Origin of the sequence: Marinobacterium ramblicola, from assembly GCF_019084545.1 — a bacterium.
Lineage (GTDB): Bacteria > Pseudomonadota > Gammaproteobacteria > Pseudomonadales > Balneatricaceae > Marinobacterium_D > Marinobacterium_D ramblicola.
On sequence record NZ_JAHREP010000027.1, the window covers coordinates 1 to 55,910 of the forward strand.

Annotated in this window: 56 protein-coding genes and 1 other RNA gene (1 of these 57 running past the window's edge); 35 read left to right on the top strand and 22 right to left on the bottom strand. The window is 59.0% G+C overall.

All coding sequences use genetic code 11. The features are described 5' to 3' along the window. Positions 1-642 precede the first annotated feature (642 nt). The 5 genes from KQ940_RS18235 to KQ940_RS18255 all read left to right on the top strand — a co-directional run bounded on the left by KQ940_RS18235 (position 643) and on the right by KQ940_RS18255 (position 6,917). On the top strand, positions 643-1,740 hold the full coding sequence (locus tag KQ940_RS18235) for an ABC transporter ATP-binding protein (RefSeq protein ID WP_217415270.1): 1,098 nt from the start codon (positions 643-645) through the stop codon (positions 1,738-1,740). A gap of 105 nt (positions 1,741-1,845) precedes the next feature. Beyond that, positions 1,846-2,946 (top strand): ABC transporter substrate-binding protein, encoded by a 1,101-nt coding sequence (locus KQ940_RS18240; protein WP_246590179.1) that lies wholly within the window; start codon positions 1,846-1,848, stop codon positions 2,944-2,946. A 155-nt stretch (positions 2,947-3,101) separates the two neighbouring features. After that, on the top strand, positions 3,102-4,334 hold the full coding sequence (locus tag KQ940_RS18245) for an ABC transporter permease (protein WP_217415271.1): 1,233 nt from the start codon (positions 3,102-3,104) through the stop codon (positions 4,332-4,334). 3 nt (positions 4,335-4,337) lie between these two features. After that, complete coding sequence (locus KQ940_RS18250) at positions 4,338-5,189, top strand: ABC transporter permease (protein WP_217415272.1); 852 nt, start codon at positions 4,338-4,340, stop codon at positions 5,187-5,189. Positions 5,190-5,528: 339 nt separating this feature from the next. Further along, the gene (locus KQ940_RS18255) at positions 5,529-6,917 is read left to right on the top strand and encodes a peptidoglycan DD-metalloendopeptidase family protein (RefSeq protein WP_343222684.1); all 1,389 of its coding nucleotides are present in this window, start codon (positions 5,529-5,531) and stop codon (positions 6,915-6,917) included. Between the two features lie 65 nt (positions 6,918-6,982). On the opposite strand, the gene KQ940_RS18260 is transcribed toward KQ940_RS18255, so the two are convergent. Next, the gene (locus KQ940_RS18260) at positions 6,983-7,372 is read right to left on the bottom strand and encodes a PA2817 family protein (RefSeq protein WP_217415273.1); all 390 of its coding nucleotides are present in this window, start codon (positions 7,370-7,372) and stop codon (positions 6,983-6,985) included. Positions 7,373-7,506: 134 nt separating this feature from the next. Between KQ940_RS18260 and KQ940_RS18265 the strand changes: the two genes are divergently transcribed. From KQ940_RS18265 to KQ940_RS18285, 5 genes are read left to right on the top strand one after another with little or no spacing between them, the layout of a single operon-like run. After that, positions 7,507-8,424: an ABC transporter ATP-binding protein gene (locus KQ940_RS18265; RefSeq protein WP_217415275.1), complete on the top strand. Its 918-nt coding sequence runs from the start codon at positions 7,507-7,509 to the stop codon at positions 8,422-8,424. A gap of 11 nt (positions 8,425-8,435) precedes the next feature. Further along, positions 8,436-9,209, top strand: a complete 774-nt coding sequence (locus tag KQ940_RS18270; protein ID WP_217415277.1) for an ABC transporter permease — start codon at positions 8,436-8,438, stop codon at positions 9,207-9,209. Continuing rightward, a complete protein-coding gene (gene queF, locus KQ940_RS18275; protein ID WP_217415279.1) occupies positions 9,209-10,033 on the top strand; it encodes an NADPH-dependent 7-cyano-7-deazaguanine reductase QueF in 825 nt (274 codons plus the stop codon). The genes KQ940_RS18270 and queF overlap by 1 nt, the downstream gene beginning before the upstream one ends. 11 nt (positions 10,034-10,044) lie before the next feature. Continuing rightward, positions 10,045-10,602, top strand: a complete 558-nt coding sequence (locus KQ940_RS18280) for a nitroreductase family protein (protein WP_217415281.1) — start codon at positions 10,045-10,047, stop codon at positions 10,600-10,602. A 13-nt stretch (positions 10,603-10,615) separates the two neighbouring features. Continuing rightward, positions 10,616-11,074: a YiiD C-terminal domain-containing protein gene (locus KQ940_RS18285; protein ID WP_246590180.1), complete on the top strand. Its 459-nt coding sequence runs from the start codon at positions 10,616-10,618 to the stop codon at positions 11,072-11,074. 55 nt (positions 11,075-11,129) lie between these two features. Here KQ940_RS18285 and KQ940_RS18290 read toward each other — a convergent pair whose 3' ends face one another. Beyond that, positions 11,130-11,687, bottom strand: coding sequence for a peptidylprolyl isomerase (locus KQ940_RS18290; RefSeq protein ID WP_217415282.1), 558 nt, complete (start codon positions 11,685-11,687; stop codon positions 11,130-11,132). 330 nt (positions 11,688-12,017) lie between these two features. Between KQ940_RS18290 and KQ940_RS18295 the strand changes: the two genes are divergently transcribed. From KQ940_RS18295 to KQ940_RS23105, 6 genes are all read left to right on the top strand, one after another. Continuing rightward, positions 12,018-12,992 (top strand): YbgA family protein, encoded by a 975-nt coding sequence (locus KQ940_RS18295; RefSeq protein ID WP_343222685.1) that lies wholly within the window; start codon positions 12,018-12,020, stop codon positions 12,990-12,992. A gap of 28 nt (positions 12,993-13,020) precedes the next feature. Beyond that, positions 13,021-14,439, top strand: coding sequence for a deoxyribodipyrimidine photo-lyase (gene phrB, locus KQ940_RS18300; protein WP_217415284.1), 1,419 nt, complete (start codon positions 13,021-13,023; stop codon positions 14,437-14,439). A gap of 69 nt (positions 14,440-14,508) precedes the next feature. After that, positions 14,509-15,138: a YigZ family protein gene (locus KQ940_RS18305; protein ID WP_217415286.1), complete on the top strand. Its 630-nt coding sequence runs from the start codon at positions 14,509-14,511 to the stop codon at positions 15,136-15,138. 17 nt (positions 15,139-15,155) lie between these two features. After that, complete coding sequence (locus tag KQ940_RS18310; protein WP_217415288.1) at positions 15,156-16,481, top strand: deoxyguanosinetriphosphate triphosphohydrolase; 1,326 nt, start codon at positions 15,156-15,158, stop codon at positions 16,479-16,481. 40 nt (positions 16,482-16,521) lie between these two features. After that, a complete protein-coding gene (locus KQ940_RS18315) occupies positions 16,522-16,896 on the top strand; it encodes a translation initiation factor Sui1 (RefSeq protein WP_217415289.1) in 375 nt (124 codons plus the stop codon). Between the two features lie 40 nt (positions 16,897-16,936). Beyond that, a complete protein-coding gene (locus KQ940_RS23105; RefSeq protein ID WP_217415291.1) occupies positions 16,937-17,698 on the top strand; it encodes an aspartyl protease family protein in 762 nt (253 codons plus the stop codon). Here the strand turns inward: KQ940_RS23105 and KQ940_RS18325 are convergent. After that, positions 17,695-18,654 carry a methylenetetrahydrofolate reductase gene (locus KQ940_RS18325; RefSeq protein WP_217415292.1) on the bottom strand — a complete coding sequence of 320 codons (960 nt, stop codon included), beginning with the start codon at positions 18,652-18,654 and terminating at the stop codon, positions 17,695-17,697. The two genes, KQ940_RS23105 and KQ940_RS18325, sit on opposite strands and share 4 nt — an antisense overlap. 327 nt (positions 18,655-18,981) lie before the next feature. Between KQ940_RS18325 and KQ940_RS18330 the strand changes: the two genes are divergently transcribed. Further along, entirely contained in the window at positions 18,982-20,118 is a 1,137-nt protein-coding gene (locus tag KQ940_RS18330) for a GGDEF domain-containing protein (RefSeq protein ID WP_217415294.1), read from the top strand. Positions 20,119-20,130: 12 nt separating this feature from the next. Here the strand turns inward: KQ940_RS18330 and KQ940_RS18335 are convergent, their stop codons facing one another. Together KQ940_RS18335 and KQ940_RS18340 are read right to left on the bottom strand one after the other, a co-directional pair. Next, entirely contained in the window at positions 20,131-21,468 is a 1,338-nt protein-coding gene (locus KQ940_RS18335) for a magnesium transporter (protein ID WP_217415295.1), read from the bottom strand. Positions 21,469-21,474: 6 nt separating this feature from the next. Then, a complete protein-coding gene (locus tag KQ940_RS18340; RefSeq protein ID WP_217415297.1) occupies positions 21,475-22,101 on the bottom strand; it encodes a DUF2238 domain-containing protein in 627 nt (208 codons plus the stop codon). 86 nt (positions 22,102-22,187) lie between these two features. Here KQ940_RS18340 and KQ940_RS18345 point away from each other — a divergent pair, with 86 nt between their 5' ends. Then, positions 22,188-22,736, top strand: a complete 549-nt coding sequence (locus KQ940_RS18345) for a YaeQ family protein (protein WP_217415299.1) — start codon at positions 22,188-22,190, stop codon at positions 22,734-22,736. On the opposite strand, the gene KQ940_RS18350 is transcribed toward KQ940_RS18345, so the two are convergent. Further along, on the bottom strand, positions 22,733-23,233 hold the full coding sequence (locus tag KQ940_RS18350; protein WP_217415300.1) for a GNAT family N-acetyltransferase: 501 nt from the start codon (positions 23,231-23,233) through the stop codon (positions 22,733-22,735). The two genes, KQ940_RS18345 and KQ940_RS18350, sit on opposite strands and share 4 nt — an antisense overlap. A gap of 211 nt (positions 23,234-23,444) precedes the next feature. On the opposite strand from KQ940_RS18350, the gene KQ940_RS18355 reads away from it, so the two are divergent. Further along, complete coding sequence (locus KQ940_RS18355) at positions 23,445-24,617, top strand: DUF5610 domain-containing protein (protein ID WP_217415301.1); 1,173 nt, start codon at positions 23,445-23,447, stop codon at positions 24,615-24,617. A 52-nt stretch (positions 24,618-24,669) separates the two neighbouring features. Here KQ940_RS18355 and KQ940_RS18360 read toward each other — a convergent pair whose 3' ends face one another. From KQ940_RS18360 to KQ940_RS18385, 6 genes are all read right to left on the bottom strand, one after another. Then, positions 24,670-24,978: an MGMT family protein gene (locus KQ940_RS18360; protein WP_217415302.1), complete on the bottom strand. Its 309-nt coding sequence runs from the start codon at positions 24,976-24,978 to the stop codon at positions 24,670-24,672. 25 nt (positions 24,979-25,003) lie between these two features. Beyond that, on the bottom strand, positions 25,004-26,050 hold the full coding sequence (locus KQ940_RS18365; RefSeq protein ID WP_343222686.1) for a lipid A deacylase LpxR family protein: 1,047 nt from the start codon (positions 26,048-26,050) through the stop codon (positions 25,004-25,006). Between the two features lie 4 nt (positions 26,051-26,054). Next, positions 26,055-26,390, bottom strand: coding sequence for a YdbL family probable chaperone protein (locus KQ940_RS18370; RefSeq protein WP_217415303.1), 336 nt, complete (start codon positions 26,388-26,390; stop codon positions 26,055-26,057). A gap of 14 nt (positions 26,391-26,404) precedes the next feature. Then, positions 26,405-26,602: a YnbE family lipoprotein gene (locus KQ940_RS18375; RefSeq protein WP_217415306.1), complete on the bottom strand. Its 198-nt coding sequence runs from the start codon at positions 26,600-26,602 to the stop codon at positions 26,405-26,407. A gap of 75 nt (positions 26,603-26,677) precedes the next feature. Beyond that, on the bottom strand, positions 26,678-28,999 hold the full coding sequence (locus KQ940_RS18380) for an intermembrane phospholipid transport YdbH family protein (protein WP_217415308.1): 2,322 nt from the start codon (positions 28,997-28,999) through the stop codon (positions 26,678-26,680). A gap of 21 nt (positions 29,000-29,020) precedes the next feature. Then, positions 29,021-29,662 carry an O-methyltransferase gene (locus KQ940_RS18385; protein ID WP_217415310.1) on the bottom strand — a complete coding sequence of 214 codons (642 nt, stop codon included), beginning with the start codon at positions 29,660-29,662 and terminating at the stop codon, positions 29,021-29,023. 147 nt (positions 29,663-29,809) lie between these two features. Between KQ940_RS18385 and KQ940_RS18390 the strand changes: the two genes are divergently transcribed. From KQ940_RS18390 to ftsZ, 5 genes are all read left to right on the top strand, one after another. Further along, on the top strand, positions 29,810-30,163 hold the full coding sequence (locus KQ940_RS18390; RefSeq protein ID WP_217415312.1) for a hypothetical protein: 354 nt from the start codon (positions 29,810-29,812) through the stop codon (positions 30,161-30,163). A gap of 16 nt (positions 30,164-30,179) precedes the next feature. Next, positions 30,180-30,806, top strand: coding sequence for a gamma-glutamylcyclotransferase (locus KQ940_RS18395; RefSeq protein ID WP_217415313.1), 627 nt, complete (start codon positions 30,180-30,182; stop codon positions 30,804-30,806). 84 nt (positions 30,807-30,890) lie between these two features. Continuing rightward, on the top strand, positions 30,891-31,079 hold the full coding sequence (locus KQ940_RS18400) for a hypothetical protein (RefSeq protein ID WP_217415314.1): 189 nt from the start codon (positions 30,891-30,893) through the stop codon (positions 31,077-31,079). A gap of 550 nt (positions 31,080-31,629) precedes the next feature. Further along, on the top strand, positions 31,630-32,892 hold the full coding sequence (gene ftsA, locus KQ940_RS18405; protein ID WP_217415315.1) for a cell division protein FtsA: 1,263 nt from the start codon (positions 31,630-31,632) through the stop codon (positions 32,890-32,892). A 134-nt stretch (positions 32,893-33,026) separates the two neighbouring features. After that, entirely contained in the window at positions 33,027-34,211 is a 1,185-nt protein-coding gene (ftsZ, locus tag KQ940_RS18410) for a cell division protein FtsZ (protein ID WP_217415317.1), read from the top strand. A gap of 73 nt (positions 34,212-34,284) precedes the next feature. Here the strand turns inward: ftsZ and KQ940_RS18415 are convergent, their stop codons facing one another. Further along, the gene (locus KQ940_RS18415) at positions 34,285-35,403 is read right to left on the bottom strand and encodes a GNAT family N-acetyltransferase/peptidase C39 family protein (protein WP_217415318.1); all 1,119 of its coding nucleotides are present in this window, start codon (positions 35,401-35,403) and stop codon (positions 34,285-34,287) included. 149 nt (positions 35,404-35,552) lie between these two features. On the opposite strand from KQ940_RS18415, the gene KQ940_RS18420 reads away from it, so the two are divergent. The 3 genes from KQ940_RS18420 to KQ940_RS18430 all read left to right on the top strand — a co-directional run bounded on the left by KQ940_RS18420 (position 35,553) and on the right by KQ940_RS18430 (position 39,648). After that, positions 35,553-37,037, top strand: coding sequence for a RimK family protein (locus KQ940_RS18420; RefSeq protein WP_217415319.1), 1,485 nt, complete (start codon positions 35,553-35,555; stop codon positions 37,035-37,037). A gap of 257 nt (positions 37,038-37,294) precedes the next feature. After that, positions 37,295-37,696 (top strand): putative pterin-binding protein, encoded by a 402-nt coding sequence (locus KQ940_RS18425; RefSeq protein WP_217415321.1) that lies wholly within the window; start codon positions 37,295-37,297, stop codon positions 37,694-37,696. Continuing rightward, on the top strand, positions 37,696-39,648 hold the full coding sequence (locus KQ940_RS18430; protein WP_217415323.1) for a putative bifunctional diguanylate cyclase/phosphodiesterase: 1,953 nt from the start codon (positions 37,696-37,698) through the stop codon (positions 39,646-39,648). The genes KQ940_RS18425 and KQ940_RS18430 overlap by 1 nt, the downstream gene beginning before the upstream one ends. 32 nt (positions 39,649-39,680) lie before the next feature. On the opposite strand, the gene KQ940_RS18435 is transcribed toward KQ940_RS18430, so the two are convergent. The 4 genes from KQ940_RS18435 to KQ940_RS18450 form a co-directional block, all read right to left on the bottom strand. Beyond that, entirely contained in the window at positions 39,681-40,538 is an 858-nt protein-coding gene (locus KQ940_RS18435) for an RluA family pseudouridine synthase (protein WP_217415325.1), read from the bottom strand. Then, complete coding sequence (locus KQ940_RS18440) at positions 40,529-41,305, bottom strand: TlyA family RNA methyltransferase (protein ID WP_217415326.1); 777 nt, start codon at positions 41,303-41,305, stop codon at positions 40,529-40,531. The genes KQ940_RS18435 and KQ940_RS18440 overlap by 10 nt, the downstream gene beginning before the upstream one ends. Before the next feature lie 96 nt (positions 41,306-41,401). Continuing rightward, on the bottom strand, positions 41,402-42,751 hold the full coding sequence (locus KQ940_RS18445; protein ID WP_217415327.1) for an alanine/glycine:cation symporter family protein: 1,350 nt from the start codon (positions 42,749-42,751) through the stop codon (positions 41,402-41,404). Positions 42,752-43,053: 302 nt separating this feature from the next. Beyond that, complete coding sequence (locus tag KQ940_RS18450; protein ID WP_217415329.1) at positions 43,054-43,554, bottom strand: Lrp/AsnC ligand binding domain-containing protein; 501 nt, start codon at positions 43,552-43,554, stop codon at positions 43,054-43,056. Between the two features lie 315 nt (positions 43,555-43,869). Here KQ940_RS18450 and KQ940_RS18455 point away from each other — a divergent pair, with 315 nt between their 5' ends. Then, complete coding sequence (locus tag KQ940_RS18455) at positions 43,870-44,259, top strand: RidA family protein (RefSeq protein ID WP_217415330.1); 390 nt, start codon at positions 43,870-43,872, stop codon at positions 44,257-44,259. 26 nt (positions 44,260-44,285) lie between these two features. Next, the gene (gene alr, locus KQ940_RS18460) at positions 44,286-45,365 is read left to right on the top strand and encodes an alanine racemase (protein WP_217415332.1); all 1,080 of its coding nucleotides are present in this window, start codon (positions 44,286-44,288) and stop codon (positions 45,363-45,365) included. 27 nt (positions 45,366-45,392) lie between these two features. Here alr and KQ940_RS18465 read toward each other — a convergent pair whose 3' ends face one another. The 3 genes from KQ940_RS18465 to KQ940_RS18475 all read right to left on the bottom strand — a co-directional run bounded on the left by KQ940_RS18465 (position 45,393) and on the right by KQ940_RS18475 (position 47,505). Next, the gene (locus KQ940_RS18465) at positions 45,393-46,193 is read right to left on the bottom strand and encodes a response regulator (protein ID WP_217415333.1); all 801 of its coding nucleotides are present in this window, start codon (positions 46,191-46,193) and stop codon (positions 45,393-45,395) included. Between the two features lie 69 nt (positions 46,194-46,262). Then, positions 46,263-46,895, bottom strand: a complete 633-nt coding sequence (locus KQ940_RS18470; RefSeq protein ID WP_217415334.1) for a helix-turn-helix domain-containing protein — start codon at positions 46,893-46,895, stop codon at positions 46,263-46,265. A gap of 79 nt (positions 46,896-46,974) precedes the next feature. Further along, positions 46,975-47,505 carry a DUF2058 domain-containing protein gene (locus KQ940_RS18475; RefSeq protein WP_217415335.1) on the bottom strand — a complete coding sequence of 177 codons (531 nt, stop codon included), beginning with the start codon at positions 47,503-47,505 and terminating at the stop codon, positions 46,975-46,977. Between the two features lie 155 nt (positions 47,506-47,660). Here KQ940_RS18475 and KQ940_RS18480 point away from each other — a divergent pair, with 155 nt between their 5' ends. From KQ940_RS18480 to ffs, 4 genes are all read left to right on the top strand, one after another. Then, complete coding sequence (locus tag KQ940_RS18480) at positions 47,661-48,275, top strand: LysE family translocator (RefSeq protein ID WP_217415336.1); 615 nt, start codon at positions 47,661-47,663, stop codon at positions 48,273-48,275. A 63-nt stretch (positions 48,276-48,338) separates the two neighbouring features. Continuing rightward, on the top strand, positions 48,339-49,763 hold the full coding sequence (locus KQ940_RS18485) for a YcjX family GTP-binding protein (protein WP_217415337.1): 1,425 nt from the start codon (positions 48,339-48,341) through the stop codon (positions 49,761-49,763). Next, positions 49,760-50,794, top strand: coding sequence for a TIGR01620 family protein (locus tag KQ940_RS18490; RefSeq protein ID WP_217415339.1), 1,035 nt, complete (start codon positions 49,760-49,762; stop codon positions 50,792-50,794). Before KQ940_RS18485 ends, KQ940_RS18490 begins: the two co-directional genes overlap by 4 nt. A gap of 129 nt (positions 50,795-50,923) precedes the next feature. Beyond that, positions 50,924-51,021: signal recognition particle sRNA small type (ffs, locus tag KQ940_RS18495), an RNA gene on the top strand. 56 nt (positions 51,022-51,077) lie between these two features. On the opposite strand, the gene KQ940_RS18500 is transcribed toward ffs, so the two are convergent. Next, positions 51,078-52,010, bottom strand: a complete 933-nt coding sequence (locus KQ940_RS18500) for a LysR family transcriptional regulator (RefSeq protein ID WP_217415340.1) — start codon at positions 52,008-52,010, stop codon at positions 51,078-51,080. Positions 52,011-52,157: 147 nt separating this feature from the next. Between KQ940_RS18500 and KQ940_RS18505 the strand changes: the two genes are divergently transcribed. Further along, on the top strand, positions 52,158-53,807 hold the full coding sequence (locus KQ940_RS18505) for a thiamine pyrophosphate-dependent enzyme (RefSeq protein WP_217415342.1): 1,650 nt from the start codon (positions 52,158-52,160) through the stop codon (positions 53,805-53,807). Here the strand turns inward: KQ940_RS18505 and KQ940_RS18510 are convergent, their stop codons facing one another. Continuing rightward, positions 53,808-54,833 carry a sensor domain-containing diguanylate cyclase gene (locus KQ940_RS18510; protein ID WP_217415343.1) on the bottom strand — a complete coding sequence of 342 codons (1,026 nt, stop codon included), beginning with the start codon at positions 54,831-54,833 and terminating at the stop codon, positions 53,808-53,810. It lies immediately after the preceding gene. A gap of 272 nt (positions 54,834-55,105) precedes the next feature. Here KQ940_RS18510 and dnaX point away from each other — a divergent pair, with 272 nt between their 5' ends. Next, positions 55,106-55,910 carry the 5' end (the start) of a DNA polymerase III subunit gamma/tau gene (gene dnaX, locus KQ940_RS18515; RefSeq protein ID WP_217415345.1) on the top strand. Its footprint extends 1,196 nt past the window's final position, so 805 of the gene's 2,001 nt are visible here — the first part of the coding sequence; the start codon lies at positions 55,106-55,108; its stop codon lies off the right edge, out of view.

The window sequence follows — 55,910 nt, forward strand, 5'->3', positions numbered from 1 at the left end:
AGTTCGAGTCTCGTTTCCCGCTCCAAAATCTCTTCATTTCAACGCGCTGTATCTGTGCCTCTAAGCTGGGCGACCCCCACTGTTGTTGGTTGGGCTCGCGACCGGAGCGCCGGCCGGTTCGGGTTTTGTCTCGCGTCTCAGTTTTCTCCTTCATAGCATTATCTCGGGCTGAAATTTCCAGCTGATTATGTTTGAAACATATCAATTGAATTTTTGGTCTTTTCAGTTTTCGTTTAGATCCATATTCGATGCGTCATGCAGCACAGAATTCTGGCGTCCTTAATATCTGTTTATCATGTATTTTACTTATCTGTTTACGTGGGTGTTGGAAGCTTGCTTGACTGGCTGGATGTCGGAAATCTGTACTCCATATGCGTCGTTCACGAGTCAAAAAGCGACGTTTTTTATTGTTTGAAACAGGCGATTTGTTATCGATGGTTAGATGAGACGGAATGTTTCTAGTATGCGGGTATTGCCTGAGGGTATGGGCTACTTAAGTAGTTGAACGGGGTTAAAGGCGTTTTTAGTCAGGTCACCACAGTCTCTTATTCAAAATTCCGTGCGAATTTGTGTGGGTTTGACAGAGATCAAGACAATCTGCATTGTGTTGTAGCGAAGCAACACAAAAGAGGTGGCAGTCTTATGGGTGGCAACCCGGAACAGTTCGTGCGCTTTATCAATGTACAAAAGAGTTACGACGGAGAAACGCTGGTAGTAAAGAATTTCAATATTGATATAGCTGCAGGAGAGTTTCTCACCATGTTGGGGCCCTCCGGCTCCGGCAAGACCACCTGCCTGATGATGTTGGCGGGATTTGAAACCGCTACACACGGCGACATTATCCTCGACGGCCAGTCGATCAACAACGTTGCCCCCCATAAACGCGATATCGGCATGGTTTTCCAGAACTATGCGCTCTTTCCTCACATGACCGTGGCCGAAAACCTTGCCTTCCCATTGCGGGTGCGCAAGGTACCGCAGGCCGATATTGATGCCAGGGTAAAAAAAGCGCTGGAGATGGTTCGGCTGGGAAGCTTCGGTAACCGTCGCCCCGCACAGCTTTCCGGTGGTCAGCAGCAGCGCGTGGCGGTCGCTCGGGCGCTGGTGTTTGAACCCAAGCTGGTTCTGATGGATGAGCCGCTGGGGGCGCTGGATAAAAATCTGCGTGAAGAGATGCAGTACGAGATCAAGCATATTCACGAGAATCTCGGTATCACCATGGTGTATGTGACGCATGACCAGTCGGAAGCGCTGACCATGTCCAACCGCATTGCCGTGTTCGAGGACGGCATCGTGCAGCAGTTGGCGACACCCGCTCAGTTGTATGAGGAGCCGGAAAACGCATTTGTCGCGGGGTTCATCGGCGAGAATAACCGCCTGGGCGGCAGAATTACCTCTGTGAACGGGACAAGTTGCTCGGTCGAGCTGGATGGCGGGGCGGGTATCGTCAATGCGCTCAAGGTCAATGTCGACGGCGTCAATGAGCGCACCATGCTGTCCATTCGCCCCGAGCGGGTCGTGATCGATCCCGAGGATGAGCATTACCCGAACAGATGCGAAGCGCGGGTCGAAGAGCTGATCTATCTGGGCGATCACATCCGCGCCAGGATGACGGTGTCCGGAAACTCGGACTTTATCACCAAGGTGCCCAATACACAGCGCCATACTCGCCTAAAGGAGGGCGAGGTTATACGAATCGGCTGGGCAACGGAGGATTGCCGAGCGCTGGATGCTAGATGATCGGAGATTGCATAACTTGCGAAGGCTCGTACTTCGGAAGCAGGACTGAGACTGTTGTTACGCAAATGCCGGCCGCTTTGGCCAACTGACCACGAGGAAATGCCGATGATAAAGAACGTTTTTAAACACTCTATTCTGGCTGCCGCCGTAATGGGCGGTACTCTGTGCGGTGGTGTTGCACAGGCTGAAGAGACGCTGACAATCGTCTCTTGGGGTGGCGCTTATTCCGACTCTCAGAAGCGCGCTTACCACGACCCGTGGACTGCGGAAACAGGCGACAAAATCCTGATGGAGCCCAAGTCGGCACAGGGCCTTGCCGGTTTGCGTAGCCAGGTCGAAGCCGGCAATGTGACTTGGGATCTTGTCGATATGCTTGAGGGTGATTCAATCACCGCGTGTGACGAGGGCATCGTGGAAGAGATCGATTACGATGCGATTCTGGCGGCTGCACCGGATGGCACTTTGCCCAGCAAGGATTTCGTGGAAGGCTCGCTGAGCGGTTGTTTTATCCCGCAGATCGTCTACGCCACGGTGGTCGCATACAACGATACCGCTTTCCCGGGTGAAAAACCGAGCAAGATTGCCGATATTTTCGATCTCGAGAAGTTTCCGGGCAAGCGTGCCCTGCAGAAGATCCCCGACGGTAACCTGGAGTGGGCGCTGCTTGCCGACGGCGTTCCGGCGAACGAGGTTTACGATGTGCTGAGCACTCCGGAGGGGCTGGAACGTGCATTCAAAAAGCTGGATACCATCAAGAGCCAGGTAGTGTGGTGGGATGCCGGTGCTCAGCCGCCGCAGTTGCTCGCGGATAAGGAGGTCACGATCGCTTCCGGCTATAACGGACGTTTCTTCAACGCGCAGGTGAATGAGAAACAGCCCTTCACCGTGGTTTGGGACGGTCAGATGTTCGAGCTCGATGGCTGGGTTGTACCCAAGGGTAAGCTGACCGAGAACCTGAAGAAGTATCTGAACTTCGCGACCAGCACGCAGAAACTGGCGGATCAGGCCAAGTACATCTCCTACGGTCCGGCTCGTGCGTCCTCCGCGCCGATGGTATCGACTCATGCCGATACCGGAATCGACATGAAACCGCACATGCCGACGTCGCCGGAGAACTTCTTCAACCCGATCAAGAAGGATGCCATCTGGTGGGCGGACAACGGCGACGAGATGCGTGAGCGTTTCAACGCCTGGTTGGCTAAATAAGTCGACGGCTGCGGGGTGATTCGATCACCCTGCAGTATTTTTACCATCGCGTAATCCCAACACCTTCCGTTTCGACAGGTTTATAAAAAATGAGTCAAGCACAGATCTCGGTAGGGACCGCGGACAGTAGCGGCCTGGCTGGAGCGCATTCGGGCATGACTACGGCTGACGGAACGCCGTTGAAGGTTAGCCTTCGGCGGGCGCAGCGCCGTTTGCGACTATGGGCGCTGTTGCTGGTTCTACCCTTGCTGCTGTTTATTCTGGTCAGCTTTATCGTCCCCGTATTCAATATGGCGCTGCGTGGGGTCGAAGATCCTCTGGTCCACGAAACCATGCCCAACACCGCCGCTGCTCTGGGCGACTGGGATGGCGAAGGGTTGCCGGCCGAGCCTGTTTTCGCGGCACTGGTCGAGGACCTGAAAGCGGGCTACGAGGACAAGAGTATAGGCAAGGTCGCCACTCGCCTGAACTACGAAATAAACGGCATGCGCAGTGTCATCATGGGGTCGGCGCGACAGGCGAAAAGGCTGGATCACGGCCCCTATAAGGATGCGCTGATCGACATCAATTCGGCGTGGGGAGAGCCCGCGACCTGGAGGATGCTCAAGCGTCAGTCCGCTCCCTATACGCTCACCTATCTGCTGGCTGCGCTGGATATGGGCTATGACGATGCAGGCAACATCGTACTGCAGCCGGAGTCGCAGCGTGTTTACGGCCCCCTGTTCGTCAGAACTCTGGTCATGAGCGCCACGGTGACCCTGTTCTGTATCCTGCTCGGCTATCCGGTTGCCTACCTGCTGGCGAACCTGCCGTTGCGGACCAGTAACCTGCTGATGATCCTGGTGCTCCTGCCTTTCTGGACCTCGCTGCTGGTGCGTACGACAACCTGGATCGTGCTGTTGCAGTCTCAAGGCGTGCTCAACGATCTGTTGGTCTGGATGCATATCGTCGACGATCAGGGCCGCATTCAGATGATCTTCAATAAGACCGGTACGCTGATTGCGATGACACATATTCTGCTGCCGTTCATGATCCTGCCGCTGTACAGCGTCATGAAAACGGTACCACCGAGTTACGTACGTGCCGCGCGTTCGCTCGGGGCCAACCCTCTGGTCGCGTTCTGGCGGGTGTATGTACCGCAGACCGTCAGCGGTATCGGCGCCGGCAGCCTGTTGGTTTTCATCCTCTCGATCGGTTACTTCATTACCCCGGCCCTCGTCGGTGGGCAGTCGGGACAGATGATCAGCAACATGATCGCTTACCACATGCAGAAATCCCTCAACTGGGGACTCGCGGGTGCGTTGGGCGTGCTGCTGCTTGTTTTGGTACTGGTTTTCTATGCGATCTATAACAAGCTGATCGGCATCGACAAGATAAAAATGGGGTGATCCATGGCTGCATTACCGGCTTATGCCAGTACTCTCGATCGGATTTGGCACTACGGATACCGTATCCTGTGCGGTTTGATCTTCCTGTTCTTGATCGGCCCAATTCTGGTCATCATTCCGCTCTCGTTCAACGCCGAGCCCTACTTTACCTTCTCGCGGGAGATGCTGTCGCTCGATCCGGCGGGCTACTCGCTGCGCTGGTACGAGGAGTTCTTCTCCAGTAGCACCTGGCTGAACGCGATCAAGAACAGTTTTCTGATCGGTATCGCGTCGACGGTGCTGGCGACGGTGCTGGGTACACTGGCGGCGCTGGGCCTGTCGCGCCCGCAGATGCCGTTTCGCGGACTGATCATGAGTATCCTGATCTCGCCGATGATCGTGCCGTTGATCATCTCGGCGGCGGGGATGTTCTTTTTCTATTCCAGCGTGAACCTCTCGCAAACCTACCTCGGAGTGGTCCTGGCCCACACCGCATTGGGCATCCCCTTTGTGGTGATCACCGTCACCGCGACGCTGTCCGGGTTCGATCAGTCGCTGACACGTGCTGCGGCCAGTCTGGGGGCTTCCCCTAGCTACTCCTTCTTCAAGGTGATTCTGCCGTTGGTGATGCCTGGGGTTGTATCGGGAGCACTGTTTGCCTTTATCACGTCGTTTGATGAAGTGGTGGTGGTGATCTTTCTGTCCGGCGTTGAACAGCGCACCCTGCCGCTGCAGATGTGGGCCGGTATCCGTGAGCAGATCAGCCCGACGATCCTGGCGGTAGCGACCATTCTGGTGGCGATGTCGATACTGCTGCTGACCGTGCTGGAACTGCTGCGTCGGCGTAGTGAGCGGTTGCGAGGGATCTCGGGTTGAGCCCTTGCTCTCGCAAGCCCTGGGCGCGGCCTGGCCGCGTCCCTGGCTCTACCCTGGGGTGCGGCTTTTTCGTTGTATGACTGTCGATCCGTTTGGATCACGGCGGGTAAAAGTTTCCCTGCACCATTGTTTATTGAGTCCGTGTCTCGGCCGGCTATAGATTCAATTCGTTTGCCCCTCTCGAAATAAAAATGGTTTTACAGGATACTGGCGTAATTCAATGTTTTTTACGCGGTGTTTTTACCTGCTCTCATTTAATGGGTACCTGTTTTGGCCAAGTTATTCTCCCCAGTCCGGCGTTTTGTTGAATTGTTTAAACTTCTTCCCGTTGCTTATCGCGTGGCGTTGACTACTTTGCCGGTTATGGTGATGATCCTGGCGTTCTCGAACGGTGAGCAGCACCTCGCGTCGGATACCGCTCAACTAGAGAGCGAGGAGCAGGGCGCGGAGGCTTTTGCTCAATTTTACGACAGCGGCGAAAGTGTGCGCATTGCATTGCCGTTGCAGCTTGACGTTGTGGAGGACAGTGATGGTCTAGTTGTCGCACCGGAGTCTCCCGGTTTCGCGCCGAAGGGCGCTGGCGGTCGGCTAGACGACAGCCGCATGTGGGCCTACGAGATCCAGCCCTCCGATACGCTGACCGGGATCTTCAGCAAGCTCGGCTTGCCGATTCAGGACCTTTATCAGGTACTGGAGGCGGATGAAAACGTGCTTGCGCTGGATAATATAAAGCCCGGTGTCGAGCTATTGGCTGATGTGGAAAACGATAAGCTCAATATTCTGGAGCTGAGATTCTCACCGGCCCACAAGGTGACCTATCAGCGTAAACAGGACGCGGGCTTCGAGTTCAAAGAGACAATCCTGCCGGGCACATGGAAAGAGGTCGCCCTGGTCGGGGAGATCGGCAGCAGTTTTGCGAACGATGCCGCAGCCGAAGGGTTGGATGCCAGGGACGTTTATCAGATCACCCAGCTGCTCAAAGAGAAGATCAATTTCCGCCGTGATATTCGTAAGGGGGACTCTTTCGAGGTCCTGCTTTCAAGGCAGTATATCGACGATGAGCCGACGGGTGAAACCAAGATCGAAGCCGTGCGCATGTTGGCTAACCGGTCGCCGGTATCGATCTTCTATTACGATGGCAGCTATTACGATGAGAAGGGGCGGAGTCTGAGCAAGGCTTTCCTGCGCTATCCGTTCAGTGGCAACTATCGTGTATCGTCAAACTTCAACCCCAATCGTCACCATCCGGTGACAGGCCTGTTCCGTCCGCACAACGGCACCGACTTTTCGATGCGCACGGGAACGCCGATTCTGGCCTCGGGCGATGGTGTCGTATCGCGTGTGGTAGATCACAAATATGCCGGGCTCTATGTGGAGATCAAGCATAGTGAGCGTTACACAACGCGCTACCTGCACCTGAGTAAAGCGCTGGTGCACAAGGGGCAGCGCGTGAGCAGGGGGCAAAAAGTTGCGCTGTCCGGTGCTAGTGGCCGGGTCACGGGGCCTCATCTGCACTACGAATTTCGTATCGCGGGCCGGCCGGTAGACGCAATCAAGGCCCCGATTCCCATCACCAAGCAGCTGGAGGGCAAGAGCCGCAAGGAGTTTGATGCTCTGCTAAGCCAGTATATGGCGCGATTGGATGCTCCACGCGGCAAGGCTGGGGATGATGAGATGCTGATCTCCCGGCGGGATAGTCAAGCGGACGAGAAGGCCAGTACGCTGTAGATGGGTGGTCGCTATGCCGACCCATCTTTTGTGGCAGGCGGCTGACGCGTTAACCTGCCTCGATCTTAATTGAACAGTCGGGTGCGCTCCGCCAGGTAATCGAATGGCTCGCCGTTTCGTTCCGCCTCGGCGCGGGCTTCATCCAGCCGAGAGAACAGTGCGATCTCCTCATCGGGCATATGGTGCAGGCAGTCGCCGCCGAACAGCCAGAACAGATCGCGGGCGACCAGGTGAACCAGGTGGGGATAGGCGCGTACCAGTCGGCCCAGCAGGTTCTGCCCCTCTTCATACACCCAGGACTCATGCTGCCCGAACCCCCGGGTCAAGTCGGCGAACTGCTCCAGAAATTCTGCATCTACGCTGTTGATCGCCGGATCGTTGAACGGCGGCTGTTTGATCAGGTTGTTGTAGGCCAGTTTGAGCAGGTTCAGATGATAGGTGTGGAAATCGGTCACGTTCGCTCCGCAGCTGTTGGGACAGTCACTGAATAAGTTGGGGCTGGGGCGCTGGATCACAAGTGCTCAGGTTGATTTTTCCGCGCCAGCCCCCATATCCATCGCTTCCATACGATTAACAAGACAGGATGCTTATGACCCTAGCGCTGAGTATCGACAATCTGCGCAAGACCTACGGTAACGGTTTCGAGGCGCTCAAAGGGATCTCGCTGGAGGTGAAGCAGGGCGACTTCTTCGCCTTGTTGGGCCCCAACGGCGCCGGCAAGTCGACGACGCTCGGTATAGTCTCGTCGCTGGTGAACAAAAGCGGCGGCAAGGTGAGCGTATTTGGACATGACTTGGATAGCGAGCTGACACGGGCCAAGCTCTGCCTTGGTGTTGTCCCTCAGGAGTTCAATTTCAATCCGTTTGAGAAGGTGTTCGATATCGTCGTCACCCAGGCGGGGTACTACGGCATCGGCCGCAAGCGCGCGAGCGAGCGGGCGGAGTTCTATCTGCGCAAGCTTGGTCTGTGGGAGAAGCGTAACGAACGGGCGAGAATGCTCTCCGGTGGCATGAAGCGGCGACTGATGATCGCGCGGGCGCTGGTGCATGACCCTAAAATGCTGATTCTGGACGAGCCGACGGCGGGGGTCGATATCGAGCTGCGCCGCTCCATGTGGGAGTTCCTGCGTGAGATCAACGCGGCGGGTACGACCATCATCCTGACCACCCACTATCTGGAGGAGGCGGAAAGCCTCTGCCGTAATATCGCCATTATCGACCATGGCCAGATCATTCAGAACAGCACCATGAAAGCGCTGTTGGCCAAGCTCAATATGGAGACGTTTGTCCTCGATCTTGATCGGGATATCGATGCATCGCCTGTGCTCGACGGCTATGGGGTCCGGCTTGTGGATACCCATACGCTGGAGGTCGACGTGGAGAAGTCCAAAGGGCTCAATCCGATCTTCGCTCAGCTGTCAGCCCTGGGTTATAGCGTCGCGAGCATGCGCAACAAGGCCAATCGCCTTGAGGAGCTGTTCGTTTCGCTAGTGGACAAGAATCTGTAAGGACGTTGCCTATGAACAGCCAACTGCTGCTCACCGCTTTCTGGACCATCGTGGTCAAGGAGGTACGCCGGTTCACCCGCATCTGGGCGCAGACCCTGTTGCCGCCGGCGATCACCATGACGCTCTATTTCATCATCTTCGGCAACCTGATCGGCTCCCGAATCGGTGAGATGGGCGGATTCAACTACATGGAGTACATCGTACCGGGGTTGATCATGATGTCGGTGATCACCAACTCCTACGGTAACGTGGTCTCCTCGTTTTTCGGCACCAAGTTTCAGCACAACATCGAAGAGTTGTTGGTTGCGCCGGTACCCAACTGGGTGATTCTGGCCGGCTACGTGATCGGCGGTATGGCGCGCGGTCTTGCCGTGGGGCTGATCGTGACGGTGTTGTCGCTGTTTTTCACCAACCTGCAGATCCACCATCTGGGGGTGACGATCAGTATCGTGCTGCTGACCTCGATCGTGTTTGCGCTGGGCGGTTTTATCAATGCGGTGTTTGCCAACACCTTTGATGATATCTCGATCATCCCCACCTTCGTGCTGACGCCGCTGACCTATCTGGGTGGGGTGTTCTACAGCATCCAGCTGCTGCCCGAGTTTTGGCAGGGGGTTTCGCAGTTAAATCCAATTCTCTATATGGTCAACACCTTCCGTTATGGCATTCTGGGGGTAAGCGACATCAACGTCGGTTTTGCATTCACGATGATCCTGGTATTCATTGCGGTGCTGGCCGGTTTTTCGCTGCACCTTCTTAACATTGGCAAAGGTATCCGCAGCTGATGAGTGAACATGAGTCGATCAAGCAATCACCACTGGGGCAGGGAACGCGTTACGTCAACCGTTACGATCCTGAGCTGCTCTACCCGATTGCGCGGGATATCAACTGGCAGGCGAAAGGGATAGACCGCGCGACCCTGCCGTTTCGCGGCGTGGATATCTGGAACGCCTATGAGCTCTCCTGGCTCGACAGTCGTGGCAAGCCGGTGGTGCGGCTGGCGGAGTTCCGGATTCCGGCCAGCTCCAGTCATATCATCGAGTCCAAGTCTTTCAAGCTCTATCTGAACTCCTACAACCTGACCCGGTTCGGCAGCGAAGCGGAGGTGCAGGCGCACCTGAAACAGGATCTGTCCCAGGCGGCTGGCGGGGATGTGGGGGTCAAGTTGATCCGGCCCGATGCCCCGCTGCAGATGGGCAAGCTGGAGGGGAGTTGCATCGACGATCTGGATATCGACGTGGAGCACTACACACCGGCACCGAATCTGCTCAAATCCAGTAACGAGGTGGTCAGCGAGACGCTGGTCAGCCATCTGCTGAAGTCCAACTGTCCGGTAACAGGGCAGCCGGACTGGGGCAGTCTGCAGATCCGCTACAAGGGCGGCAAGATCGATCGCAAGGGGCTGCTGGCGTATATCGTCTCCTATCGTGAGCATGGCGATTTCCATGAGCAGTGTGTCGAGAACATCTTCATGGACATTTGGCAGCGCTGCCGTCCGCAAAAACTCAGCGTTTATGCGCGTTATGTGCGACGCGGCGGCCTGGATATCAACCCCTATCGTTCCAGTATGGTGGATGAGCCCGCGAATCCACGCCTGGCACGTCAGTAAGGAGCGCGACATTGAATGCACTTGAACTCCTGCTTACCCGTACCTCCAGTCCGGTGTTGCAGGAACCGGCGCCCACGGCTGAGCAGCTTGAGCTGATGATGAAGGCCGCCTCACGGGCACCGGATCACGGTTCTCTGACACCCTACCGCTTCCTCAAGATTGAGGGTGAGGGGTTGAGCCGGCTGGGCGAGCTGTTTTTAGCCTCCAGCCAGGCCGAGGGCGGTGAGCTGAGTGAAGCGCAAGCGACCAAGTTGCGCAATATGCCGATGCGGGCGCCGATGATCCTGGTCGCGATTGCGGTGACCCGGGAGCACCCGAAGGTGCCGGTTAGCGAGCAGGTGATTACCGCTGGCTGTGCCGCTCATGCGGTGGTCCAGGCTGCCGCTGCTCAGGGTGTTGGTGCCATGTGGCGCTCCGGTGACTTGGCCTTCAATCCCGGGGTTGCCGAGGGGCTGGGACTGGCTGAAAACGAACAGATCATCGGCTTTATCTATCTTGGTCAGACGGTGAAGGAGAAAGCGGTACCTGAGGCCGATACCGCACGCCTGATTACCGACTGGCCGGCCTGAGGAGGGGAGCCCAATGGGCGATATGACCACCGATCCGCGGCAGTTTCTTGCCTGGCTGTACCAGAGCATTCCGCTGACCAGTGCGATGCAGATAGAGCGCCTCGAGTACGATGGACAGGTGCTTGAGCTTCATGTGCCGCTGGCCCCCAACGTCAATGACAAGGGTACGGGGTTCGGTGGTTCCATCTCGGCCTTGGCGACTCTGGCCGGCTGGTGTCTGACCACCCTCTATCTCAGGGGGCAGGGGCTGGACTGTGATGTGGTGATCGCCGATGCCCATCAGAGTTACAAAGCACCGAATAATAGTGCCTTTTTTGCCCGTGTCTGCCTGCCGGACCAGTCCCAGCTCGATCATCTGACGGATCGAATAGCGGAGCGCGGACGTGGGCGGCTCGATCTTCAGATCGACGTGCTGTGCGATGGCCAGCTGACCTTTGTTATGCAGGGACGCTACGTCGCCATTAAACGTTAACGTCCCCGGATAGTTCCGTCGTCGTTGATCCCATAGCGGACATCAGGGGGGCTCTTTACTTGATCACTTCCGCCCGTTCGATCACGATAGGCGTCACCGGTACATCGCGGAACGGCGGCCGACTGGTGGTTTCGACGGCGCTGATCCGATCGACGACGTCCATACCGCTGGTGACGCGGCCGAACACGGTATACCCCGGCTGACCCGGTCTGGCATCCAGTGTGAAGTTGTCCACGCTGTTGATGAAGAACTGACTGGTGGCACTGTCCGGGTGGCGGGTGCGGGCCATGGCCAGGGAGCCGCGCAGGTTTTTCAGGCCGTTATCGGATTCGTTTTCCACCGGCGGACGGGTTTTGCGCGGTTTGAACTCTTGATCCATACCGCCGCCCTGAATCATGAAACCTGGGATGACACGGTGGAAGATCATGCCGTCGTAGTATCCGCTCTCCACATAGGCGATAAAGTTCTCGACACTTTTCGGAGCCTGCTCGCTGAACAGCTCAAGCTCGATTGTGCCCTGAGTCGTGGTCAGCCTTATGCTTTCCGCGCTGGCCGTCAACGGTAGCAGTAGTGTCAGGGTCGCCAGGGCGGCTTTGAACAGTTGGATACGCATCGATTTATCTCCTTCGGCATGGCTGACGGGTAGGGTTTGGGTGATCAGCCTGGGCCAATCTCTAACCAGCCAGAAACGGGCGTTACTATGACATCAAGCGTACAAGCGAATAAAGAGGTAAGCTGTGCTCGGTCTATAAGACTAACGTGCACAAGATAGCTGAATTCGCCGAGAGTGCGACACAAAATGCGGTGCAGGTAACCTCTATGTCCTCCGGCATGGCAGAAATAGAGCAGCGCTTGAGTCGGTCGCTTCCGGGTTTGATCCGATTTGCCATCAGTTACGTAGTAGAATTTGGATACTGAGTCTTGAATTCGAGCGGTGAGCTAGGTGGCAGAGATTAAACCCTTGGTACTGGAACAGAAGATCCCGGTAGGGATCAGCAGCTGTCTGTTGGGTGAGCAGGTACGCTATAACGGTGGGCACAAGCGCTCGCGCTACTGTCTCGAGGTACTTGCCGATTGCTTCAGCTATCACCCCTATTGCCCGGAGATGGCGATCGGTCTCGGTGTACCGCGTGAACCCATACGTCTGGTCGCAGAGGGAGACGATACGCCCAGAGCCCTGGGCACGGTGGACGCAACGGTCGATGTGACCGATCGACTGCTCGAATACGGCCGCCAGGTCGGTGAAATGGCTGGTGAGCTGCGCGGCTATATCCTGATGAAAGGGTCGCCCAGTTGCGGTATGGAACGGGTCAAGGTCTACCATCCCAATGGTATGCCCAACACGGCGGGTAGCGGCGTCTTCGTGCGCGCACTGCGCGAGGCAAATCCCGTGCTGCCGGTGGAGGAGGAGGCGCGGTTGAATGATCCGGTACTGCGCGACAACTTTATCGCCCGTGTCTTTGCCTATGACGACTGGAAACGGACAGTCGAAACCGACCCCAGTTATCACAACCTGATCCAGTTCCACAGCCGACAGAAATACCTGCTGATGGCGCATCACTACCAGGGCTATCGTGAGCTGGGACGCTATCTGGCTGAAGCGCACCAGTTGCCGCTAGAGCAGGCGATGCAGCACTATATTCAGGGTTTCATGGCGCATATGGCGCATCGGGCCACCCGCAAGACCCACACCAATGTGCTGATGCATCTGCTTGGCTATATGAAGAAGTCGCTCGAGCCGGACTGCAAACAGGAGCTGCTGGAGGGGATAGAACAGTATCGCCTGGGGCAGGTGCCGCTGGTGGTGCCGCTGGCGCTGCTCAAACACTACCTGAAGCGTTACGGCAGCGAGTATGTCTGCGAGCAGACCTACCTCAACCCCTATCCCCATGAGCTGGGATTGCGCAACTATATCTAAATCGCACTGAGCCTAGGGATGTTTGGAGATGACAACCCCTGTACGTCTGGTCTGGTTGCGCAACGATCTGCGCCTGACCGATAACCCGGCCCTTCACCATGCCTGCCGTGACGACGCCGCTGTCGTGCTGGTGGTGGCTCTGACGCCCGAGAGCTGGCACGCGCATGGCGAGTCGCCGGCTCGGATGGGGCTATGGCACGATCAACTGAGCTCCCTGCTGCCAGAGTGTGAACGGTTGAACCTGCCGCTACGCGTGCTACGCCTGCAGCGCTTCGCCGACTGTGCCTCGGCACTGGTCGATCTGGCGCGCCAGCTCGGTGCCAGCGAGCTCTGCTTCAACTACGAGTACCCGCTGAACGAGCGCAATCGCGACGCGCAGGTGTGTCGTGCATTGGAGAGTGCCGGGATTACCACACGCGCTTTCCATGGCGAGCTGATCATTCCGCCGGGCCAGGTCCAGACCGGGCAGGGCGGAATGTTCAAGGTCTACACCCCGTTCAGCAACGCCTGGCGCCGGCGGTTGGCCGATTTCGACTCGCCGGTTTTACCCTGTCCTGCGGCCAGGCGTGGGACGGTATGTGCCAATGATCCACTACCTGCGGATCTTGGCTATAGAGCGCTTTACTATCGCCGGGATCTTTGGCTGGCGGGCGAAGATAACGTCAGTGAACGGCTGAACACCTTCGTGCGTGAGCGGGCGCAGGACTACGCCCGCAAACGGGACTTTCCGCAGACCGATCCCGAGGCGGAAGGGACATCGAGGCTGTCCCCCCACCTGAGCATCGGTGCCTTGTCGCCTCGCCAATGTCTGGCGGCCCTCAGGTCCGAAAGCGACGACCCGGACTGGCTGCACTCAAGCTGGTTGAACGAGCTGATCTGGCGTGAGTTCTACCGCCATCTGCTGGTGGCCTATCCCGGTCTGTCACGGCTGGAGCCGTTCCGCCCCGAGGTGGAGGCGAAGATCAGCTGGCAACAGGATGAGCGGGCGTTTCAGGCCTGGTGCCGGGGCGAAACCGGGTTTCCGATTGTCGATGCGGCGATGAAGCAGTTGTTGGAGACCGGCTGGATGCATAACCGGCTACGAATGGTGGTGGCCTCCTATCTGACCAAGTTGCTGCGGATCGACTGGCGTCGTGGCGCCGACTTCTTCATGCGCCACCTGATCGACGGTGATTTCGCCTCCAACCTGGGCGGCTGGCAGTGGAGCAGCTCGGTGGGGGCCGACGCGGCTCCCTACTTTCGAATCTTCAATCCTCAGGCCCAGGGCGAAAAGTTCGATCCGGACGGCGCGTTTGTAGCGCACTGGCTTCCCGAGCTGTGCGGCATCGAACCGGGCAAATTGCGTCAGCAGCCCGGTGCCGGCTCCGCCCAGGGGCGTCCCAAGCCGGTCATCGACTATAAAGCAGCGAGGCAAGCCGCATTGGATGACTATCAGTCGGGTCGATGACTATCCGTTTGGCGGATGAATCCTTAACATATCCACCGCGAGCGACAACCGATCTGTGCGGAGAGCTGAGTGGCGGATAATGCAGTAACTGAGGGCTACCGGGTACCGGCGGCCCAATTCGAGGTGGTAATCGAGGTCAAGAGGAGCCGTTTTATCGCCACGGGAGTGCCGGTCGGCTCGGAATCCGAGATGCGTGCCTTCATCCAGTCTCAGCGCCAGCGTTTTCCCTCCGCCAACCACCACTGCTCGGCCTATGTGATTGGTCAACCGGCCCATCCTCGCGCGGCGGGCAGTGATGACGATGGCGAGCCCTCGGGCACCGCAGGCAAACCGATGCTCAATGTGCTGATGGGGCAGGGGGTAGGCGACTGCTGCGTGGTAGTTACCCGCTTTTTCGGCGGTATCAAACTCGGTGCCGGCGGTTTGGTGCGCGCCTATGGTGGTGCGGTAAAGGAGCTGCTGTCCAATTGGCCGCTTGAACAGCGCGAGCCGATGGCCGCTGTCGCGCTGGAGTTCGCCTACGATCAGCAGGGCGGTATCGATGCTCTGCTTAACCGTTTCGAGGCCAGTGTCGACGGGAGTGAATATGGTGCTGCCGTCGCCCTGCAACTAACCCTGCCGCAGCGGAGTCTCGCTGGTTTTTGTGCCGCGCTGGATGAGCGCGCCCATCTGGGTGTGGTATACAGGACGCTATACTGAACACCGAGGAGATCAAGATGCAGATGCAGTGGTCCCAACTGCTGACCACCAAGCGCTACGGGCATGAGCAGCTCCGCGACGATGAGCTGGGGCGCAGCCATTTCCACAAGGATCATGACCGCATCATCTTCTCCAGTGCGTTTCGCCGCCTGGGTCGCAAGACCCAGGTACACCCGATGGCGCTCAACGATCATATCCACACCCGGCTGACCCATTCGATGGAGGTGGGTAGTCTGGGCCGCAGCCTGGGTATTCGCGTTGGCGAGCTGATCGCTGATCAACTGCCGCCCTGGGTCAGTGCCTACGATATCGGCATGATCGTGCAGTCCGCTTGTCTGGCACACGATATCGGTAACCCCCCGTTCGGGCATGCCGGCGAGTATGCGATACGGGACTGGTTCCGCCGTCGCGGCGATGACCCGCGTTTCGCGGGTCTCAGCCAGGGGGAGCGCCTGGATCTGCAGACCTTCGAGGGCAATGCCCAGGGGTTCCGCGTGGTGACCCGGATTGAAAACAACCTGTTCGACGGCGGGCTGCGCCTGACCTACCCGACGCTCGGCGCGCTGCTGAAATATCCCTGGACCGCCGAACGGGGCGGAAAGAAGGGCAAGTTCAGCTGTTTCCAGACGGAGGTGGAGATCCTCAATGCCCTGGGGCGGGAGCTGGGGCTGATCAAGCTGGGCGAGAACTGCTGGAGCCGCCACCCGCTGGCGTTCCTGATGGAAGCCGCGGACGATATCTGTTACGCGATCCTGGACCTGGAGGATGCGATCGAACTGCATCTTTTGAGCTTCGATGAGGTCAAACCCATACTGCTGGAGATGTGCGGCGACCTGGAGTTCGACGACGAGATCTTCGCCAGTCAGGCGTCGGCGCGGCGCAAGATATCGGCCTTGCGCGGCAAGGCGATGGAGAACATGGTTAACTCGGTGGTGATCGCCTTTATGGATAACCTGCCGGCGATCATGCGCGGCGACTATCATGGCGAGCTGGTCAGCGATGGTGACCCGATGGTCCGCGACGGCATCGCGCGTGCCAAACAGCTGGCGCGGGAGCGGGTGTTTCCCGATACCCGCAAGGCGGAGCTGGAGGTGGGGGCTTATACCACGCTCGGCGTACTGCTTGAGGCGTTTATCGAGGCGGTATGGGAGCTGCACAGCGAGGGTCCGGAAGAGTTGGGCTATCGCAGCCAGAAGATCCTCAGCCTGATGGGGATCCACGCGCCGGCGCCCGATCTGCCGCTGTACCAATGCTACATACGTGCGCTCGATTTTATTGGTGGCATGACCGACACCTATGCCACCTACCTGGCCCGTCAGATTGGTGGCGGTATCGGGCTTTAACGATCTGTTAACTGAAACACAAAGCGATTAGGGTTTAGTCATGTCATCACTGCAGGATCAACTCAGCCGTCTGGTCTACTCCACCGATAAGGGGCGCCTCTGTCCCGAGTGCGGCAAGGAGCTAACGGCGTGTATCTGCGATGAGCTGGCCGATCAGCAGCGTTTGGCGGGGCTGGATGGCATCGTGCGTATCCGCCGCGAAACCTCGGGCCGTAAGGGCAAGGGCGTTACCACGATCAGTGGCGTGCCGCTGGCGGAACAGGAACTCAAAGCGCTGCTCAAACGCCTGAAACAGCGTTGCGGCACCGGGGGGGCGCTCAAGGATGGTGTGCTAGAAATACAGGGAGATCATCGTGAACCGATTAAACAGTTACTGGAATCCGAAGGGTTCAAGGTCAAGCTTGCCGGTGGATGAAACCACTGCAAGGTTCAGATTGTATGCAGCCGGCGGTCAAGTGATTGGGTGGCTGTTACCGGCGCTGCTGGTTGCGGCGATCTCTTTGCCGGCGACGGCGGAGATCTACCACTACGTCGATGAGCGCGGGCGCAAGGTCTATGTGAACCGCGAGAGCCAGATTCCGCACCAGTACCGCGAAAAGGTGGAAACCCGCAGCGAGGCCGGGACGATGAACAGCCATCAGGATCCGTCGCCACGGGAGCAGCAGCTGAACCACCTGCGTCGGCAGATCGACGACTCACTGGCCTCGGTCGAGAAAGCGATCACCGAGTTGGAGACGCCGGTCAAGGTGATCGGCAACGGTGTGATCTTGCCGGTCAGGGCCGTGTACGGCGCACGTCGGGCGGACACCCACATGCTGCTTGATACCGGGGCCTCCGGCACGGTATTCCACCGTGATGCGCTGAAAGGCCTGAACGGATCCACCTACCGGGCGGGGCAGGCGCGCGTCGCCAGCGGCGAGGTGATCGACGTGCATGCGATCAACCTGGACCGGATCGAGATCGGTCCGTTCAAGATCAAATCGGCGCGGGCGATGGTGATCGATCCGGTCGGGCGCTCCAACCATGACGGCCTGCTGGGCATGGATTTTCTGCGTCAGGTGCACTATCGCATCGATTTCGAGCGCAACCTGATTATCTGGGAGCCGGAGCGATATGCAGAATTGAAGGTCAAGCGCGAGGCGCTGCTGGCGCAGCAGAAAATGAAGGCCAATGAGCTGATCGAATCACTGACCTCCCAGGAGCAGCAGCCGGATTAGCCCTTCAACTGCTGCTCGGCCAGTTTCAGGTCCAGGGTGGCCTTGAGCAGGCGATAGAGCTGAATGGAGGCGTCGATCTCCTCCTTGCGGTTGGTCAGACTCTCGATATTAAGCCCCAGCGGCAAGCCGAGCGGAACGCAGGCCTCCAGAATCTGATCCAGGCTGTTCTGACAGATGCGGATCGACTCCGCCAGCGGGTTTGCCGCATCCAGAATACGCCAGCGCGTTGCCGGTGGTACCGAGATTCCCAACCACTCCATAAACTCCAGTGTCTGGGCACTGCCGCAGGGGGTGAAGGTCAGCACGATGCGCTTGGGAGCGATCCCCTGCTCGCGGCAGCTACGGGCGTAACTGGCCAGCAGATCGATCGTCGCCTGCGGGTTGTAGACCGCCTGGGAGACGAAAAACTCCACGCCGTTGCTCTGCTTGTTGAGCAGACGCTCATGCTCGTTGCCTTTCAGTGCATGGCGCTCGGCAATGGTGACGCCGCCGAGATGGAAGGGGTATCGGTGTGCGTTCAGGGCGGCGTAGGCCTCGGGCAGCGTCAGGCGAATGTCGCCCTCCGACGATGGGCTTCCGACCAGAACAAGATTGCGTAATCCGTACTCATTCCAGGCTTCATCCAGCCAGTGCTCGAAATCCGCACGGTCACGCTGCGCCACGCTTTTATAGGTGATCGTCTCGCGGTTGGACAGATCGGCAATCAGACGTGAGTACTCCCGAGGATCCCGTGTCTCCTTGAACGGAAAGGGGCGGGGAGTATCGATACGTGCGCTCTCATCCTGAATGTCGTAGATGATCAACCCGTCATACTCCAGAGACGCAAGCCTGGACAACAGCTTTCCGGCGATCTCCCGCATCTGCTCGTCGCTGGTGCTATCCCGTGGCGGCGTGGTTCCGATGAAGTAGACCCCCCGGCTGGGGTCGGCAAATTTGTCGCGCAGGCTCTGATGCATGTCGGTTTTCCGTTATCTCGTTTAGCTGGCATGCATTATAAATGTGAATCGAATTCAGATCTTTTAGTTATATGATGAAATCTTCTGCAGTTAATGTGAAAGCGCTTCATATCCGTTTCAACTGCAACTCACCAAGACTACTGTCGACCCTTGGCATATAACCGCTGCCTAGCGGTAATCGCTGGCCAATTTAATGGCGTAGTGTTATACCCAATGGAATTGGTCGGGTATGTTCGACGTCGGGTATGTCCTATGACGTTTCATCGGGGATAAACCGGGTGCAAGGCTCGACTCAAGCCAAGGGACTGTTAACCAGAGGGACGTTGTATGAAGCAGACAGACCAGACATTGCTGGAGCAGCTTCGTATCACCGAGTTCGAGATCGAAAATCGTCAGCGCCTGTTCATGATTTCAGAGCGTGATATCAAGCTGATAGTCGATGCGAGGAAGATTGTTGAGGCTGGTCTTAGCGGTATCGTCGATACCTTTTATGAGATGCAGACCAATACGCCCGAGATCGCGCTGCTGATCGGAGATGCCGACACACTGCAGCGCCTGCGCAATGCCCAGCAGCGCTATATTTCGGATCTGTTCAGCGGTGTATACGACATCGACTACGTCAACAACCGCCTGCGCATCGGACTGGTACACAAGCGTATCGGCGTCGACACCAAGCTCTACCTCTCCGCCGTCTATACCCTGAAGAGCCTGATCAACGATTACCTGAGCCGCCATATCGACGACATCCAGGTGCGGGCCGATACACTCTCCGCACTGGAAAAGGTGTTCATGTTCGACATCACCCTGGTGTTCGAAACCTATATCCGCAGCCTGTTGTCCGAGATCGAGACATCGCGTGAGAAGTCGGAAGAGTATGCGCGCATACTGGAGGACAAGGTGCGTGAGCGCACGCACCAGCTGGAACGGATGGCACGAACCGATCCGCTGACCGGTCTGCAGTCGGTGCGCTATCTTAACGAAGCCCTGACCCGCTATCTGCGCATGGCGGAGAATCGGCAGGAGATGCTGAGTCTGGTCTATATCGATATCAATGATTTCAAACTGTTCAATGATACCGAGGGGCATCAGCGGGGTGATGAGATACTGCGCAATGTGGGGCAGGCGATCCTGCAGGTATCACGTAATGAGGATAGTGCATTCCGCTACGGCGGTGACGAGTTCTGTGTAGTGCTTCCCCGTTGCAATGCCGAACAGGCGCGGGATATCTGCGTCAGCCGTTTGCTCGGAGCGTTGGTGGAGGTGGATGAGGCGATTCAACTCAGTATCGGTATCGCCCAGGCGGGCCCCGGCAGTTACCCCAGTGCCGGTCAGCTGCTCAGTCAGGCCGATCGCGCCATGTACCAGCACAAGGCGGAGCAGAAGGGGGAGGATCCGGATCTGCCCAGTAGTAGCAAGGGGGCTTCGGTCAGGCTGGTGGGCGGTCAGGACAAGAGCGGTGATTAAACAAGCGGCCGATCAGGTCAGGAACAGCGAGCCCAGCCCCAGGAATACGACAAACCCGACCACATCGGTGACCGTGGTCAGGATCACCGAACCGGACAGCGCAGGGTCGACCTTCAGTCGCTGCAGCAGCACCGGCACCATGACACCGGACAGGGCCGCGACGGCGATATTGACCACTATCGCCAGCGAGATCACCAGGCCAATGCCGGGACTCGAAAACCAGTAGGCGGCGACAAAACCGATCACCAGCGCCCAAAGTACGCCGTTAAGACCGCCGACGCTGAGCTCCTTGCGCAGTAGCGGCCTGATATTGGCGGCGCTGATCTGGCCTAGCGCTAATCCACGGATAATCAGCGTCAGCGTCTGGCTACCGGCAATGCCGCCCATCGACGCCACCACCGGCATCAACACCGCGAGGGCCACGACCTGCTGCAGTGTGCCTTCAAACAGGCCGATCGCCCAGGACGCCAGAAATGCGGTGAGCAGGTTGATGCCGAGCCAGGTGGCGCGACGGCGTGAGCTGCGCATCACCGGCGCGAACAGGTCCTCCTCCTCGTCAAGACCGGCACTGGCCATCAGTTTGCTTTCGTAGTGTTCGTGAAGCAGTTCAAGGGCCAGGGTTTGGGTCATCCGGCCCAGCAATCGGTTGCTTTCATCCACCACCGGCAGGGCGCTGACCTCCGCATGCTCGAATGCTTCGCTGGCATCGCGCAGTGAGGTGGTAGCCAGCAGGGGTTCAAACTCCTCGTCCTCAAGCTCCACCAGCGACAGATGGTCGGGTTGGCCGAACAGGGCGTGGGTCTCCACCGCTCCGGCATAGCGGCCGGTGCGGTCGACCAGCCACAGGTGCTGGGTATGCAGCGGAGTCTCGCGCCGCAGCAAGCGCACGGCGTCCCGCACCCGGCTGTTTTGCGGCAGGATCAGCAACTGATGATCGACGTAACGCCCGATGGCGTTTTCGGCGTACTGCGCCGATCGTTCGTAGTGCTCGCGCTGACGTTCGTCCATGCGCGCCAACGCGATATCGACCACATCGCCTGGCAGCGATTCGGCCAGCTCGATCAGGGTCTCGGCGTCCAGGTCGGAGATCAGCTGATCCAGTGCCTGGCTGTCGAAGTCACGCAACAACGAAGCCCGGGCTTCGGTACGCATCTCGACCAGAACATCGACGCGCTGGTTAACCGGTACCTGTGCCCAGCAATCGGCACGCGCTTCACGCGGCAGGGATTCCAGCAGCAAGGCGAGCTGATCCGGCTCCAGATCCTCCGATACCTCGGCGTAGAGGTTGGCGTCGACCTCATCTTCGCTACGAATAAGCTGCTCTATGCGTTGGGTGATCTCTTCGCTCATCGTCGGTTACGCAGAGTCGGTGGATGGAGGTACGGGAAAGCGGGCAAGGCGCGCCAGCTGGCGATCATGATAACGGTGTAGCGTAATCAGTGCGAGCAGGGCTCCGATCAGGGCCATCAGCATGTCAGACTGGGTGTCCCAGACATAGCCTTGGGTGCCGAGGAAAGCGTCAGCCGCCTCGTTCGAGGCCAGTGCGACCCACCATTCGATCAGCTCGTAGAACGCGCTAAGCGCCAGGCAGAAGCAGACGACAAAGAAATCGGTCCAGATCCGGCCATTGATAAGCTTCAGGCGCAGGATCACTTCACGGGCGCACAGGGCGGGTACGAAGCCCTGGGCCAGGTGTCCCAGTTTGTCGTAGTTGTTGCGACTCTGGCCCAGCCATTCGGCGATCCAGTCGAACAGCGGGACTTCGGCGTAGGTGTAGTGCCCGCCAACCATCAAGATCAGGCTGTGCAGGAGAATCAGCCAGAGGGTCAACGGGGTCAGCGGAAAGCGGTGGCGGGTACACCACAGCAAGCCGAGCGCGGCCAGCGCCGGGGCGACCTCAAGAAACCAGGTCAGGCGGTCCTTCGGGTCCCACCCGGACCAGAGCAACACCAGCGTAAATATCAGTATCCATAGAGGGGGCATGGCGCTATCCTTCCGCTTCGCAACCCTGACATCAGTTTTAGACTAGTATAATACTGGCGTGCGCAGACCTCGGGATCAACAGTCAGATGGCACTGAAATCAACTATTTATAAAGCGATACTGAATATATCCGATCTTGATCGGCACCATTACGCCGACTATTCGCTGACGCTGGCCCTGCATCCGTCGGAGACCGAGGAGCGGTTGATGATGCGTTTGCTGGCGTTTGCACTTTACGCCGATGAGAAGCTGAGTTTCACCCGCGGCCTGTGCGTCGATGATGAGCCTGACCTTTGGCAACATGCGCCCAATGGCGAGATCGAACGCTGGATCGAGGTCGGTTTGCCCAGTGAGAAGCGACTGCGCAAGGCCTGTTCCCGTGCCCAGGAGGTGATACTGCTGGTCTACGGCAGCGATCAACAGGTGGAACCTTGGTGGCAGGGGATACGCCGTTCACTGACCCGGTTCGACAACCTGAGATTGCTGCGCATTGCCGAAGCGGAGAGTGCGGCGTTGACCAAGCTGGCGGCGCGGCAGATGCGCTTGCAGTGTACTGTTCAGGATGGCCAGCTCTGGTTTACCGGCGATGCCGGCAGCGCTGATCTTACGCCCACTTCGCTGAATCCCTTGGCTTAGTCGCGCAATACTTTCTGCCAGAACATCGCCCGGCCGGTCTCGGGATCGAGCTCGTAACCCGCATAACCGCAGCGCCGGTAGACGGTCTGGGCCCGGGTGTTGTTCTCCAGTACTTCCAGGGTCAACTTGCAACAGCCGGTGCGGCGGGCGATCCCCTCCGCCGCTTCCAGTAGCTGATCCGCCAGCCCCAGGCCGCGATAGCCCTCAGCCACGATCACATCGTGGATGTTGAGCAGTGGGGCGCAGGCAAAGGTGGAGAAGCCCTCGAAGGCGTTCAGCAACCCGGCTGGCTTGCCATCGCAATAGGCGATCAGGCTGTAGCTATCGCTGCGCTGTGCCAGAGCCTGCGGCAGGCGTTCGAGGATATCGTCCGGCAGGGGTTTACCGCCACCCATCGGGTCTTTGGCGTAGGCGTTTAGCAACTGTCTGAACGCGTCTGCCTGTTCGGTCAGCCCCAGGTCCGCTTCGATAATCTCAATAGTGGGGGCTATGGGCATGGGCTCTTTCTCCGGATGCTGACTGAACGGTTGAAATTACTCTCCGTAAGGTGCGCTGACAAGCAACCATTGACCGCGGTGCTGTTTAAACGATTGTATTAAAGTTTTCTGCTGGTTAACCGATAACCACTTTGTTGTATTCAGTCTGTACCCCTCCTGTTTTGCACAGGCTAGACTGAAGTCTGAAAACTCAAAATTCGCGGAGCTTCCCGTGGTTAATATCTACTTCCCTTCGTCGGGTCTTCAGACTCAGACCCAAACCCCGGTCGTCAATCGTAGCAGCGATAGCACCTCGACCAGCGGACAGCGCCAGGCGATCGACACGCTGCTCGATAAGTTGGCCGAGAATATCCCCGATATGAGCAGCGATGAGCTGAAAGCGCTGAACGGTGCCGATTTTACGCCGGAAAAAGTTGCTGCGCGCATCAGTGACTTCGTTGCTGCAGGTCTGGCGGCGGCGGCGCAGCGGGGCGCCAGCGACGAGCATCTGAAGCAGATGTACCAGTCCGCCATCGAGGGGGCTGAAGCGGGGTTTGCGCAGGCGCGTGACGTGCTCGATCAGCTCGGCGTACTGCAGGGGGAGGTTGCCGCTCAAGTGGATGAGACGGAGAGCGCCACGCGGGATGCCCTGGCCGCGATTGCGCCGGGTGGCAGCGCGCCCGTGTTTTCGAGCGACAGTGTGCGGCTGGGTATCGTCGAGCGCTTCAGCAATGCCGAGGATATGGAGTTGACCATGCGGACTCAGGATGGGGATGAGGTAACCGTGCGCTTCTCGCGCAGCCAGCAGCAGGAGAGCGCCCTGGCCGCACAGCGGGATGGTGAAGGCGGGCTGGCGGCAAGTTTCAGTCTCAGTCGTTCAGAGAGCAGCGAATACCGTTTCAGTATCGAGGGTGACCTGGATGAGGGTGAACTCGATGCACTGAATAACCTGATCAAGGATATATCCAATCTTGCCGATGAGTTTTTCGACGGCGATGTACAGAAGGCGTTTGAACAGAGCGCGGGCTTGAACTTCGACAGTTCCGAGCTGGCCTCGATGAGCTTGACGATGAGTTACAGCCGTCAGTATGCCAGCGCGGTGAGCTACGAGCAGGTGCAGCAGCTGGATCAGCCGCAGGACCGGCCGGGGCTCAGGCTGGGTCACCTTATGAAGTCGCTGGCCGAGAGCGTCGGTGCTCCGTCGCTGGGTTTCCTCGGTGCGCCGGGGCAATTCGGCCGCGAACTGCTCTCGGGTTTGATCCAGCAGGACAGCCGTTACCAGGATGCCCCGGAGGAGCAGCAGGAGGCGTACGACAGCAACCTGTCGCGACTGATTGATGCCGTACTGCCGCTGCAGGAGCGCGAGCCGACAGCGCCGTTGGCGCCTGAAAGCTCAGACCAGTAAAGGTGTGCCACTGAGTAAAGGTGCGCCACTGGTTGGCGTATCAGCGGGGGCATTACTGGAAACCGTACAGGCTGAAGGAGAGCCTGCCGTGGCGGAAGATAACACCCTCGGCGCTCAATCGCTCTATCTGCCTGTTATAGGCATCACTGCCTTTGGGAAATGAGGACTCACCCCTGGCATTCACGACCCGGTGCCAGGGCAGCGTGGTATCTTTCGGCAGTTTTTTCAGCGTTGTTCCGACGTAGCGGGCGTGGTTGGGGTAACCCGCCAGTTTGGCGATCTGACCGTAGGTCGCCACCCTGCCCACGGGAATCGAGGCGACAATCTGCCAGATCAGTTCGTTTAGCGCTACCGTCTGCATTCTCGGTACCATTCAGCGGATAGATTCAGAGCGAATAGGATAGTGCGATAGAGCCGAACTTGTGGCCTCCGTCCTGACCTTTGAACTGTTCGGTGCGGTAGTAGCGCGCCAATGACAGCTTCCAGCGATCCCAGGTAGCGGCGACGCCCCAGGCGGCATCACCGACCAAAGGCTTTTTGTCTACCGAGTGGCTGTCGCGGAAGCTGTTGCCGTCAAGGAAGATATCCTGCAGAATCCAACGCCCATCCAGCGAGAGGAAGGCGTGAATCCCCCACTCATTGTGCAGTCTGGGGTCCACCGACATCGGTGTGCTGTTGTCGCCGCCGGTACGCAGGGCGGAGGTGCCGAAATCCTGCGGCAGGTTGTAGCCGATGCGGTATTCTGCGCCGCTGTTCAGGTAGGTGGCGACGTTACCGAGGCTACCGCCGGCATGACCGATCAGGTCGTGTTGAAAGTTGTCGATCAGACCACCGAACATCAACCGCTGCTTGTACTCATAGATCAGCTGTATGCCGGGCTCGTTGTGCAGTTGATTGTCCCAACCCTTGAATTGCTTGAAGCCGCGCAGGTCGTGGATGAAGTCCTGGCTCTCCTCGGCCATCGACCAGGGGCCGACCACGCCCAGGTTGGCCTCGAACGAGTTGAGCTTGTGCCGGGTTTGCGTGTGGTAACCAAAACCCAGATAGAGCCAACCGGCGTAGGGGCGGTCGTCGGGGTCGAGCGTGGTACGGTCCCGGTCGGCCGGGGTATACATCTGCTGGCCAAGGGTGACGATCAGCCGGCGGCTCGGCTCTTTTTCAAACTTGGCCGGCTGCGGGTCGAGCACGCTCAGCGCCCGGTTGGCGCTGCGGATCCAGCCGGGAATCGCCCGGTCATCGATGAAGCTGTCGATCACCGGCGATACCCAGGATGCGCGAACGCCATTGGTATACTGCTGGTCGGTATCGGCGAACAGGTCGTTCTCCAGATACAGATTCAGCGTCCAGCTATCGTCCCCAGGCTGAGCCAGGCTGGCGGTCGGCACGCTGCCAAGCAGCAGCGCACCGACAAGAGCGGCATGCTTGCTAGACACGGCGTTACTTCTTCAGCCACTTGCCGTCGGGTGTGCGCACATATTCACCATCGGCGGCACGTTTGATCAACCGCTCGCCGGTGCGCAACTCCATGATCTTCAGCTCCACGCCCGCCTCTTTGGCTTTCTCGATATAGAGCGCTTTGCGCTGAGTGTTGATATCGTTGACCAGCGCTTTTACTTCGCCATTCGGGCTGCCGGTCACGATGCCGAGATAGCCGCTGCTCTGCTCGCCTACCAGGCCCTGAGCCTTGGCTTCGTCCAGTGTCAGTGCAAAGGCGGGACTCGCCAGCAGGATCAGCAGTGCAGCAAGGGCTGCGCGCAGGTTAATCGCTTTCATGATGCATTCCTTCCTCAGAATAGATCGCTGTTCTCTTCAAGCAGGGTGTCGATCTGCTTGTCCACCTTGACCAGAATCTCATGCTCAACCTTGACGTTCAGGTTGATCGTGATCGGGTCCGAGGGGGCGGCAAGCTGCACCGTGGGTGTACAGGCGGTTGTCATTAGCAGGGCTGTCGGCAGAGCGAGCCAGAACGAACCTTGTTTCAGCATAGTCGGAACTCCTCCGCGGTTAGTGTGTTTGTCATTCAGATACTCTCATGGCCGAGCTTAATCGGGTCTTAAGGCTCAGCGCGTCAGCTGTTTTTGCAGCGACTCACCGATCCGTTGTGAAATCTGCAGCGATCTTAACAGCTGTAACAGGTTCTCCTCGATATTGAGCGTGAGATCGATCGGGCGCCCCTGCTGCCAGTCTGGGTTCTGACCCCGAAGTCGGCTGTTCAGTTCCAGATCGCCGTTGGGCGCATAGTGAACATCCAGATCCAGCTGATCCAGTTGCAGGTTGCTCAGGGCCGACAGCGCGAGTTGCAGGCCCGGGTTGGATTGTGCCGCCAGCTCCAGCTCGGCGCTGGGTTGATAACGGATCCAGCCGGGAGTATCGCTGCTGATATGACCCGCGCGGATCTCGATATCCCGGCCCTCTATCCTGATCGGCAGCCTTCCGCTGAGCGCGGTTTCGCCGGTCAAACCCGGCTGCTGGTACAGGCGCAATGCCTCGCTGAGCTGAATCTGCTCCAGCGTCGCGGTGGTTGTGAAATTGGGGGCTGTCGGGTCGAAGGTGATGGTCGGCAGCTCGATCCGTCCGCCCAGCAGGTTCAGTGTCAGTGGTTGTGTCGTCAACTGCGAGTTGCCGGCCCGATTCTGTCGATAGGCATAGGCAAGTCGTATATCGCTGATATCGATTCCGGTACGTACCTGGTCTGTATGCAATACGCCGCTGGAACTTAGGCTGCCGTCGGGCCGGTAGTGCAGGTCGAGATCGGCATCAAGGCCGTTGGCCTCGATATGGTCTGCCCAGGTCAGATCGGTGCTGCGCAGGGCAACCTCTGCCGACAGCGCCGCGTTGCCTGGGGAGGGGCCGGCCAGATGACCGTTGAGTCTGAGCTCGCCGCGATTGAGAATCAGATCGGATGGCCACTGTGCCAGCCATTGTCGAAGCATGGGCTGCAGGCTGGGCAGATTCAACGGGGCTGCATGCCAGTCGGCGCGGAAATCGGTATCGGTGAGCCGCCAGTCGGCGTTCAGCTCGATCTGTGGTGAGCGGGCCCGCAGTTGCAGGGTGCCGTGTGTCCTTTCGGGTTGCCATTGACCATGCAGTTGAACGGCGCTGCTCGGCAGGCTTTTGTTGGTTACGGCCAGATCCAGCTTCTCGCCGTTGAGCTGGAACTGCACGGCAAGTGGCTCGGGTTGGAGCTCCAGCCGGGCGGTAAGCGGCGATAGCGAGACCGAGTCCAGTCCATCCAGCGCTACACCCTTGGGCGTAATCTGCAGCTGGATCGGACCAGGCGCGGGGCGGGATTCGCCAAGCCTGTGGGTCAGTTTGAAAGGCTGCTTGAGTTGCAGGCCGACATCCTGCACCGACCAGCCGGGGCCGTGCAGTCCGGACAGATCGAGTCCACTGCCGGGCAGAATCTGCAGTTGCAGTTCGGATTGGGCCAGGCTGGCGTGGGTGGCCAGTTGCAGATCCGTACTTGCGGCTTTGAACTCATCGACTGCTACAGCGCCGCTGCGCAGATCCAGGTTGGCGGTAAGCTCCGCCGAGATCGCCCGAATAAGTTGCTCACTATCCAGTGGCAGTTGCGCCGGCCAGGCTGTCGTCAGTTTCGTATTCAGGCGCCCTTCGGTCAGGCTGATGGGGGTGTCCGGGATCAGGGTGTGCAGCCATTGTTGCAGCGGGAGCAGTTCGATTTCACTGCTCAGCGACGCGCCCCATTCATCCCCCTCCGTATTCAGTTCGCCGCTGACCCGGACCATGGGGCGGTTGTCGCGCAGCAGGGCCAGCTCCAGCTGTCGATCGGCGTGGAGGAGCAGATCCAGGTAGACCGGTGCCAGCGTTTCCTGCTGTTGCGGTGTAACCTCCAGCCGCAGGCGACTGAGCAGCAGCTGGCGGGTGAGGTCGATATTGCCCTGCGCTTTAAGGCTGGGCTGGTCAGGCGCCCGGTAGTCGATGCTGACTTCGCCGAGCACCAGGCGCCGGGCCGGTGCATACTGGAACAGCAGTGCCGGCGGCACCTGGTTGAGATCGAAACTGTCGCGGGCACTGGTCTCTATTCTGGCTTCGATACTGCGCTCGGCGGTGATCCCGATCTGCATGCGCGGAATGCGGATCTCGCTGATTTCGCGGTTCAGCAACAACCGGCCGGGATCGAACAGGATGTGGATGTTGCGTGCATTCAGGCTGATCTGGCGCTCGTCGCCGCGCTGGGTCAGCGACAGCGAGGGGATCAGGAGCTCATTCCAGCCGGGGTGACTGAGCTCTATCCGGGGTTCATGAAAGCCCTGCTCGCTAAGCCACTGTTCGATCAACGAGCGGGCAACGTAGGGCAGGGCCGTATAAAGCACAAGGAGCAGCAGGGGGACGGGTAGCAGCCACCACAGCAGTTTTCGCATCTCGTCTCCCTGTAGTCGGTATCAATCCTTTTTGCGTACCACGTTCAGACCGTCGCGCAGGGTCAGGAACACGTTCTCCACCTCCGGATCGGCCGCGATTCGGCGGTTGGTCTCCACCAGAATATCGTCGATCTCCGACTCGGGCTGCAACACCTTGCCGGACCAGAGCACATTGTCGAGCACGATCAGCCCGCCCGGCCGGGTCATCTCTTTGACCCGCTCATAGTAGTTAAGATAGTTGCGTTTGTCGGCGTCGATAAAGGTGAAATCGAGCGTCATGTCCAGTTTCTCGATCGTCTCCAGGGCGCGGCCGAAGATCACCTCGATCTTGTGACCATGCTCGCTGCGGTCGAAAAAGCCCTGGGCGAATTCGATGGCTCGGGGGTTGGTTTCGCAGCAGACCAGGCGACCGTCCTCAGGCATCCCCTCGGCGATGGACAGTGCCGAATAGCCGGTGAACATGCCGATCTCCAGCGCCTGTTTCGGCCTGACCATCGCCGAGAGCAGCTTCAACGTACGTCCCACCAGACGGCCGGAGAGCTTCTGCGGCCAACCCATATTCAGGTTGGTCTGGTCGATCAGTTCCTGCAGCAGCGGCGGTTCGGCACTGGTTTGCAGGTAGGCGTAGTCTTCGATGGCTTCATCAACGAGAAATTCGGGCATAGGGATGAACGCTAATAGTGGTGATTGAAAGGGCTCGTGAATTCAAGGCGCCAGTTTACCATTTTTCGCGCCGGATCCGGTGCCTGCTGAAATATCATCTGTTGCTTTCTGCCGTTACAATTGGCGATTCACACACAAGGAGGCGCTATGGCCGAACCACTCTACATCTTTCTTTTCGCGGGAATCGTATCGATGTCCGTAGCGCTCAGCGCGGGAGCCCTGAACAAACTGGCGCTGGAAAAACGGCCTGCGTTCATGCAGAAACCGAATGGGCAGATTACGGTGATCATGGCGGGTAATTTCGGCGCGCTCACCCTGCTGGGTGCGATGGCGTTCGGCTTTCTGAAACTGCACTGGTGGATACCGCTTTCCTGCATGTTTATCACCTTCCCGATCGTGCATCTGTTGATCTTTCAACGCCTGCTTGGCGATTTCAAGACGCTGATCCTGATGCTGCCGTTGACGCTGCTGGCAGCGGTATCACTCTACTATTACTGGTAATGGCGGGAGGAGTAGGATGATCTCGGTAGTCGGTTTCGGATCACTGCTGTCGGAACGTTCGGCGCGGGATACGGTTCCGGGTTTGCAAAGCTACCGTTTGGTCAGGGTGCCCGGTTACCGCCGCATCTTCAATAAAGTGGGGATAGTGTTTATCGCCGGTCATGGGCAACCCGCCAATAGTCTTGAGGTCTCCTCCTGTTCCACCGAACCCTGTTCGCAGACATCGATCATCGCCGCCCAGTTCGAGTGCCCGGTCGATCAGTTCACCGAACTGTACGAGCGCGAGCATCGCTATCGCTGGATCGAGGTCCTGCCCATCGATCTGGAGGGGCGGCCGCAGATTCCGGCGCGCATGTGCACCGGATACAGCGATCTCGAGTACCGCTTGAATAAGTGCATAACCGACGATGAGTACCATGAGCGGGTAGGGCGTCACTACCGGGGGGAGATCTGGCGCGATGATATCTTGCCTTTCCCACGCTACCTGAAGTTTTGCCTCGTCTCCGCCGCGGCCCATGGCGATGAGGTGCTGGATAACTTTCTCGATACCAGTTTCCTGGCGGATGGACGCACCCCTATACGCGATTACCTGATCGCCAGGCCTGAGCTGGTGCCATCCTCACTGCGGGAGCACATCACCTGATCGGCGCTTTAATATCTTCTTAAGGCGGCACAGGCATATCTCTCACTCGCCATTCTGCTGCAGGCGTTCATCAGTGCGGAGCAGTTGGATCTGGTCTGGGCCAGTTGGCTTTACGCAGAGCTGCAACCCTTTGGCGGAACCCAGGCCTACGTGCCGCTGGTGCAGCAGTTGCGCGGCGCCCATTTTTTCTCTCACGACCTGTGGAGTCTCATGCTGTGCTGGTATGCCGTGATGTTGCTGGCCAAGTTGATGCTCCCCGAGCGTAGCGAATAACCTGATCGACCTGACAAACCTGTTTCGATCCTGAGCTGTTCTCCATCGGTGAACGGCCGCTCTTGCGGCTAGCGAACTCGTCATTTTTATGGATTCGTCGCCCTTGCCTGTGATGACTCTAAAATCAAAAAACCATCGTGAATTCTGGTGATTTATCAAAATCAAATAATGATATTTTTGTGTTTTATCAAAAATCAATTTTGATAATTCGTGTTTTATTCAAAATTAAATATTGATTTTTGCTTTTTATCGATTCATGAAAGTTTTTTGATTTTGCTTTTGGTAAGCGGCAAAACTTTTCACATCTACCCGCCTTAGCGGTTTGAAATAAAACGAATTTCCTCTTTAGTGCGGCAAAAGTCTGCCGATATGACCCATTATGGATTTGTTGATTTTTTAAACAGGTCTACGTAATACTTGCTCTGCAGACAGCATCAAAAATAGGTTTTCAAGAGTGGCGCGGTTTTTGCTTGGATGACTTTTGAGAGTGAAGGTTTCGGTGCTGCGGTAAGATTTAACCTGTTAACACAGACAACCGACTCAAACGACTATGGCAATGGCAAATAACATGATTGTGGCGCTCGATATCGGCACATCCAAAGTGGTGTGTTTGGTCGGTGAAGTGACGCCCGGTGGCGATATCGAGATTGTCGGCTTCAGCTCCCAGTCGTCGCAGGGGCTCAAGCGCGGTGTCGTGGTCAATATCGAGTCGACCGTAGGCTCCATCCAGCGAGCGGTCGAAGAAGCGGAGTTGATGGCCGGCTGCAAGATCCACTCGGTGACGGTGGGGATCGCCGGTAGCCATATCAGCAGTCTGAACTCTCACGGTATCGTCGCGGTGCGTGACCGGGAGGTCAATGAGTACGACCTGGAGCGGGTGATCGACGCGGCGCGTGCAGTGGCGATTCCGGCGGATCAGAAGATTCTGCATATATTGCCGCAGGAGTACCTGATCGATAACCAGGAGGGGATCAGGGAGCCGCTGGGGATGTCCGGTGTGCGCCTGGAGGCGAAAGTGCATCTGGTCACCGGGTCGATCAACGCGGTGCAGAATATAGAGAAGTGCATCCGCCGTTGTGGCCTGGAGGTGGATGCGGTGGTGCTGGAGCAGTTGGCCTCCAGCCAGGCAGTGCTGACCGATGACGAGCGCGACCTCGGGGTCTGCATGGTCGATATAGGCGGGGGTACCACCGATATCGCCATCTACACTCACGGCGCGATTCGCCATACGGCGGTGATACCGATCGCCGGTGATCAGGTGACCAACGACATTGCGATGGCGTTGCGGACACCGACGATCAACGCCGAGCAGCTGAAGATCAAGTACGCCTGTGCGCTGGCGCAGCTGACTCGAGCCGATGAAGTGATCAAGGTGCCGAGTGTCGGTGACCGACCGGCCCGTGATCTGTCCCGGCAGGCGCTGGCCGAGGTGGTTGAACCGCGATACGAGGAGTTGTTCAACTTGGTTCAGGCGGAGATCCGTCGCTCGGGCTTCGAGGATCTGATCGCCGGTGGCATCGTCTTGACCGGCGGCACTTCGAAGATGGAGGGGGCCGTCGAGCTCGCCGAAGAGATCTTCCATATGCCGGTGCGTCTGTCGAAGCCGCAGGGCGTCAGAGGCATGGAGGATCTGCTCGGTAATCCGATCTATGCCACGGCGATCGGCCTGTTGCACTATGCGCGGCAATCTATAGGCGCGGTGGAACAGGAACCGCTGGCCGCGCGTCGGCAGCAGCCGGTAGAGGAGCGCAGCAGCTTTCAGTTTCCGGACATGTTCGGACGGATGAAAGCCTGGTTGCAGGGAAACTTTTAGTCGCGCAGCCGCCTTTCTGGGCTTCGCGAGTATCGGATCGAGCAGTGACGCATCCGATACAACAAAAATGAGTAGATGCAGAATCAACCCGACGCCAGATCGGGGCATGCAAAAACCTGGAAGGAGACGCAGAGATGTTTGAACTGATTGATAGCGTACCGCAGAGTGCAGTTATCAAGGTTGTCGGTGTTGGCGGTGGCGGCGGTAATGCCGTCGACCATATGGTGAGCTCCGAAGTTGAAGGGGTGGAGTTCATCTGTGCCAACACCGATGCGCAGGCGCTGGGCAAGATGGCGGCCCGCACCGTGCTGCATATCGGTGGCGAGTTGACCAAGGGACTGGGCGCCGGAGCGAATCCGGAGGTGGGCCGTTCGGCGGCGCTGGAGGATCGTGACCGTATCGCCGAGGCGCTCGCCGGCGCCGACATGGTGTTCATCACCGCCGGCATGGGCGGTGGTACCGGTACCGGCGCGGCGCCTATCGTGGCCGAAGTGGCGCGCGAGATGGGTATCCTGACCGTGGCGGTGGTCACCCGCCCGTTCCCGTTCGAGGGGCGCAAGCGGATGAAGGTCGCGGATCAGGGGATTCGTGAGCTGCAGGAGAGTGTCGACTCGCTGATCATCATCCCGAACGAAAAGCTGTTGCCGGTTCTGGGCAAGAATTGCAGCCTGATCCAGGCCTTCAGCACCGCCAATGACGTATTGAAAGGCGCTGTGCAGGGGATCGCCGACCTGATCATCCGTCCGGGTATGATCAACGTCGACTTCGCCGACGTACGTACCGTGATGTCCGAGATGGGCATGGCGATGATGGGTACCGGTCGCGCCAAGGGCGACAACCGCGCGCAGGAAGCTACCCAGGCGGCGATCAACAGCCCGCTGCTGGAGGATGTGGATCTCAAGGGTGCCAGCGGCATCCTGGTCAACATCACCGCCGGCATGGATCTGGGGCTTGGCGAGTTCTCCGAGATCGGTGATCTGGTCGAGGAGTATGCCTCCGAAAACGCGACTATCGTGGTGGGTACCGTTATCGATCCCGATATGAGCGAAGAGATCAAGGTAACGGTTGTGGCGACCGGTCTGGCGAAGGCCGAGAGCCAGGCGGTTCGCGTTGCCAACGGTGGTACGGCGACCACGACGACCCGGGTGGCCAAGAATGTCACCACCGACTTTGCGCAGATGGAGCTGCCGACGGTGATGCGTAATCGCCAGAGTGAGGAGCGTGCCGTAAAGCCGGAGCCGACCGAGATGAAGCGTACCGGTACCGACGATATGGACTTCCTGGATATTCCCGCCTTCCTGCGTCGACAGGCGGACTGATACTTCGCTGGAAAGAAGCGTAACCGAAACGGTTTACTAACCGTCCAGGTTTCCCGCCTGAGTTCTGCATTTCTCAGGCGGGTTTTTTCGTTTTGCCCGTCAGCAGAAGCGTTGCGCGAAGTCGGCTGCGGCCGAAGCGCGCCATCGCCTGAAACTCCTCCAGCCCCACCGGAACATCGATGTAGTCGGTCTCGCTATGCCAGGGATCGCGATCGAAGTCCGGATCACTGATATACACATGACGTGTATCCGCCGACCCGATCACCACCCAGTGGGGCGCCTTGTTGCGGTTGAGTCGCCAGGTGCTGATCAGTGTGACCGCCACGGCACCCTGCTGTAGCCGACTGATCAGCGTATTGAGATCCAGCTCGGCATTGATCAGCCTGATATCGCTATTCGCTATCTGTTGCAGGTAGTCATCATGCACCAGCTCGATGACGCTCTTTTTCTGCGGATCGCGCACGCTATCGATAAACGGGGTGTTGGCCGGCGTGACGTACAGGCTGACATCGAACCCGCGCTGCCAGGCGCTGAGTGCCAGGCCATGGGGGGAGCAGCCGCCGTGCCCGGAGGTCATGTAGATGGTGGTGGATTCCCGCCAGATCCGCAGCTCCTCCATGCGCGTCATCGTGCGTTGCGGATCCAGACGCTTCATCGCCATCATCAGGCTCGCCGGTCCACAGGTAAACGGGGTGCTCTGCTCGTAGTAGTCGGTACGCGGGTGGGGGCGCTGTACCCGGCGGCGGATGGTTTTTTCCATCCGCCAGGCGTCACTGCCATCTTCGTAATACTCGGGTATCTGGCCGAAACGATGGTAACCGCTGCGCTCATACAGACGGATGGCGCTTTGATTGTTTACGCTTACCTCCAGGCGCATGAAGGCGCTCTCGCGCCCTATCGCCTGCTGCTCGGCAGCCTCCAGCAGGCGGGACGACACCCCTTGGCCGCGCCACTCGGGCGTTACCGCAATCGAGTAGAGTCGCGCCAGGTTGGTGCCGGAGCGGTAGAGCACCAGTGCATAGCCTCCGATCAGTTCGCCCTGCTCGGCCAGGATCAGGTCGGCGTGGTCGGATCTCAGCATATGGCTGAAGTTGCGCCGGGACAGGCGATCCCCGTTGAAACAGGCCCGTTCAAGTTGGCAGAGTCGGTCCAGATCGCTGCGTTGTGCCGGGCGTATCAGAATAGTATCCATGGCGGGAGGGGCTCAGCAGGGTTTGGCTTGATGCTACACCGGCAAAGGGGCAAAAACCACGCCGCCCGTGCAGGAGAATTTTGGTAGCGGGATGGGCAGTCGAGCGAACAGGGCGCATACTTTGCTGCAACAGTTCAGGAGGACGACGGATGGCCGGGTTTTACGTGGTGGTGGATGATCTCGAGGACTGGGCGCCCTATTTTCCCAGTCGCGACGTGATCTCGTTCGAACAGTATATGGCGTTGCCGGAGGCCGAGGGTAAGGGGCGCACCCGGGTGATCAACTGCTGCCGTAACTCCCGCGCTCTGGGGCGGGGGTACTACTGTTCGCTGCTGGCGGAGGCGCGGGGGCATAACGTGATTCCGTCGGTCCAGGTGATCAACGACCTGCGGCGTAAATCCCTGTGGTCACTGGAGCTGGAGGGGGTTGAAGCGGCGCTGGATCGCTTGGCTCTGGCCGACGGCGACCAGTCCGAGCGGCTGGATTTGAAGGTGTTTTTCGGTGAGATCGAGATGCCGCAATTGGCTCCCTTGGCGCACCAGCTGTTTGAGCGCTTTCCCATCCCTCTGCTTGAGGTGCGTTTGGTGCGCGAGCATGGCTGGCATATCCAGCGTATACGCCAGGGCGCGCTGCGTGATCTGAGGCTCGAGAGCGATCAGGAGCGGTTCGCCCAGGCGCTGGACAGATTCAGTAATCGTATCTGGCGTAAGCCGCGGGCACGTAAGCAGTACCGTTATGATCTTGCCATGCTGGTCGATCCCAAGGAGAAGCTGCCACCGAGCGACAGGGCGGCGATTGCACGCTTCGTCCGTGCCGGCAAGCGCCTGAGTATCAATGTGCAGCAGATCGGCAAGCAGGATTACCAGCGCCTGGCCGAGTATGATGGCCTGTTTATCCGCGAGACCACCTCGATCGATCATCACACCTACCGGTTCGCGCGCAAGGCCGCGGCCGAGGGGCTGGTGGTGATGGACGATCCGACCTCTATCCTGCGCTGTACCAACAAGGTGTATCTGGCCGATCTGCTACGTACCCATAGGGTGCCGACGCCCAAGACGCTGATCGTCAGCGATGCGCGTCACGAAACGGTGACCAGCATCATCGAAAACCTCGGTCTGCCGGTGGTGCTGAAAATACCCGACGGGGCGTTCTCGCGCGGTGTGATCAAGGCCGAGTCTGAGGAGGTGCTGGCGCGCGAGCTCAAGCATCTGCGCCACAACTCATCCCTGATCCTGGCGCAGGAGTTCATGTACACCGACTATGACTGGCGCATTGGGGTGCTGAACAACAAGCCCCTCTATGCCTGCCGCTATTTCATGGTGCGCGATCACTGGCAGATCTACCGTCATGAGGGCGGCGGAGAGCCCGATTCTGGTGGTTTTGATACGCCTGCCATCTGGGAAGTGCCGCGCAAGGTGCTGGATGTGGCGTTGAAGGCGACACGTCTGATCGGCGATGGCCTGTACGGTGTGGATATCAAGCAATCCGGCGATCGAGTGGTGGTGATCGAGGTCAACGATAATCCGAGTATCGATTCGGGGGTGGAGGATCTGCAGCTGGGCGGTGCGCTGTACCACGAAATCATGGCCGAGTTCCTCCGTCGCATGGAGCTCAAGCGGCAGATGAGGGTTTAATCCGGGCTAAAGGTCGCGTCGCGATGGGGCCGACGTACTATGGACAAGGCCAAGGAGATTGGTTCTACTAGCCTGACGTCGATTTTGGTAGTGCCTGCGTCATTCTTATAAAAAGTTGGAGTTCGGCGTACATCCAACTCAAGAGGCTTTTTATGCGAGCGTCACTCAACGTTTTCTTCGTTTTTGCAGCACTGCTGCTAACCCCTCTGGCCTGGTCTGCACCCTTGGCCGCTCCCGAACAAGCGGTTGTCCTCAGTGTGAGCGGAAATATTACCGAAACGAATGTGCCGAACCGTGCCGATTTCGATCTTGCGATGCTGGAGTCCTTCCCGCAGTACGATCTGGAGATGGAGACGCCCTGGACCGATGGGGTACAGCGTTTTCAGGGCGTGGCACTGAACGAGCTGCTCCTGGCGGTGGGCGCGCAAGGGAGTACTCTGCGCGCCATGGCTTTGAACGACTACCAGGCGACAATCAACCTCGATGAGCTGAGAGATGTGCAGGTGCTGCTCGCCGTTAAACTGAACGGCCGTCATATGCGAGTTCGCGACAAGGGACCGTTGTGGATTGTTTATCCTACGGACTCCTTTTCAGCTGCCGACCTGCCGCGTCATCAATCGAACATGGTATGGCAGCTGCGCTCGCTTGAGATCCGCTGATGCCTGGTTACCGTGTATTGCGTACAGTAACGCTGCTATGTGTGGTGGTGGTTTTTGCTGCCAGCACCTTGGTCAGCTACCGGCGTCATGTGGAAACCTCACAGCTGTTGACGGTCACTCAGAAGGGTGGTGGTTGGGCCTCGTCAGAGCTTGAATTCGAGCTGCTTCGGTTTATGCACATACTGGAGTCGGTCGGCTTGGGGCGAGGCGCGCCGGATGAACTGGTGCTGCGTTTTGACCTGCTGTGGAGTCGGATTGACGTACTGCGGGAGGGGGCGGAAACCAGTGAGGTCCGCGAAATGGCCGGGGCACAGCTGTTGCTGGATGAGTTGCAGGCAATGCTGCGGCGTATCGAACCCAGGGTGCTATCGTTGACTCAGGGGGATACCGCTACCGCAGACCAGCTCGTTGATAGCTTGATTCCCTTCGAAAAGCGGGTGCGTGCATTCAACGTGGCGAGTTTTAACGGTCCCGATGCGCAGAACCGTATCCGTCGCGTGTTCGAACTTAATCGGCTGGTCAGCATTTCGATCGTCGGCTTGGTGCTGAGCGGCACCCTGTTGATCCTGATGCTGATTCGGGAGAGTTCCCGCAGTCGACACCAGTCGTTGCACGACGAGCTGACAGGCCTTCCCAATCGCAAGTTTATCAATCAACACCTCACAGCGGCCGCAAAGGCTGCCAGTCGGGCCGGCAGCCTGCTGGGGGTTCATGTCATCGATCTGAATAACTTTAAAGAGATCAACGATACCCTGGGACACAATTGCGGCGATCAGATGCTACAGCAGGTAGCGGCACGCCTTAGCGGCTGTATTGGTCCGCATGATACCGTGGCTCGTTTGGGTGGCGACGAGTTCTTGGTGATTCAGGAACGGGTCAAGCATGCCGACAGCTGCACCCGGCTATCAAGATTGCTGTGTGAGCAGATCGGCCATGAAATGCTGCTCGACGGCACTCGTATCTACCCCTCCGCCAGTTTGGGGGTCAGCATCTATCCGGTCGACGCGGACAGCGTGGCTCAGGTTCAGATCAATGCCGATCTGGCGATGTACCGGGCCAAGCGTGACAGCGGCGTAAGCTATCGTCGTTTCGAACCGGAGATGAACGAGGTCATTCAGCGCGCGAACACTCTGGCGAGGGAGTTGAAAGAGGCGATTCAGGACAATCAGCTGGTGCTTCATTATCAGCCGGTTGTCGAGTTCGAGTCCGGCAGGATTGTTTCGATTGAGGCGTTGCTGCGCTGGCATCATCCCCGGTATGGCTACGTCTCGCCGGTGGAGGTGGTGACGATTGCCGAGCAGTATGGACTGGCACTGGAGCTGAATGAATGGGTGATCAGACAGGTTTGTCTGCAGTACCGGCATTGGGTGGCTGAAGGGGTTGAGACGGTGTGCGTTGCCGTAAACATCTCGCCTTCGATGTACGCGCTGCATGATCTGGAGGCATCGTTAACCCAGATTCTTGAGGATACGGCGATGTCGGCCGAGCATCTGATCATCGAGGTGACCGAGGATACGACGATGCGCGATATCGAGAGTTCTCCCGATACCCTGCATAAGCTTAAAGCGCTGGGGGTACAGATTGCACTGGATGATTTCGGCACCGGGTACTCGTCGCTGAATCACCTCAAGCGGCTGCCGGTGGATAAGCTGAAGATCGATCGCAGCTTCATTCAGGATCTGAATATATCGCCCAAGGATCCCCGTATCATCCGCAGTATTATCGGTCTGGCCGAGAGCTTGGATCTCCAGATCATCGCGGAGGGGATAGAGTTTGTGCAGAATGTCGACGACCTGGTCGCGGAGGGCTGCCTGCTGGGGCAGGGGTTCCTGTTCTCCAAAGCCGTCGACAGCGCCCGCATTACCGAGATGCTCAGATCCCAGCAGCAGGGTATCCCGCTCTTTCAGGCGGCCGAAATTCGCGCCGGCATGGCGATCGTTCAGCGGGCCTGAGGCGGTTCGTTGACGGTGATCCTCCGCCGATATCAGCCGGCGGAAACAAAGGTGTATCGGCAGTTCTCGCGCAGAAACGCTTCCGAGAGCTCGAAACTGACCGCTTGGTGCCGAATCGGGCAGGTAAATGCCAGGGCGGTCGCGAACAGCTGCAGCCCCTCTGCGTTTTTATTGCCCTCGCCGTAACGTGGGTCGCCGATCACCGGATGACCGATGGCGGACAGGTGGCGACGGATCTGGTGAGTGCGCCCGGTCTCGATCTCGATATCGGCCAGACTCTGATTGTGCGTCTGGTCATAGGCGATAGCGCGGTAGCGGGTCAGCGCCGGCTTGCCGTCGAGCCGGGTGTCGATACTGCCGCTCTCGGCCAGCTGTCCCAGCACCAGTGCGCGGTAGCGCTTATCGATCTGCCGCTCCTGAAACATGGACGATAACTTGGCCGCAACGCCGGCCTTGTGCGCGATCAGCATCAGGCCGGCGGTCTCACGGTCCAGGCGATGCACCGGGAAGGTGGCGCGTTTGGGTTCGAGGCTGAGTTCGGCGATCCGCAGCAGCGACAGGTGGTCGCCGAAGTCGTTACCCTGGGCCAGTACTCCGGCGGGTTTGAACCAAACCGAATAGCCGCCGGCGTCGTGCAGGCATTTGGGCGTGTCGGCGTTGCGGGCCAGCAGGTCGGCGTCGTAATAGAGCTGAATCTGGTCGCCAGCGCGCAACAGCTCAGTGGCCTTGCGTAGGCGCTTGCGATTACGGCCGCGCTTGAGCCAGACGGCCCCTTTGCTCATCGCATCCTTGATCCGCTGGCGCGACAGCCCGCTCTCCTGGGCCAGCAGGTCGGTCGCCTTGGTGCCGGCGTGGGTTTGATCGATCTGGCGATCCAGGGTTATCTGCATGCTGCTGTCTCTGCTGTCTGTTTGCGTGCCACGAGTACGAATTCGCGATTGCCGTCGCCGCCCAGGATCGGACTGTCGCTGAAATCCAGTGTTTCCAGTCCCAGCCGGGTCAATTGTGTTTCGATACGCTGGCGTACCTGGGGGTATAGCGCGGCATCGCGTACGATGCCGCCTTTGCCGACATGCTCAGGCCCCACTTCAAACTGGGGCTTCACCAGGGTTGCCAATAGCCCGCCGGGGCGGATCAGTGGCGCCAGCGAGTCCAGAATCAGGGTCTGGGAGATGAATGATACATCCATCACCGCCAGATCGAAGCCGCGGCCCTCGGTATACTCAAGCAGATCGCTGCTCAATTGCCGGGCATTGTAACCCTCCAGGCAGATGACCCGGGCATCCTGCCGTAACCGCTCGGCGAGCTGATCGTGTCCGACCTCGATGCCGACCACCCGTCTGGCCCCATGTTGCAGCAGGCAGTCGGTGAAGCCGCCGGTCGACTGGCCGACATCGATGGCGATCAGACCGGTCAGGTCGGCAGCAAAGCGCTCGAGTGCCGGTACCAGCTTGAGTGCGCCTCGCGAGACATAGCGGTCCTCCTCGCTGTCCTCCACCTCGATCGGCGTATCGTCGGCCAGTTTGAAGCTGCTTTTCTGCACGCATTGCCAGTGACCGAGTTGCACGCGTACCCGACCCTCCTTGATCAGGCGCTGGGCGCGTGCGCGACTATCGACCAGTCCTCGTTGAACCAGCAGCATATCCAGGCGTTGCATGATGGGATCCGTGCAATTGAAAGCGCGCTAGTATAGCGCGTTCGAGGCAGGATGGGGCGTTGGGGGGAGGGCGGCCCGAATGGGCCGCCGAACAGATCAGTGGTTGTCGAAGTATTCGCGGGTCAGTTTGAACACGACCGGGCTCAGCAGTGCCAGCGCGATCAGGTTGGGGATCGCCATCAGCGCATTCAATGTGTCGGCCACCAGCCAGACGAAGTCCAGGCTGAGCATGGCACCCGCCGGAATCGCCAGAATCCACAAGATGCGGTAAGGCATGATTGCTTTGATACCAAACAGGAACTCGACGCACTTCTCGCCATAGAATGACCAGCCGATGATCGTGGTGAAGGCGAAAATCGCCAGTGCGATGGCGACCAGGTAGTTGCCGAATGACGGCAGTGCCGATGCAAAGGCGGCGCTGGTCAGCGCAGCACCGGATTCGCCGCCGGTCCAAGCACCGGAGCTGACGATGACCAGGCCGGTGATGGTGCAGACCATCAGCGTGTCGATAAAGGTACCGAGCATCGCGACCAGTCCCTGGCGCACCGGGCTGTGGGTCTGCGCCGCGGCGTGTGCGATCGGGGCGGATCCCAGTCCGGCCTCGTTGGAGAACACACCGCGCGCCACACCGAAGCGGATCGCCGCCCAGACGGCAGCACCGGCGAAACCGCCTTCGGCGGCGATGGGGGAGAATGCGTGCTCGAAGATCAGCGCCAGGGCGTGCGGCACCTGATCGGCCTGAATCGCCAGCACCACCAGTCCTGCCAGGATATAGGAGATCGCCATGAACGGTACCAGAGCCCCGGCGACGCTACCGATACGTTTGATCCCACCCAGCAGAACGGCACCCACCAAAACGGCAATGATGATGCCGCTGGCCCAGGTCGGGATCTGGAAGTTGCTCTCCAGCACCGCGGCTACAGAGTTGGACTGCACCGTATTGCCGATACCAAAGCCGGCGCAGGCGCCGAAGATCGCGAAAGCCACGCCCATCCAGGCCCAGTTCTTACCCAGGCCGTTGCGGATGTAGTACATGGGGCCGCCGACGTGGTTGCCCTCCTCATCTGTTTCACGGTACTTCACCGCCAGCACCGCTTCAGAGTACTTCGTGGCCATGCCGATCAGTGCGGTGATCCACATCCAGAACAGGGCTCCGGGGCCGCCGAGGAAAATGGCGGTGGCTACGCCGGCGATGTTGCCGGTGCCGACGGTGGCGGACAGTGCTGTCATCAGCGCCTGGAAGGGGGGGATTTCGCCCTTTGCCGTATCCTCGGCAGAGGCGGTACGTCCGCTCCAGAGGAGCTTGAAGCCGGTACCGATTTTCAGGATCGGCATCAGTTTCAATCCCAGAGAGAGGAAGAAGCCGACGCCGAGTATCAGGATCAGCATCATAGGTCCCCAGACGATGCCGTTAATACTCGAAATCATGGATTCAATTGCAGCCATGGTGAGTCTCCGCAGTTTAGAGCTATCAGCTGACCTACCTGATATAGGGTTGTTGTTATGGTTTTTATCACTGCTTTTTCTAATTTATGCAGTTTTTTTAAGGCCAGAGGCCGCAGATCCTAAGAATTAAATCTCACCCTGTCTATTAAAGTTGAATAAAAAATTTCTTGAACGAGGAGTGACGAGCGCTGCCCTATGAACTCAGCATAGGTTCACAGGCGAGATATTGCAGGGCAGAGAGGAGGGTGGAGAGGCAGGCGGCGAGAGCGGCTGGGATTGAGTACAGCGGGATGGAAAGGGGCTCATTCGCCCCTGGCTGAAATGTCGGTGGGAAGTTCGGACTGCTCCTTGACCTCCTCCATGACGATATAGCTTTTCGAGTTCTTCACGCCTGGCAGCGTCAGCAGCATCTGGCCCAGCAGTTCGCGATACTGCGACATGTCGTGCAGGCGAGCCTTGAGCAGGTAGTCGGCGTCCCCCGATACCAGGTGACATTCGAGGATGTAGGGCAGGGTGTCGACAGCTCGGTTGAACTTCTCGAACGCATCGGGAGATTGATAAGAGAGAGCGATCTCGACGAAGACCAGTAGATTGAAGTCGAGCATCTCCGGATTGACCTTGGCATGGTATCCGGTAATGACGCCATCGCGTTCCAGTCGCTTCACGCGCTCCATGCAGGGTGTGGTCGAAAGGCCGACCCGGTCGGCGAGCTCCGTATAGGAGATGCGTCCCTCGCTCTGGAGGATGGTCAGGATGTTGCGGTCGATCCGGTCGAGTTTTCTTGTTTTCTGTAAACTGGCCATATTTAAGTATTTTTCGCCAAAAAACTTTTATTTGGTAGCTAATTCTAGCGAGTTTTTGGCAAATTCGCAAAAAATTAATTCGTTCAATCGCTTAGAATTGATCTCGACCCTGGCTGGCGCACGCGGTCATTAACTGCACAGTCGATGCTACAAGATAAGGCAAAGTCACGCATCTCGCTACTGGGGTATGGGTAAAGTGTATTTGCATGTCGGAATGGGACTGGCGATCAGTGGGTCGCATGGGGGATGATACTGGCGTCAGGTCCTCCGCCGCTTCCTGACCCATTCCAGAAGCATTTTTTGAAAGGATTAACTATGTCCAATAAGAGCATCATCAGCACAGACAAGGCACCGGCGGCGATCGGTACCTATTCGCAGGCCGTCAAGGTCGGTAACACCGTGTACATGTCGGGACAGATCCCGCTGGTGCCGGAAACCATGGACGTCGTTACCGAGTCCTTCGAAGCTCAGGCGGTCCAGGTGTTTGAAAACCTGAGTGCGGTGGCCGAGGCGGCGGGCGGCTCTTTGGCCGATATCGTCAAGCTGACCATCCTGCTGTCGGACATGGATTATTTTGCTCAGGTCAACGGCGTTATGGGGCGTTATTTCAAAGAGCCGTACCCGGCGCGCGCAGCCTATGCGGTCAAGCAGCTGCCCAAAGGCGTGGATATCGAAGTCGAAGGCATCATGGTCACAGCCGACTAATCGGCTGCGGGCGGAGGAGGATCTGAATGAGTCGAAAGGTGCGTGCCGATGTGGATCTCAGTGCGATCCGGCATAACTACCGACTGGCGTGTGCGCAGGCGCCCGAGGCGCGTGCAGCGGCTATCGTCAAGGCAAATGCCTATGGTCATGGCGCTGTCGCTGTTGCGCGGGCGCTCGAGCCGGAGGTTCCGGCCTTCGGTGTCGCCTGTATAGAGGAGGCGCTGGAGCTGCGCGCAGCGGGCATTCAAAAGCCGATCATGCTGCTTGAGGGTTGCTTCGACGAAACCGAGTTGCCGCTGGTGGATAGTCAGGCGTTCTGGCCGGCGGTGCATAGCGAGCATCAGCTGCGCGCGCTAGAGCTGGCGCAGATGAAAAGCCGTTTCCCGGTATTTCTGAAGGTGGATACCGGTATGCATCGTCTGGGGTTCGACCCGGCCGATGTGCCGGCCGTTGTGGCGCGCCTGCAGGCGCTCCCCTGCGTGGAGGAGGTGATTCTGATGACCCACTTCGCCCGTTCGGACGAGCCGGATCAGCCGGCAACGGCAGATCAGATCGAGCGCTTTCAAGCGTTGGACGGCGTGAAAGGGCTTGCGGCCAGTCTGAGTAACTCGGCTGCCGTTATGGCCTGGCCGACGGCGCACCGTAACTGGCTGCGACCAGGCATGATGCTGTACGGGGCGACGCCGTTCATGGCGCCTCAGCCAGTGGCCGACCAGTTGCGGCCGGCGATGACGCTGAGCACCGAGATCATCGCGATCCGTGATGTGGCGGCAGGGGAAAAGGTGGGTTACGGCGGCACCTTCGTCTGTGAGCGGCCAACCCGCATCGGCACTATCGCCATGGGCTATGGTGACGGCTATCCCCGTCACGCCAGGAACGGCACGCCCGTAGTCGTGCGTGGCCAGCGGGTAGCGGTGGCCGGTCGCGTGTCGATGGATATGATGACGATCGACCTGACCGATCTGCCCGAAGCTCAGATCGGCGATCGTGTCGAGCTGTTCGGCCGTCAGTTGCCGGTTTCGGAGGTGGCGACCTGGTGCGATACCATCCCCTACACGCTGGTGACCTGCCTGACCCCGCGTGTCCCCCGTTACTATCAGGAGTGACGTCGGCGTAACGGCTGAACCGGTGATCTACTGACGGTCGAGCAGGCGCACCAGCAACTGCTTGACCATGTTCGGCTCAAATGGCTTGTCTGCCAGCGCGTCCACACCGGACTGGCTGATGTTGCGCAGGTGGGCGTCGTTAGCCTCGGAGGTCACCATCATGATTGGCAGATGTGCATGCAGTGCGGACTGGCGGATGAACTCGGCCAGCTCTGCACCGTTGACTTCGGGCATGTTGTAGTCGGTCACCACCAGGTCCACCATCTCCCGCTGCAGGCGCTCGATCGCCTCCCGGCCATCTTCCGCTTCGATCAGGTGGCATATCCCCAGGTTGCCAAGCACGCGCATGATATGGCGGCGCGCCATGCGGCTGTCGTCGACCACCAGTACCCTCAGGCTGTCCACGTCGAACATCTCCAGTTCGATATCGTCCTGGTCGAGCAGGTCCAGCGTGGCGTTGAGCGCCTTGGTCAGGTGCTCACGGTTGAACGGCTTGGGCAAGATGGCGACAACGCCGGATTGCTTGAAAATCTCCAGCTGTTCACGTCGCCGCTCGCTGGAGATCAGCATGAACGGAAGGTCTGACAGGGCGGTGCTTGAGCGGATCTGGCGCAGCAGCTGATCCGCCGAGCCATCTTCGTAGTACAGCGAGCTGATGATCAGATCCGGACGCAGGCGACGGAGAAACGTCATCGCTTCGGCCTGGGTGCTGACCGCGTCGATCGCCCCGACATGTTCGCCGGTCAGCTGTTGGGTGATGATTTTGCGTTGCGTCGATGAGGGCTCGATCAACAGGATATGCAGGTCATCGGTATTGATGCGAGACATTGAGCGCTCCCTTGCGCGGTCATTATTATTTACCGCAACCTTAAAACGCCAACGCAAGGATTGCCAGCACTAAGCCGTGACCCAGAGCACGGAAGCGTCCTCCTCGCCCACCGATACCAGGGCATGGCCCATTTCACAGTCGTAGTAGGCACTGTCGCCCACGCCGAGCAGGATCGGCTCGTAGAACTCGGTGTACAGCATCACCTGGCCCTCAAGCACGTACAGAAACTCCTCGCCGTCGTGGCGTACCCACTCCTTGTACTCATCGAATGAACGGGCGCGCACCACGGTACGGTAGGGGATCATCTTCTTGCTGCTCAATGAGGTTGACAGCAGCTCGTGTTCATAGGTGGGGGTTGGATGCGGGCGTCCCTCACCAAAGCGGGTAATGTCGCGACGACCGCCGCCGATTCGATCGCGCTTGGGTTGAGTGAACAGTTGGGGAATGTCGATGCCCAGGCCGTTGACCAGCTTGGTGACGGCGCTAAAGGTGGGAGAGATCTGCTCATTTTCGATCTTCGAAAGTGTCGAGCGGGCCAGTCCGGTCAGCTTGCTCGCCTCCTCAAGGGTCAGGTTCTGGCTCAGGCGAATTTCACGTACGCGCTGTCCCAGGTGCAGCGGCTCCACCTGGGCATCGGCATCGGCGAGCTCGACCTGCAGGCTCTGTTTGTCGGACTGGAGAAAACGGGGTTGATCGGGCATTGAAAAGGCTCCGGTCGAGAAACACTGTCTGATTAAAGGAAACTAAGTTTCCCGCAGTATACCCACCGAAGTCCATTGATCACCACATCAGATCATCCGGAATCTGATATTCGGCATAGGGATCGTCCTCTGCCGGCTGTTCGGTCTCCGGGCGTGGCAGTACGACCCCGGCCAGGCGTTGGGTGATGCGATCGCCGATCTCCGCCGGGATCGCCTGGTAGCGGCCATCGAAGAAGGCGATCAGCAGCTGACCGCGGGCCAACTGTTTAAGTAGAGCCTCGTCGATCCACAGCGACTTGATCGTTTTATCGTGCACGAAGTTGTAGCGGGTTTCGCCATTCGCGGGCAGGCGAACCGCATGCTGCTCAAGCAGTTGGCGCACTTCGGCGGTGGCCGCTTTCTGTGCCTGCTCAGCCTCACGCTGACGATTAAGCTCGCGATCCCTGTCCGCTTTGGCCTTGCGTGCCGCTTCCAGTGCCGCCTGCTGGTCGCCGGTGTTAACCGTGGCTTGCCCTTTCTTCTCTTTCTTTTTCTGCTGCTTGGCCTTTTTCGCCTGCTGCTTGTTGGCTATACCCGCCTTGAGGAGCTGGTCCTGGAGTGAAATCGCCATGCTGATACCCGAAATATCGTAGTTACATCAAGGGCGGCACTATACCTCATGCCGCGCCTGCCGTGGAGGCCCGCTCCAATTCTGATCGATGTGACAGGATCCCTGTGCCGGTAGATAATGTCCGACATTAACTCATTCAGGGAGAGGTGTGGAATATGTCGTGGATGTTGTGGGGCTCGCTGCTGCTGGTCTGTTTGATGGGCGCCATGTCGCCGGGCCCCAGCCTTGCCGTGGTGCTGCGCGAGACGGTGCGTAACAGCCGCTGGCATGGCGTTGTGGCCGGTCTGTCGCACGCTCTGGGTGTGGGGTTATGGGCGTTTTTGACCGTGCATGGTCTGGCGCTGCTGGTAACCGGGCAGCAGTTGGTGTTCACCGCGTTGAGCTGGGCGGGTGCCGCCTATTTGGCGTGGATGGGGATCCAGGCCTGGCGTCATGCGGGTGAGGCCGGTGTGCTCGATACCGGCGAGGCTCAGGTGCATTCGCTGCTCGGTGCCGCCCGCGCCGGCGCCGTGATTTCACTGTTGAACCCCAAACTGGCGCTGTTCTTCATGGCGCTGTTCTCCCAGTTCGTCAGTGCCGATCAGAGCAGCCTGGCGCAGTGGGTGATGATTCTGACCGCTACCCTGGTTGATGGCGCCTGGTATGCGCTGGTGGCGCTGTTGCTGTCCCATCCTCGTTTGCTGAAGGCGCTTCGCCGGCGTGCGAAGTGGGTTGAGCGGGTGACCGGGACGCTCTTGGTGGGGCTGGCGGTCCGAGTGGTCACACTGTGAACGAACTGTTGCAACGGGTATCGGCTGTAACTGCATGAGAACCGTGAGGGATGAGGGGCGATTATGGGGATCGGTGGCAGGCTGAAGTCCTGGATCGGTGATCAACGGGTGGAACAGCTGCGCGACAGGCTGGCCGAACTGGCAGAGCAGAGTACGGAGCATCACCTGCGCTTGGCGGTGACCGGGCTGAGCCAGAGCGGCAAGACGGTGTTTATCACCTCACTGGTGCATCATCTGCTGCATGCCCATCGCAGCGGTTCGCTGCCGTTTTTCGATGTCGCCGCTGGCGGCCGGATTATCGGCTCCCGTGATCTCAGTGCGCAGTCCAGTAACCCGTTTCCGTTGCAGCAGGCGCTGACAGGTCTTGGCCAGGAGCCGCCACACTGGCCTGCGTCGACCCGGCAGCTGTCGGAGGTGCGGCTGGCGATACGCTACCGTCGACCGCCGGGCCTGCGGCGGGTGCTAGGGGAATCCGCCACGTTGTATCTCGATATTATCGATTACCCCGGCGAGTGGCTGCTCGACCTGCCGATGCTGGAGCTGGGTTTCGAACAATGGTGCGAGAACCAGCGGCGGCTATTTGAACGGGAGCCGCGGTTGTCGGTGGCGTCGTCCTGGCTGGCACGGGTACGTGAGGTCGATTGGCATGCGTCGGCGGATCCGGCGTTGTTGCAGGAACTCAGCGAGAGCTTTGCCAAACTGCTGCAGGTACTTAGATCCGATCCCTATGCGCTGAGTCTTCTGCAACCCGGCCGTTGCCTGTTACCGGGCGAGCTGGTGCAGCTTTTCCCGTTGGTTTTGCCCACCTGGCCCGCTGGCGAGATCCCGGACGGCAGTTTTCTCGCGCTGTTGAAAGCGCGCTATGAACGCTATCGGGAGCAGGTGGTGCGGCCTTTCTATCTACAGCACTTTTCCCGCTTCGATCGTCAGCTGGTGCTGGTCGACTGTCTTAAGACCCTGAATCGGGGCGAGGCCTGTTTTACCGATATGCAACGGGCGCTGAACGGGATCCTGCAAAGCTTCAATTACGGGCGCAACGGCTTTCTGCGGCGGCTGTTCAAACCGCGGATCGACCGCGTGCTGTTCGCCTCCACCAAGGCTGATCATGTGACCGCCAATCAGCACCATAATCTGGACCGCTTTCTGGAGCTGATGATTCAGGATGCTCAACGCGATATGGGCTTCGAGGGTATAGAAACGCGCTGCATGGCGATCGCATCCCTGCGCTCGACCCAGGCGGCCGAGGCGCAGGTCGATGGCCAGACCCTCTCCTGTCTGCGCGGCTGGCGCAAGGATAGCGACGAGGAGGTGGCGCTGTTCCCGGGCGAGGTGCCGACTGAACTGCCGAGCGCCGACGACTGGACTCAGGAGCGTTTCCGCTTTATCGACTTTGCCCCCAGGCGTCTGCCGCAGCATGAGCTGCAGCCATCGCACCATATCCGGCTTGACCAGTTGCTGGAGTATATGACGGGGGACCAGTTCCGATGAGTGAACCCGACAAGTTTCGCAAGCCGGTCTGGCTGGATCCGAAACAGCTCGATACCTCAAGGCCGGTGATGCCGCCTGAATCGCAGGCACGGGAGTTTCCGCTGCAGCAGGTCAGGGAGGCCCTTGATGATGGTGAGACCGCGGATGCCGATCACGCCCCGGCCAGAAAACGCCGCGGTGGCTGGCGGCGGCTGTTCGGTATCTCGTTGGGCGCTGTGCTGGTTTCCGGTGTCGGTATCGAGCTTTATCGTCTGCTGGATTGGTCCTTCACCACCCATCCGCTATTGGGAGGCGGTGTCAGCCTTATGTTGCTGTTGCTGGCGCTCAGCGGCGGTGTGCAACTCTGGCGCAGCGTTAAAGGCTTGCGCCAGCTGAGCCAGATCGAACGGATCGAGGCGGATGCACGGGCGTTGTTGCAGCACCAAGGGCAGGGCGGTGCCGGTGCGCTGCTGCGAGAGCTGCAACGGCACTACCGCGATACGCCCGAGCAGCAGCGGCTGGATGAAACGATCCGGCTGCTGGATTCGGCCTATAACGATAGTGAGATCGTACGCTACCTGTCCCACCATGCGCTCAGTGACCAGGATGCTCGGGCGCGGCGCTGCGTGCAACGCTACGCGGTCGAATCGGGTGTGCTGGTGGCACTGAGCCCCTGGGCCAGTTTCGACATGTTGCTGGTGGGCTGGCGCAACCTGCGCATGCTGCGTGAGGTCGCTTCTATCTACGGCGTTGCGCCCGGCGCGTCCGTGCAGTGGGTGTTGCTGAAACGGGTGCTGCACAACCTGGCCTTTGCCGGGTTCAGCGAGATGGCGATCGATGCCGGCTCGGCGGCGCTGGGCAGCTCGCTGACCGCGACCCTGTCGGCGCGTGCCGGGCAGGGTCTGGGGGCCGGGCTGTTTACCGCGCGTACCGGGCTGCAGGCGCAGCGTCTGTGCCGCCCGCTGCCGCTTGAACAGGTTGATCAATCGTTGATCAAGTCGGTGGCGAAGGGGATAGTCGAGCGTCTGGGGCAGTCGAAACCCGCCGAGTGACGCTCTGTGTCCTGTGCTGTGTTTGGCGTTTGCATTCCCTGGGCGCGATGCTTATACTGCGCGCCTGTTCCGATTCAGCAGGTCCTTGCGCCGCTCAGGAACAGGGCGAAAGCCGCGTTATGGTGGCTCCGCCGGTCCTCTCGCAACGATACACCGTGAACCTGGTCAGGCCCGGAAGGGAGCAGCCACAGCGGTTGACTCGTGTGCCGGGATGTCGGCTGGTGGAGCCACCCCCAGTTTCCCCCTCCCTCCGACTACTGGCCTGATTTATTCCGTTTCTTGGCTAGCGATTGATCGGCGTACCGATCCAGTGCCGGGCCAGATTCTCCTGCTGCACACACTCCCTGATCACCTCCATCATCTTGATGGTTCTAAGGCGAAGCGGTTTCCTGGCATCGACGGCCAGGTATACATCGCGCAGCACCTCGGGATTGACGATCTTGTAGCCCTCTACCTCGCCGCGCTCCTCGAGATGATAGAAGGCGGAGGAGGGCAGAATAATGGTGCACAGTCCTTGGGCGGAAAATCTCAGTCCGGTCAGCAGCTGGCCGTAGGGACGCTTCTTGCGCAGGCTGATTCCGGTGGCTTTTTCGTAGCGGGCGGTGATGTAACCCAGAGACTCCTTCTCCGAGGTCATCACGATCTCGTGATCCGCCAGCGCGGCGAAATCGATCTCCTTGTCTGGGGTTTTCAGTGTGCCCGGTTTGCAGACAAAGAATAGATTTTCCTTGATCAGCGGATATTTGATTATGTCCGGGTCCTTCTGGCCATCCTCATAAATAATCGCCAGATCGGCTTCGCCGCTGGTTAATAGCTTTTTGACGTCGTATGAGAGTCCGGTTCTGAGATCGAGGTCGATACCGGGGTATTTTCTCTCCAGCGCCCGGAACAGGGGCAGGGCGAGAATATTGTCGGTGGCCTGATTCATGGCGACGACGAAGGTACCCTGGATACTCTTGTTCAGGTCGGATATCTCCTCCAGCGCCTGCTCCATCTGCCGGACCACCGCAGTGGCGTGGAAATGGAACAGTTCGCCGGCATCGGTCAGCCGCACGCCGCCGTGCCCGCGGGTGAACAGGTCGGTGCCCACTTCATGTTCCAGCTTGGAGATCTGGATGCTCAGTGCCGGCTGCGCCACGTCCAGTGTTCTTGCCGCGGCGGCGATGCTGCCGTGTTCGGCGATGCTGAGGAAAAACTTCAGCTGCTTGATGTTCATTGGCACCTCGCGAAAGGGGATCTCGGACCGGTATCTAAAAGGCTATAACGTTTTGATTATACCCGATGCAGCGAAACGATACTTCCGGGCACTGTAGGCGCTCTCTATCATCGCTCGAAGATAATTTATAAAGCGTTTTGGTGTGTTATGAAAAAAATAACTGGCGGCGAGGCGATTATCGAATCCGTTATTGCAAACGGTGTCGATACCATTTTCGGCATTCCCGGAGCCCAGATCTATCCGCTGTTCGATGGCATCTACAAGCAGAAGCTCAACCTGATCGTGCCGCGGCATGAGCAGAGTGCGGCGTATATGGCGATGGGCTATGCGAAATCCAGCGGCAAGACCGGCACCTTTGCCGTCGTGCCCGGCCCCGGAGTTCTGAATACCGCCGCGGCGTTGTGCACGGCGATGGGCAACTGCAGCCCGATCGTCGGGCTGACCGGTCAGGTGCCGAGCAGCTTTGTCGGCAAGGGGCGCGGGCATCTGCATGAGCTCAAGGACCAGGCGGGCACGCTAAGGTCGATCATCAAGGACGCGTTCACCATCGATAATCCTCAACAGACCTCCGACATAGTCAATCGCGCCTATGATACCGCGCGCAGCGGACGCCCCGGTCCGGTCAGCATCGAGATGTGCTGGGATACCATGGCGGCGGTGGATGAGTTCGATATCCAGGCACCGAGCGGTGCCGAACCGAGCGCCCCTGAGCTGGATCTGGATAGCCTCCGGGCGGCGGCCGAGCTGATCGCCAAGGCGCGCAAGCCGATGATCATGTGCGGCGCCGGAGCGCTGCATGCGGCGGAGGCGGTCGGGGCATTGGCCGAGCTGCTAAGCGCGCCGGTGACCGGGTTCCGCAGCGGGCGTGGTGTCGTCTCCGAAGACCATCCGCTCGGCGTGGGACCGGTGGCTGCCAGGCAGCTGTGGGACGATTGCGACCTGTTGATCGGCGTCGGTTCGCGGTTGGAGATGCCCTATATGCGCTGGGGCGACTATATGCAGTATGAGCAGAAGCCGAGCGGGGGGCCGAAACTGATCCGCATCGATATTGATCCGGCGCAGATGGCGATCTTCTCCCCGGATGTGGGCCTGATCGCCGATTCCGCCGATGCCTGCCGGGCGCTGTATAATCTGCTGCAGGACCGGGTCAAGCCGGATCCGCGACGTATCGACAAGATCGCGACGGCGAAGGTGATCGCCTGGCAGGCGATCCAGAAGGTGCAGCCGCAGCTCTCCTACCTGAGCGTGATTCGTGACGTGCTGCCGCGGGACGGCTTCTACGTGCCGGAGCTGTCGCAGATGGGGTTTGCGACCTGGATCGGCGGTCTGCCGGTCTATGCGCCGCGCACCTTTATCGACAGCGGCTATCAGGGCACCCTCGGTTTTGGCTTCCCGACCGCGCTCGGGGTCAAGGTAGCCAATCCGGACAAGGCGGTGGTCTCGGTCTGCGGTGACGGCGGCTTCATGTTTGGTGCCCAGGAGCTGATGACGGCGGTCGAGTTCAACATCGGTTTGGTCACCATCGTCGTCAACAACAACTCCTACGGCAATGTGCGCCGGGATCAGCAGTTGGGGTACGGCGCGCGCTACTCCGGCTCCGAGCTGATGACCCCCGATTTCGTCAAGTTGGCCGAGAGCTTCGGTGCCGCCGGTCATCGCGTGCAGACGCCGGAGCAGCTGAAGCCGGTTTTGGAGAGATGTATCGCGCTGAATCAGCCATGTTTGATTGAAGTGCAGTGCGAGCGTGGAGAGGAGGTCTCAGCCTGGGAGTTTATCCACCCTCAGGGCAGGCTTTAATTACAGCTGGGGTGGTTCAGGATATCCCGCCTGGCTATCCTTGCTCAGCAATATCCGGTTGCGCCCGCCGCGCTTGGCTTCATACAGAGTCGCGTCGGCGCGCCTGAGCAGCCTGTCGTAGTCGTCATCCGGACATAATCGGGTGACGCCGCCGCTGAGCGTCAGCCGCAACTCCGATCCATCTGCGGTTTTGAACCGGGTATCACAGAACGCCTGGTGGATACGTTTGGCTGCCCTCAGGGCGGCTTGTTCGTCGATAAACGGCATCAGGATGATGAACTCCTCGCCGCCGTAGCGGAAGCCGTCGTCGGAGGCGCGCAGGTTGTGGCGAATGATGCTGGCGAAACGCTTCAGGACCTCATCGCCGAACAGGTGGCCCCAGGAGTCGTTGACCTCCTTGAAATGATCCAGATCCAGCATTACCAGCGCCATTGGCTGGTCGTAACGTTTGCACAGCTTGATCTGCCGATTGATTTCGCGCCGCAGTTGACGGGCGTTGAACAGCTGTGTGAGGTCGTCGATCTGGCTTAGCTGGCGGTAGCGACTCTCGTTTTTGCGCAACTCCTGTTCGGCGGATTTACGCTCGGTAATGACAACCAGGGTCTCGATGGCGCCGACGATCTGCTGTTCGCCATCCAGCAGCGGTGCCGCGGTGAAGGATAACCACTCACCACCCTTGCCGATATCCGGGAAAAAGTCCTCGGCGACATAGGCACCTTCGATCAGGTCCGAGGGCTGGTACTTGCCGGGATAGTGCTTGTCCAGCATATCCGGCGGGGCGTGGTCGACAATCAGGTCGGCCAGGGTTGGACGCTGGTGCGAGTAGAAAGGCATCCACTGGTTGCGGGTGCCGATCATCTGTTCTGCCGGCAGGCCCGATGCGCGTGCCAGCGCGAGGTTCCAGTGCGTGATCAGATGCTCGGCATTGATGGCGAACGCAGGAATCGCCAGCTTGTTGATCAGTTCTTCGGGTGTGAAAGGCGATATCCCGTCACCTGCACTGTGCCGCTCTTCGGCTTCAGACATTGCCGGGTTGGATCGCTGACAAGATGGATTCGACGATGAGCTCATAAGTGGAGGTTGGTACGACCTGTTTTGCCCTGAGGGGGTGCCAGATTGACTATCTGCCCGCTACGTTAAATTTTATCCATTATATGTTTAGGGTTAATGATGGGCAGTTATATATTGGTAGCAGTAGTACTGGAATAAAGCAGCAGGCGATGCTAACGACTCAGGGCTGGGGGCGTGTTAATATCTGCGCCTTGCATAGAGATCAGACGCAAGCTGCACGAGGCACAATGAGCTATCAGGTTTTGGCACGAAAATGGCGGCCTCGCCGTTTTCAGGAGATGGTGGGGCAGGAACATGTTCTCAAGGCGCTAGTCAACGCGCTGGATGACGACCGCCTTCATCATGCCTATCTGTTCACAGGGACGCGTGGGGTCGGTAAAACGTCGATTGCCCGCTTGTTTGCCAAATCGCTTAACTGCGAGCAGGGGGTCTCTTCTGAGCCCTGCGGCCAGTGTACCGCCTGTCGTGAAATCGCCGAGGGGCGGTTTGTCGACCTGATAGAGGTTGACGCGGCATCGCGGACCAAGGTGGAGGATACCCGCGAGCTGCTGGAAAACGTGCAGTACGCGCCAACCCACGGCCGGTTCAAGGTGTACCTGATCGACGAGGTGCACATGCTCTCCAGCCACTCCTTCAATGCGCTGTTGAAAACGCTGGAGGAGCCGCCACCGCACGTTAAATTCCTGCTTGCGACGACCGATCCGCAAAAGCTGCCGGTGACCATCCTGTCCCGCTGTCTGCAGTTCAACCTGAAGAATCTGGTGCCGGAGCGTATCGTCAGCCACCTCAAGCATGTGCTCGGGGAGGAGACGATCCGCTTTGAAGAGCCCGCGCTGTGGTTGCTGGCGCGCTCGGCGGACGGTTCCATGCGCGACGCACTCAGCCTGACCGATCAGGCGATCGCTTTCGGTGCCGGCAGTGTCACCGAGAACGATGTGCGGGCGATGCTCGGCACCATCGATCAGAGACTGGTCTACCGCATGCTGGAGGCGATCGCCAGCCATGACGGTGCCGAGGTGCTGGCCGCCAGCG

Coding starts and splice junctions, on each gene's coding strand:
- KQ940_RS18235 (WP_217415270.1), top strand. CDS start 643: ATGGGTGGCAACCCGGAACAGTTCGTGCGCTTTATCAATGTACAAAAG.
- KQ940_RS18240 (WP_246590179.1), top strand. CDS start 1,846: ATGATAAAGAACGTTTTTAAACACTCTATTCTGGCTGCCGCCGTAATG.
- KQ940_RS18245 (WP_217415271.1), top strand. CDS start 3,102: ATGACTACGGCTGACGGAACGCCGTTGAAGGTTAGCCTTCGGCGGGCG.
- KQ940_RS18250 (WP_217415272.1), top strand. CDS start 4,338: ATGGCTGCATTACCGGCTTATGCCAGTACTCTCGATCGGATTTGGCAC.
- KQ940_RS18265 (WP_217415275.1), top strand. CDS start 7,507: ATGACCCTAGCGCTGAGTATCGACAATCTGCGCAAGACCTACGGTAAC.
- KQ940_RS18270 (WP_217415277.1), top strand. CDS start 8,436: ATGAACAGCCAACTGCTGCTCACCGCTTTCTGGACCATCGTGGTCAAG.
- queF (WP_217415279.1), top strand. CDS start 9,209: ATGAGTGAACATGAGTCGATCAAGCAATCACCACTGGGGCAGGGAACG.
- KQ940_RS18285 (WP_246590180.1), top strand. CDS start 10,616: ATGGGCGATATGACCACCGATCCGCGGCAGTTTCTTGCCTGGCTGTAC.
- KQ940_RS18290 (WP_217415282.1), bottom strand. CDS start 11,687: ATGCGTATCCAACTGTTCAAAGCCGCCCTGGCGACCCTGACACTACTG.
- phrB (WP_217415284.1), top strand. CDS start 13,021: ATGACAACCCCTGTACGTCTGGTCTGGTTGCGCAACGATCTGCGCCTG.
- KQ940_RS18310 (WP_217415288.1), top strand. CDS start 15,156: ATGCAGATGCAGTGGTCCCAACTGCTGACCACCAAGCGCTACGGGCAT.
- KQ940_RS18315 (WP_217415289.1), top strand. CDS start 16,522: ATGTCATCACTGCAGGATCAACTCAGCCGTCTGGTCTACTCCACCGAT.
- KQ940_RS18325 (WP_217415292.1), bottom strand. CDS start 18,654: ATGCATCAGAGCCTGCGCGACAAATTTGCCGACCCCAGCCGGGGGGTC.
- KQ940_RS18330 (WP_217415294.1), top strand. CDS start 18,982: ATGAAGCAGACAGACCAGACATTGCTGGAGCAGCTTCGTATCACCGAG.
- KQ940_RS18335 (WP_217415295.1), bottom strand. CDS start 21,468: ATGAGCGAAGAGATCACCCAACGCATAGAGCAGCTTATTCGTAGCGAA.
- KQ940_RS18340 (WP_217415297.1), bottom strand. CDS start 22,101: ATGCCCCCTCTATGGATACTGATATTTACGCTGGTGTTGCTCTGGTCC.
- KQ940_RS18345 (WP_217415299.1), top strand. CDS start 22,188: ATGGCACTGAAATCAACTATTTATAAAGCGATACTGAATATATCCGAT.
- KQ940_RS18350 (WP_217415300.1), bottom strand. CDS start 23,233: ATGCCCATAGCCCCCACTATTGAGATTATCGAAGCGGACCTGGGGCTG.
- KQ940_RS18360 (WP_217415302.1), bottom strand. CDS start 24,978: ATGCAGACGGTAGCGCTAAACGAACTGATCTGGCAGATTGTCGCCTCG.
- KQ940_RS18370 (WP_217415303.1), bottom strand. CDS start 26,390: ATGAAAGCGATTAACCTGCGCGCAGCCCTTGCTGCACTGCTGATCCTG.
- KQ940_RS18375 (WP_217415306.1), bottom strand. CDS start 26,602: ATGCTGAAACAAGGTTCGTTCTGGCTCGCTCTGCCGACAGCCCTGCTA.
- KQ940_RS18380 (WP_217415308.1), bottom strand. CDS start 28,999: ATGCGAAAACTGCTGTGGTGGCTGCTACCCGTCCCCCTGCTGCTCCTT.
- KQ940_RS18385 (WP_217415310.1), bottom strand. CDS start 29,662: ATGCCCGAATTTCTCGTTGATGAAGCCATCGAAGACTACGCCTACCTG.
- KQ940_RS18390 (WP_217415312.1), top strand. CDS start 29,810: ATGGCCGAACCACTCTACATCTTTCTTTTCGCGGGAATCGTATCGATG.
- KQ940_RS18395 (WP_217415313.1), top strand. CDS start 30,180: ATGATCTCGGTAGTCGGTTTCGGATCACTGCTGTCGGAACGTTCGGCG.
- ftsA (WP_217415315.1), top strand. CDS start 31,630: ATGGCAATGGCAAATAACATGATTGTGGCGCTCGATATCGGCACATCC.
- ftsZ (WP_217415317.1), top strand. CDS start 33,027: ATGTTTGAACTGATTGATAGCGTACCGCAGAGTGCAGTTATCAAGGTT.
- KQ940_RS18415 (WP_217415318.1), bottom strand. CDS start 35,403: ATGGATACTATTCTGATACGCCCGGCACAACGCAGCGATCTGGACCGA.
- KQ940_RS18420 (WP_217415319.1), top strand. CDS start 35,553: ATGGCCGGGTTTTACGTGGTGGTGGATGATCTCGAGGACTGGGCGCCC.
- KQ940_RS18430 (WP_217415323.1), top strand. CDS start 37,696: ATGCCTGGTTACCGTGTATTGCGTACAGTAACGCTGCTATGTGTGGTG.
- KQ940_RS18435 (WP_217415325.1), bottom strand. CDS start 40,538: ATGCAGATAACCCTGGATCGCCAGATCGATCAAACCCACGCCGGCACC.
- KQ940_RS18440 (WP_217415326.1), bottom strand. CDS start 41,305: ATGCAACGCCTGGATATGCTGCTGGTTCAACGAGGACTGGTCGATAGT.
- KQ940_RS18445 (WP_217415327.1), bottom strand. CDS start 42,751: ATGGCTGCAATTGAATCCATGATTTCGAGTATTAACGGCATCGTCTGG.
- KQ940_RS18450 (WP_217415329.1), bottom strand. CDS start 43,554: ATGGCCAGTTTACAGAAAACAAGAAAACTCGACCGGATCGACCGCAAC.
- KQ940_RS18455 (WP_217415330.1), top strand. CDS start 43,870: ATGTCCAATAAGAGCATCATCAGCACAGACAAGGCACCGGCGGCGATC.
- alr (WP_217415332.1), top strand. CDS start 44,286: ATGAGTCGAAAGGTGCGTGCCGATGTGGATCTCAGTGCGATCCGGCAT.
- KQ940_RS18465 (WP_217415333.1), bottom strand. CDS start 46,193: ATGTCTCGCATCAATACCGATGACCTGCATATCCTGTTGATCGAGCCC.
- KQ940_RS18470 (WP_217415334.1), bottom strand. CDS start 46,895: ATGCCCGATCAACCCCGTTTTCTCCAGTCCGACAAACAGAGCCTGCAG.
- KQ940_RS18475 (WP_217415335.1), bottom strand. CDS start 47,505: ATGGCGATTTCACTCCAGGACCAGCTCCTCAAGGCGGGTATAGCCAAC.
- KQ940_RS18480 (WP_217415336.1), top strand. CDS start 47,661: ATGTCGTGGATGTTGTGGGGCTCGCTGCTGCTGGTCTGTTTGATGGGC.
- KQ940_RS18485 (WP_217415337.1), top strand. CDS start 48,339: ATGGGGATCGGTGGCAGGCTGAAGTCCTGGATCGGTGATCAACGGGTG.
- KQ940_RS18490 (WP_217415339.1), top strand. CDS start 49,760: ATGAGTGAACCCGACAAGTTTCGCAAGCCGGTCTGGCTGGATCCGAAA.
- KQ940_RS18500 (WP_217415340.1), bottom strand. CDS start 52,010: ATGAACATCAAGCAGCTGAAGTTTTTCCTCAGCATCGCCGAACACGGC.
- KQ940_RS18505 (WP_217415342.1), top strand. CDS start 52,158: ATGAAAAAAATAACTGGCGGCGAGGCGATTATCGAATCCGTTATTGCA.
- KQ940_RS18510 (WP_217415343.1), bottom strand. CDS start 54,833: ATGTCTGAAGCCGAAGAGCGGCACAGTGCAGGTGACGGGATATCGCCT.